This is a genomic window from Nonomuraea mangrovi (assembly GCF_042681425.1).
In the GTDB taxonomy this organism is placed as follows: Bacteria; Actinomycetota; Actinomycetes; order Streptosporangiales; family Streptosporangiaceae; genus Nonomuraea; species Nonomuraea mangrovi.
Genome location: NZ_JBHUFV010000061.1, coordinates 57,672 through 112,364, shown reverse-complemented (window position 1 = coordinate 112,364; position 54,693 = coordinate 57,672). Strand labels below are relative to the sequence as shown.

Genomic DNA, 54,693 nt, shown 5'->3' with positions numbered 1-54,693 from the left:
GGCCCCGGCCGGGTCGGCCGACGCGCCGACGACCACGATCCACGACGTGCCCTTCCGGGACGAGCCGATCGTCTTCGCCGGAGACCAGGCGATGCCCGGCTTCGAGCACTTGTCGTTCGCCGAGCTGACTCGACTCGCGGCCAAGGCGAGCCTCGCGCTCCCGCCGGGCGCCGACGACGTGCTCGAAGGCGTCGTTCTGCAGAACGAGATCGCCGAGGCGAAGAAGCTGCTGGCCGACGCCGAAGAGCGCGGCGAGAGCCCGCTCGACCTGGCCCATGCCTACGGCTACCTCGACGGCGTGCACAAGGCGCTCGGCAGGCAGGTCAAACGCACCCGCGAGCTGGCCGAGAAGATGTTCGCCGCCGTCCAGCTCGTCCACGGGATGAAGTCGCTGGAAGTGATGGTCGACGACGGCGGGCCCGCCGCGGCCACCATCCACATCCAAGACGTCAAGCCGACGATCGCCTGGGACATTGACGCGGTGAAGGCCTACTGCCGCCAGCACGCCGAAACCGAGCTGTACACCGAGGTCCTGCCCGGCGTACTCGCCCTCGACGATGTCATCGCCTACATCGCGATGACCCACCCCGACTACGTCAAGACCCGCGTCCGCGAGGCGTACCTGACCCGCCTGCAGTCCGAGATCGACGACGACGGCTGCATCGCCTCGCCCGGCACCGCCGAACTGGTCAAGCTCGCCAAGGTCACGCGCGGTGAGCGGAACGGAGCCTTCATCATCCGCTACACCAACGCCAAGGCCGGCCGCCCCTCCGGCAAGGACCGGATCGAGCGCATGTTCCGCACCGGCGGCATGGGCGACGTCCTCGCCCTCGGCGCCGGTCCCGAACCCGACCCTGACGCGGCCGCACGAGAAGAGGTTTGACGGGTGGCTACCGTCAACCCGCTGGTCGCCGAGCTCGACGCCCTGCGCGTCGAGCTCGGCGTCGCCGAACAGATCGTCGCCGAAGTCGTCGGCGTGGACCCCTTGGACGTCGGCTGGTGGGCCACCGGCCTGCGCACGCCGAGCCTGCGCGAGTTCGTCGGCTACGCCGCTCTGCTCGGCCGGCGGTTCACCTTCGCCAACGAGCACGGCCAGATCGAGTACGTCGACCAGGTGCCGATCCTCGGCGACGACAACCCGCCCGAGCGGCTGAGACTCGTCCTGGAACGACGCCGCGAACGGCGGGAGGTGTCCCGCCGAGCCGTCGCCAACGCCGTCGGAGTCTCGCCGCCGGTGTTCAACCGGTGTTCAACCGGTGGGCCACCGGCGAGCGGCCGGTGCCGCTCGACGGCCTGGTCGGCTGGGCCGCTGCCGTCGGCTGGACGGCCGGCCTCGCCGAAGCCCCCGAGACCGAACCCGACGACGAGCGGCCCGCCGGCCCCCGCCAGCCGCGGCCCGAACGTCGCCGCCCTCCCCGTGTGCTGCCGCTCGTCGCCCAGCTGGAACAGATCCGGCACGCACTCCGCATGTCTCAGGTGAGGGTCGCCGAGGTCACCGGCGTCCACAAGAACACGGTCGGCCGCTGGGCGACCGGCGAGCGGACGCCGTCGCTGGAGAACCTCCTCGACCTGGCGCACGCCCTCGCCTGCGACATCCACATCGTCCCGCTCGCCGACCAGCCGCAGCTGACGCCGCAGGCCGTGCTGCGGCAGCAGATCCTGCTGCAGATCGACCTGGCGCGCGGCAACCGTGACCAGCGCACCGGCCGCCGCGTCCACGCCGACGGCACCGGCCCGCACTGGCAGCAGGCCGCCGACGCTGCCCTCGAAGACGAGATCGTCGCCGACCAGCACGAGGGGGCCACCTGGGCGCACCGGGCCCGGACCTCGCTCAACGATGCGCTCCGCCGCGACGACCCGGCCGACCTGCGCGCCGGGATCCTGCAGGCTGCGGCGACGCTCGTGGCGTGGCTCGAAGACCTGGACGCCCGCGCGGCCGGCGAGCACGGAGATCAGGGGGACGGAGACGGGTGACGGTCCTGCTCGCCGTCTACGCCGCATCGGTCTGCGTAGGCCGGTGCGATCACCGCTGCTACGACGCCGACGACGTCCGCTGTACCTGCGTGTGCGGAAGTGCCAACCACGGTCAGGGCCTGGCCGTGGCCATCGACAACACCCGCGCCCACGCACAGCAGTGGATCGACGCCCAACGGCGCGTCCGGCCGGACGTGACGCGCTGGTCGATCCACATCACCGTGCAGACCATCCCGCTGTTCGACCGTCAAGGCGACGAGGTGGAGCTCGTATCTTGACCCGGAACACGTAGCGGTAGATGGTGAACGATCGTTACTGTTCCCCCACGGATCACCGCCAATGACCCCAGCAGCGTTACTGGCGGGGAGCCGTACACAGCCCCTAAAAGTGTTGAGCCCCGGGGTCCGCTGGCAGGCGGTCCGGGGCTGGAACCGACCTAGTCGAGGAGGTCGCGGTGCTGAGCGCCACTGTACCCGTATGGGTCCCTGCCACACAGGCGATCCCGGGTGACAGACCTACACAAAGCACGACGTCTCGTCGGAGCTGGTGCTGGACGAGATCGTGTTCGTGGCGTCTGCCGTCCATTGGCAGGCGGGGCCCAGGGCCGCGATCAGCGCCCTGATGATCGGACCCAGAACCGGCCCCTGGAACGGCGGCCACCGCGCGCTGTCTTGTTCCGTTCTTGCCGGTCACGACGTAGACCGAGTTGGGGTGGTCCTTGCACACGGTGCGGGGCGGCGGCGTAGATCTCGCTGCCCCAGTCGGCGCCGAAGTACAGGGTCGCGATCGGCACGGATCGGACGGCGTTGATGTCGGGATGGACCTGGACGCAGTAGCGGCCCGTGCCCATCCTGGCTACCTTCGTCACGTTTGGCGTGGTTGGGAGGATGGTGGCGTCCAGGGTGCCGCAGTCGAGTCGCGGTAGAACACCCATGGCCGGTTGGTGTTGTTGAAGATGGTCCGGACGGGTTGAGCCGGGGCGATGTCGCAGTAGTAGGAGACTGGCTTGTAGCCGAACATCTCGCCGTCGAAGTCGTCCTCGGTCCACAAGCAGACATAGCCCTGCGGGAACGCCCCTTCCCTTCGGTGACAGCTATCCGAGCAGTGGGTCTCCTTCTTGGTGACGCCGGTGAGGGGACGATGTGGTTCATGTCTTGCGCCTGCTCACGTGGTGCACGATGAGGGCGGCGATGCACGCGACGGCGACGCCGCCCGCGACCAGGCCGAGCGGCCAGGCGCCGATGCCGTTCGCGATCACGTTGACGACCGCGCTGGCCATCAGGACGAGCCAGAGCAGGGCGCGCAGCGCGAGAGCGCCTTTGCTCAGCGCGGGCTTGCTCGCTGCGGGCCGGGAGATGGTGGGCCGGGGGATGGCGGGGTCGGAGTCAGGGCTGGGGATGCGGTAGGGGTCGGTCATGGCCAGAATCCTAGAAACGGGCCCGATCTGCGGAAATCCCGCACGCTAGCTGGCCGTGGTACAGCGGGCTGGAGCAAGCCGTGTCCCCTTTCACCTACTATGACCCTAGTGATGCGGGGAATCCTTGAAGGTCTGGAACGGCTGGCCGGAGGGCTGGGAACCGCGTTCATGGCCGTCGCCGTCGCGCTGTGCTGGCTGGTGGTGGCCACGTTGAGCCTGGTCGGGGTCGGGCTGGCGCTGGTGCCGGCGATGATCGCGATGACCAGGGGCGCGGCCGAGTGGGAACGCAAGCGCCTGGCCGGCGCGGGTGTCGAGATCGTCAGCCCGTACCGGCTGCCTGCCGAGCAGCTACCCCGAGGCTGGGCGGCCAGGATGCGGGCGGCCCGTGCCGACCCGGCGACCTTGCGCGACCTGGGCTGGCTGGCCGTCTACGTCGTGGTGGGCCCGGCCTGCGGCCTGCTCGGGATGATCATGCCGGTGGCGGTGCTGCGGGAACTCACTTACCCGCTCTACTGGCAGTTGCTGTCGCGCGAGGATCAGCTCACCAACTTCGGCTTCCCGGTTACCACCTGGCCGGGCGCGATCGCCACCTCGGTGATCGGCCTGGCCGTCTTGGTCGCCCTGGTCCGTCTCTTCCCTGTGCTGGCGCGCCTGCAGGCGCTGCCCGCCAGGAAACTGCTGGTGCCGCACGCCTCGATCGACTTGTCGCAGCGCATCGCGCAGCTAACCGTGACCCGCGCGGGGGCGCTGCGCGCGCATGCCGTCGAGCTGCGCCGGATCGAGCGGGCCCTGCACGACGGCGCGCAGAACCGGCTGAACGCGGTCGTGGTCACGGTGGCCGCGGCCGAGCGTGCTCTGCAGCGCGATCCCGCTCGGGCCGCGCACGCACTGGAACGTGCCAGGAGCGCGGCCGAGCAGGCGCTGGCGGAGCTGCGCGGCGTGGTGCGCGCGATCTTGCCGCCGATCCTGGAGGACAAGGGGCTGGCCGGCGCGCTGGACGCGCTGGCCGCCGGATGCTCGGTGCCCTGTCGGGTGCGGGTGGGTGAGCTCGCCGTGGTGCCGTTGTCGGTGGAGAGCGCCGCCTACTTCACCGTGGCCGAGGCGCTGACCAATGTGGGCAAGCACAGCGGCGCCCAGCACGTGGAGGTCGTCGTCGAACGTGTAGGCCCGTTACTGCGCGTCCAGGTGCGTGACGACGGCAAGGGCGGCGCCCGCGATGGCGCGGGCACCGGGCTGGCCGGGGTCCGCCGCCGCGTCGAGGCCCATGACGGAACGATGACCCTGACCAGCCCCGACGGGGGGCCGACTGTGATCGAGGTGGAACTGCCGTGCGAGTCGTGATCGCTGAGGATGACGCGCTGCTGCGCGAGGGCCTGGTGCTGCTGCTGAGCGGGGAGGGCATCGAGGTGGCCGCTGCCGCGAGCGACCCCGAGGGGTTTCTGGCCGCGGTCGAAGAGCACCGGCCCGATGTGGCGGTGGTGGATGTGCGCATGCCGCCCACCCACACCGACGAGGGCATCCGGGCGGCCGTGACGGCCAAGCGCCTGCAGCCGGGCCTGGGGGTGCTGGTGCTGTCGGCGCATGTCGAGCAGACGTTCGCGACCGACCTGCTGGCCGACGGCACGCACGGGGTCGGCTATCTGCTCAAGGAGCGGGTCGGCAAGGTCGAGCAGTTCCTTGAGGCGCTGAACCGGGTCGCCGGCGGCGGCACCGCCATCGACCCGGACGTGGTGGCCCAGCTGTTCATCCGCCGGCGCGACCCCCTGGAGGAGTTCACCCCGCGCGAACGCGAGGTGCTCGCGCTGATGGCCGAAGGACTGGGCAACCTGGCCATCGCCGACAAGATGGTGATCACCGAGGGAGCGGTGCACAAGCACATCCGCAACATCTTCGCCAAGCTCGGCCTGGCTCCCAGTGACCGCGTGGACCGCAGGGTCGCCGCCGTGCTGCGCTACCTCGGTGCCTGAAGCCGGCCTCTGACACCGGCCTCTGGGGAACAGCCTCGGGGAAACGGCCTTGTGAGCTGGGCCGCGGGCGGCGTGCGGTAGCCAGCACCACCATCGACCGGCCAGCGGGCGGGATCGAAACCGCCTGCGCCCATCCCTACGTTGGTGATTGCTTCATCCGACACCCAACGTAAGGATCTGTCTTGGCGAGCAACACTCTGCGTCGTACCGTGCCGGTCACTCTGGCGCTGGCGGCCTGTCTCGCGAGCGTGAGCGCTCCGGCATTCGCCACCCCTGCCCCCGCCCCCGCCGGCGTTGCCACGGCGGCCGTCGCCGCCGGCCAAGAGCGGGTGGTGGCGAACCTGGAGCGCCACGCCCAGGAACTGCGCAGCACCGTCCCGGGCGGCCCGTCCCGCGACCTGAAGGCGTTGTCGGCGATGACCAAGGGCGCCACCATCGTGGGGATCGGCGAGGTCACGCACGGCTCGAAGGAGCTGTTCACGCTGCGGCACCGGATGTTCCGGCATCTGGTGCAGACCCAGGGCTTCACCACGCTGGCGCTGGAGGCGACCTGGTCGGCCGGCGTCCGCCTGGACGCGTACGTGCGCACCGGCAAGGGCGACCTGCGCACGATCATGGCCGAGGAGTTCCAGCAGTCCTACGGCTCGTGGAAGACCCAGGAGTGGATGGACCTGTATGAGTGGATGCGCGACTACAACCGCACCGCCTCACGCAAGCTGCGCGTGATGGGATTCGACATCGGCGACGTCCATCCCGAGCAGTACCGGCGCATCCTCGCCTGGGCCGAGAAGCACGAGCCGTCGCTGGAGCCCGAACTGCGTCGCCGCTACGCGGGCCTGCTGGCCCTGCCCGCCGGTGTGGAAGAACGGATGAACGCCCTGGCCGCACTGCCGGCAGAGCAGCGCGCCGCCCTGGCCGGCGACGCTCAGGCCGCCTACCGCCTGCTGGATGACAGCGGCAAGGTGAGCCCGCGGGTACTGCAGGAGGCCCGCGTCATCGTCCAGATGTCCACCATGTACGCACTGGACGGCGCGGCCCTGCACCGTCACCGTGACCAGGCCATGGCCGACAACACCGTGTGGTGGCAGCGCCACACCGGCACCAAAACCGTGGCGGCCGCGCACAACGGGCATATCGGCTACGTCTCGGCCTGGCCCGACCATTACCCGGTCACCCAGGGGGCCGTCCTGCGCTCCCTGGCCGGCACCTCCTATGTGGCGATCGGCACCACCATCCACAGCGGCCGCTTCCGCGCCATCGACCCCAAGACCGGCCAGGTCGCAGTCTTCGACACCGGCGCCCCTGTCCCGGACAGCAGCGAGGCCGTCCTGGACCGGGTACGCTACCGCGACTACTACGTGGACCTGCGCCGCGCCGGCCGTACTCCGTCCACCCGAGCGTGGCTGGACACCGCCCGTCCGACCTTCACCATCCCGGCCACGTACGTGCCCGAGCAGTTCAACCGGCCGCTGGCCCTGGGAGCGGCCTTCGACGTGATCGTGCACCTCAACCGGGTCGAGGCAGCCACCCCGCTGCCCTGACCCTCCTTCCCGCGGGCTGGTCGGCCGATGGTGAAGCAGGTTGCATGGCTCCCCAGTAAGAGATGTTATGTAGTTGACTAATAACACACAGTGATCACAGTGTCGACCGCCGAGGGCCGCCGTGGCGCTGGGGGCGCCTGCCGCCCTATGTGGGGGTTTGAGAATGGCGATCTTGCAGCTGGCGCGTCCTGCGGGGTGACCACCTCAACAACCCGCCGGCCGCGCACCTCGGCCTGACCTACCCGCGAGCCGCGATCAGCCGCAAACCCCGGTGATCCGGCGTGTTTAGCCTCCCCTGAGATGACCAATCTCGCGACCACGCAAAGCAACGACGATTACTCAACGTTACTTGCGGCTGGTGACACGGACCCGAGTGGGGAGCCGACAAGTGTGGTCAGCTGGCTTGTTCGGCTCTGGCTCGGGTCTGGGCAAGGCGGTAGGAGTCGGTGCCGGTCTCGATGATGTTGCCGGCGAAGGTGAGCCGGTCGACGATCGCGGCGCAGAGGCGCGGGTCGGTGAAGGTGCGGGTCCAGCCAGAGAAGGCGTTGCTGGCGATGGCGACGCTGTTCTTCTCTTCGCGTTCGGTGAGAACCTGGAAGAGGAGCTCGGCGCCGTGCCGGTCGAGTTCCATGTAGCCTAGTTCGTCGATGCAGAGCAGGTCGACGCGTCCGTAGCGGGCGACGGTCTTGGCGAGGACCCTCTCGTCGGCGGCCTCGACGAGTTCGTTCACGAGCTTGGTAGCGAGGGTGTAGCGGACCCGGTAGCCCTTCATCGCGGCCTCGGTCCCGAGGGCGATGAGCAGGTGGGACTTGCCGGTGCCGGAGTCGCCGATCAGGCAGAGGGGCTGGCCCTTTTTCACCCATTCGCAAGTGGCGAGCGTGTGGATGGTGGCGGGGTCGATGCCCGGGTTGGCGTCGAAGTCGAAGGCGCGCAGGGACTTGTCGCGGGGAAACTGGGCGGCCTTGATGCGGCGTTCAGAGCGGCGGCGAGCGCGGTCGTCGCATTCGGTCAGTAGAAGTTCGGCGAGGAATCCAAGGTAGGACATCTGCTCGCGGGCCGCTTGCTCGGCCAATTCAGGAAAGGCGGTGCGGATGCTGGGCAGGCGGAGCATCCGGCAGGCCTGGTCGATGGAGGCCTGGGCGGCCTGTTCGGTCATGCCGCGGTGGGGGACGCTCATGGTGTTTCTCCTTGGGCAGGGCGCTCGCCGGGCGGCCGGGCGCGTTTGAGGAGCTGGTCATAGGCCGCCACCGAGGGCAGCGGCCGGGTGTCGCGGGGAAGCTGGGCCAGGCGCCGTTCGGTCAGGAACGTCACCGTTGCCTCGTGGTTGTCGTGCTGGGCGGGCTCGGGAGCGGCTTGTTCGTCTTCCTCAGCGGCTTTGCGGGCCTCCAGGGCGACCGCGTCCGCGGTGAGGGCGCCGGCCCGCAGCGCGGCGGCCAGGCCGGTGACCAGATGCTCGGTGGGGAGATGACGGGCCAGGAGCAGCACTTCGATCAGCGCGCGGGTGCCGTCGCGGTCGCCGTGGGCCTTGCAAGCCGCCGCCCACCAAGTGTCGTGAACCGGGGGGAACTTGCCTGCGGCCCTCGCCTGCTCCAGAGCGGTCGCGCCCGGCAGCGCGCCGGGCTTGCGGATCAGGACCTCCAGATAGTGGTCCAGCTCCAGGCGCCGACCGCCCTTGGCGAACAACCGATCATGCTCGGCGACGACCTGCTGCCCGTCATAGACGATCAGGTGGGAGGCGTGCAGTATCACCCGCAGCTGGCGGCCGATGAACCGGGCCGGGACCGAGTAACGGTTCGTCCGGACGGTGATCTGACTGTAGCGATCGGCCCGGACCGGGAGCAGCAGCCCGGTCTCGAACGGCTCCTGCGAGACCGTCCACAGCAGCGGCCGCTCGATCGCGAAGTACTCACCGACGGTCCTGGCCCGCGCCCCAATCCGCCGTCCCTCGTCGGCCTCGTCCCAACGGTCGATCATCTCGTTCAGCTCATCCAGCGAGCCGACCTCTGGAATCGGGACCAGGTGGTTGCGGCGGAACCAGCCGATGTCGCCCTCGACCCCGCCCTTCTCGTGGGCGCCCTTGATCCCCGGCTGGCAGTAGAACGCCTCGACCCCGTAGTGCTCGCGAAACGCCGTCCAGCGGGCGGACTCCGTCCGGGCCCGGGTGAACCCCAGCACCGCGGAGACCGCGGCCTTGAGGTTGTCGTAGCGGACCTTGCCCGTCGGGACTCCGCCCAGCACCCTGAAAGCGTGGACGTGTCCCTCAAAGAATGCTTCCTGCCCTCCGGTGGCCAGCACCCGGTGGACCGCCTTGCCCGAATACGACAATCGGAACGAGAACAGGAAGCACTTCACCTGCTCGCCCGCGATCCGGACCGTCACGTCCCCGAAGTCGACCTCGGCCTCAACTCCCGGCAGATGCGACTGCGGGATGAACGCCTCCGGCGGACCCCGGCCTGCCTCGACCCGGATCTCGCCCCGCCGGTGAGCGACATAGGCGCGGACGATCTGATACGAGATTTCCATCGCCTGGTGCTCATCCACCAGCCGCGCGAAGATCCGCTTCGCCGTGTGCCGCTGCTTGCGCGGCGCATCCAGATCGGCCCGCAGCATCTCGTCGATCAATGGTTTGAACTCATCCAGCCGACTCGCCCGCGGCGCCATCTTCTTCCTCGGCTCCGGCCACGGCTGACGCAACGCCTCAGCCACCGTGTTCCGGCTGACCCGATACTTGATCGCGATCTGCCGACCCGACAGCCCCGCACGAGAATCCCGGCGGATCGCCGCGAATACCTCCGCCTTGGGCTGAGGGTGTGTCACCAGCGTCTCCTCACACGGGGTAACGCTTCGATACTTGCACCGCTAACCCTCAGGTGGCTCTGGAATTCGCTAACACGGCTCCAGCCCCACCGGGCGCCACAGAGCCACTGACCGACATTCGGCTCTTAAATTCACCTACAGAGCCAGGGCCGCGAGTTGGAGCGCGCGGTGCTCTTGCCAGGGGCTGTGAGTTCACGCTGAAGCACTGCGGCCAGCGCATGAGCGAGCGGCGGGCCCGTACGAGTGGTACACGTACGGCAAATGCGGATGAGCTGAGGTTTGTACTGGGAAGCTTCGACCGGAGGCTGCCTAATCGCAGCGGTGCGACCGCCTGCAGAGATCTGAGGTCAGGCGTCCGGGTTGTCAAGGACGATGACGGGGGCCTCCTCCACATCCAGCCACTCCTTCTCAAGCCTCAGACTGGTGGCGGCCTCGATGAAGGCGAACGCTGCACTTCGCTTGCCGCGGTAATCCTCTGCGCCCAGGCTGTCGAGCAGGGCGCGGAAGTCAGCCAGGATGCTCGGATCACCGTGCTCGAAGGCGTGCTCGACGAAGATGAAGTCGCGCATCCGCGCTCTGATCTTGCCGTCGGCCGCGTAGAGGATCGTGTATCCCCCGTTGAAGTGCCAGGTTGTCATCCAGACGCGTGACTCCTTGCTGAGCTCGGTGAGGACGTGGTCCGGTATGCCGTATCCATAGGTGAACTCGAGGAAGCCCCAGGCGCCTTCGCCCTCGAAGGCGAAGAGCACGGGCTGGTCCTCATCGAAGGCTGCCTCTGTGGGGTATGCCATGGTGCGCTGCTCAGGATCGCGGCCGCCGTTCAGCCGCCACAGGAGATCGTCAACCGTGAGTTCCTCGTCGAGGGGTTGTACGACGGTCCAGGAGAGTGCGTCTTCCAGCCACTGGTGCCACTCGAAGAGGTTGCGATAGTGATCAATCACCTGATCATTGTGGCGGGAGCCGCAAGGGGCGAAGCACCCTCAGCGCACGGAGCCGGTGCTGCTAAGGGCGGCGTACGGGCCGGGCTGGTACCAGCTCAACCCGGACGGCGGGGCGGTGTGGGTCGGGTCGACGCCGTGGCTCTAATGGTGAAAGCCGAACGCCCCGGAACTCTTATTCGAGTTCCGGGGCGTTTTGTTTATCGGCGACTAATCGCGGTAGCCGAGGGTCTTTAGATCGGGCTGCTGCCATCCCGTCTGCGGAATGTCACCCCTATATGGGGGCGTGATAATCGGGGGAACGAAGGTCTCCTTGATCGTCCGGGCGTTCACCCAGCGGATCAGGTTGAAGATCGAGCCCGCCTTGTCGTTCGTGCCGGACGCCCTCGCCCCGCCGAACGGCTGCTGCCCGACCACCGCGCCCGTGGGCTTGTCGTTGACGTAGAAGTTGCCCGCCGCGAACCGCAGCCGCTCCGACGCCGAGGCGATCGCGTAGCGGTCCTGCGCGATGATCGACCCGGTCAGCGCGTACGGCGAGGCCGACTCCATCTGGTCGAGCACCGTGTCGAAGGCCGCGTCGTCGTAGACGTGGACGCCGAGGATCGGCCCGAAGTACTCCTTGACGAAGATCTCGTCCGTCGGGTCGTCCGACACCAGGATGGACGGCTTGACGAAGTAGCCGACGCTGTCGTCGTAGGAGCCAGTGAGCACGTCGATCGAGTCGGTGGCCTTGGCCCTGTCCAGGGCCGCCTTGTGCTTGGCGAAGGCCCGGTCGTCGATGACCGCGCCCATGAACGTGGACAGGTCGGCCGCCACGTCGCCCACGGTCAGCGACTCGGCCGTGGCCACCAGGTCGTCCTTGATCCGCGACCAGATCGAGCGCGGGACGTAGGCGCGTGAGGCCGCCGAGCACTTCTGGCCCTGGTACTCGAACGCGCCGCGGATCAGCGCGGTCGACAGCACGCCGGGATCGGCCGACGGGTGCGCGAGCACGAAGTCCTTGCCGCCGGTCTCGCCCACCAGACGGGGGTAGCCGTGGTAGCGGGAGATGTTCGCGCCGACGGTGCCCCACAGGTGCTGGAAGGTCGCGGTCGAGCCGGTGAAGTGGATGCCGGCCAGCGCCGGGTGGGTCATGGCGACCTCGGAGACCGCCTGACCGTTGCCGGTGACCAGGTTGATGACGCCGGGGGGCAGCCCCGCCGCCTCCAGCAGCCGCATCGTGTGGTGCGCGGCGAACTGCTGGGTGGGGGAGGGCTTCCACACCACGACGTTGCCCATGAGGGCGGCCGAGGTGGGCAGGTTGCCCGCGATGGCGGTGAAGTTGAAGGGCGTGATCGCCAGGACGAAGCCCTCCAGCGGGCGGTACTCCATGCGGTTCCACACCCCGGGGGAGGAGACCGGCTGGTCGGAGTACAGCTGGCGGGCGTAGGAGACGTTGAAGCGCAGGAAGTCGATCAGCTCGCAGGCCGCGTCGATCTCCGCCTGCTGTACCGACTTGGACTGGCCCAGCATCGTGGCGGCGTTGAGCGTCGCGCGCCAGGGGCCCGCGAGCAGGTCGGCCGCCTTGAGGAAGATGGCCGCCCGCTCGTCGAACGACAGCGCCCGCCACGCGGGGGCGGCGGCCAGTGCCGCGTCGACGGCGTCCTGCACGTCCTGAGCCGTAGCGTCGTTGGTACGGCCCAGGACGGCGGCCTTGTTGTGGGGCTGCACGACGTCGATGGTCGCGCCGCCGCCCATCCTCTCCACACCGTCGATGGTCATGGTCAGCTCGATCGAGGAACCGGCCAGCTCCTTGATGCGGTTCTCCAGCGCGGTGCGCTCGGCGCTGCCCGGCGCGTAGCCGTACACCGGCTCGTTGGCCGGAGTCGGGACGTTGCTGATCGCATCCATGATCACTTACCCCCAAGGGCACGAAGGAAGAAGGCGACGTTGGCGGGGCGCTCCGCCAGGCGGCGCATGAAGTAGCCGTACCAGTCGTCGCCGTAGGGCACGTAGACGCGGACCGTGTGACCGGCGCCCGCGAGAGACTCCTGCTTGTCGGTCCTGATGCCGTAGAGCATCTGGTATTCGTAGTCGCCGACGGCGCGCGAGAACCTGTCGGCGAGCAGCTCGGTGATCGAGATGAGCCGGTCGTCGTGGGTGGCCACCATGGGGTAACCCTTCCCCGCCATGAGGATCCGCAGGCATCGCACGTAGGCCTTGTCGACCTCACCCTTGCTCTGGTGGGCGACGGAGGCGGGCTCGCGGTAGGCGCCCTTGACCAGGCGTACCCTGCTGCCGGGGACGGCGAGGTCGCGGCAGTCGGCCTCGCTGCGGAACAGGTAGGCCTGGATGGCGACGCCGGTGGAGGGGAAGTCCTCGCGGAGGGCGCGCAGGATGCCGAGCGTGGAGTCGACCGTGGTGTGGTCCTCCATGTCGAGGGTGACCGTGGAGCCGTTGGCGGCGGCCGCGGCGCAGATCTCACGGGCGTGGTCGAGCGCCATGGAGTCGCTCAGTTCCTGGCCGACCGCCGACAGCTTCACCGACACCTCGGCGCGCGTGCCGAGGTCCAGCGGGCGCAGCTCCTCCAGGAGGGTGAGATAGGCCTTCGCGGTCGCGGCGGCGGCGCCCGCGTCGCGGGTCTCCTCGCCCAGGTGGTCGATCGTGACGGTCAGCCCGCCGTCGACCAGGCGCTGAACGGCGGCGCTCGCCTCGGAGACGCCCTCACCGGCGACGAACCGGTCGACGACCTTCCTGGTCAGCGGCAGCCCTGACACGGTGCGGCGCACGAGCGCGCTGCGCGACCCGGCGAGAAGTACTTGACCCAGCATGCGTACAGGCTAAAACGCCTGCTCACAGCGGGCCCATTGACGTCCGTAACGTGGCGTGTGGCAGGCTGTCATACAAATGCACAACACCGACGACCTACAGGAGACCGTCGACGAGATCGCCCGCGTTCTCGGGGTCTCCGCGACGCTGGAGGACCGCTCCTTCCGGCTGCTGGCGTACGGCGCGCAGCACGGCGACATCGACACCGTCCGCCAGGAGTCCATCCTGCGCAGGCGCGCCAGCCGCGAGGTCCGCGACTACTTCGAGCGCTTCGGCATCGCCAGGGCGGAGGGCCCCGTCAGGATCCCCGCCGACCAGGAGCTCGGCGTCCTGGCCAGGGTGTGCGTCCCGCTCAGGCACGCGTCGGTGACCTACGGCTACCTCTGGCTGCTCGGCACCCTCGGCGACGCCGAGCTGGCCCGCATCCAGCGGCTCACGGCCAGGGCCGCCGCCATGCTCGCCCAGGAGGCCCGCAGCCGCCACGACCTCGGCAGGGAGCTGGCCGCGCTGCTGTCGGCCGACCCCGAGGAGCGGGCGGGCGCCGCCATCGAGCTCGCAGGGCCCGTGACGGCGATCGCCGTCAAGGAGTCGCAGGAACGGGTGGCCGCTCTCTGGACGCTGCCGCGCGGGGTGCTGTCCCGCGCGGGCCGGCCGGTCGCCGTGCTGGCCCCTTCTCACCTCGCCGGCGAGATCGCGGGCAACCTCCAGACCGCGTACGGCACCGCCGCTGGCATGGGGGCGCCCCGCCGGGACCCCGCCGACGCGTGGCAGAGCTGGCGGGAGGCCAAGCACGCGCTGCGGATCGCCGAGTACTTCCCCCGCTTCCATCCCGTCGCCAGGTGGGACGACCTCGGCGTGCACCGGCTGCTGGCCAGGCTCGGCACCGCCGACCTGCGCGAGCTGGCCTTCGAGACGGCGGCTCTCGACGCCGAGCTGGCCCACACCGTGGAGATCTACCTCGACCTCGGCGGGCACGCCCAGAAGGCGGCGGCGGAGCTGGGCATCCACCGCCAGACCCTCTACTACCGCCTGGGCAAGGCCGAGCGGCTGACCGGGCGCGACCTGTCGGACGGCGACGACAGGCTGGCCGTCCACCTGGCGCTGAAGGCGGTCAGGCTGCTCCCGTGAACCGGTAGACCTTCACCCAGTCGACGTACATCGACACGGTGTCGGGGGTGGAGGCGTTCCTGCACGGCGACCACCGGTTGCACACGACGTCGTTCTGCAGGGCCAGGCCCATCCTGCGGCCTTCGGGAACGTGCGGCCCCCTGTAGTCCCACACCTTCTCACCGTCGAGCCAGAACGTCAGCCGCCCCGGCAGCCAGTCGACGGCGACCGTGTGCCACTGGGTGAAGTCGGCGCGCAGTTGCTTCTGGGCCCGCTCACGGCCCGCGTGCACGAAGATGCCGCCGCCGCGCCGATGGGGGTCGATGATCTCCGCGAAGTCGATCTCGGCGTAGTCGCCGTCGCCCTGCCGGTCGGGCCACAGCAGCGCCACGGGCGTGTAGCCGGCGCCGGCCTCGGCCTTGAACCTGACCTCCCACCTGCCGTACTGCTGCGAGGAGCGGGTGGCCAGGCCGCCTGACAGGTCCTGGCCGCCGTAGAAGCCGCCCTTGAGCCTGAGCACCCCGTTGGAGACGGTGGTGGCCTTGCCGGTGCGGGGGTTGGTCTCGGCGCCGGGGGAGTGGTAGACCATCCACCTGCTGGTGTCGAGGGAGTCGAAACGCTCGCTGAAGACCTGTTCGAAGGGCTGCCGCTCGGTGGCGGTGGTGGCGGCGGGCGTCGCCAGGAGCGCCGCCGCCACGAGATAACCAGGAATCGACATGCGTCTCAGGAAAGCATGGATTTCGCTTTGGTAACGGCGTTTTGGACGCGCTCGCGGTGTTCCTCGTCTTTGTGCCCGTCGTATTTGAACTTGCCGCGAATCTCGTCGATCGTCAGCCGCAGCCCCCTGATGCCCGACATCAGCCTCGGCATCAGGGCGGGATCCCCGAGCGTCGGCTCGAGGTCGGCGATCTGCCGCCGCAACACCTCGAGCTTGCCCTCGTCGTCCTTGACGATCTCCGCCGTGCAGACGAGCTGCACGGCGGAGTAGTAGGTCGTCGGCACGCCCAGGCGCGGGTCGGTGCCGGGCTCGGCACGCCACTCACCCTTGATGTAGGTCCACGGTCCGGTCACCGACAGCACGACCTTCGGGTTCTCCTCGATCGCCGGCCAGACAGGGTTGGGCCTGGCCAGGTGCAGCACCACCGTCGCGTCGTCGACCAGGAGGAACTGGGTCGGCACGACCACCGGCACGGCCCTGTCGCGTCCCGAGGCGATCAGTGTGCCGAACTGGTTGTCGCGGACGAAGGCCAGCGACTCTTCGGGTGAACCCGCATCCCAGGGATGAATAAGCATGCATGGCAGCTTATAGGGATTCGTACACGCGAAGAAGCTCCTGGCTGACCCGCTCCCACGAGTAACGGGACCTGGCCCGGTCGGCACCCGCGAACCCGAGCGCGGTGCGCCTGGTCGGATCGGCGAGCAGTTCGCGGATGAGCCTGGCCGTCTGCGCCGGCCTGTCCGGCGGCACCAGCAGCCCCGTGACGCCGTCGACCACGGAGTCCAGGTGCGCGCCCACGGCGGAGGCGATGACGGGGACGCCGCAGGCCATGGCCTCCAGCGCCACCGTCCCCGCAGGGGCCTCGCGCGGCAGCGTCATGACCAGGTCGGCGCTGCGCATGAGCTTGGCCACCGACGCCTTCGGCACCTGGCCGAGCACGTTCACCCTGTCGGCCACGCCCGCCTGCTCGGCCAGCGTCCTCAGCCGCCTGGCCTCGCGGTCCTCGTCCAGCCCCTCCGCGGGCGGCCCGCCCGCCACGAACAGCTCCGCGTCGGGGACGGCGGCCAGCGCCCGCACCACGGTGTGCGCGCCGCGGTCGGGAGAAAGGGGGCCGACGTGCAGCAACCGCCTGCGGCTGCCGCGTGCCGCCGCGCTGCCCTGGCGGCGGAAGCGGTCCACGTCCACCCCGTAGGGGACGACCGCGATGTGGTTGCGGGGCACCCCCATCCTGATGAGCTCGGACTCCTCGTCGCCGCACCCCGCGATGACGGCGTCGGCGCGGCGGCCGAGCACCCGCTCCATCTTGAGATGCGCGGGAGGCATGGCGACGCCGAACGTGTGGTGGAAGGTCTGCGTGACCGGCACGCCCAGGCCGCGGGCGCCGGCCATCGCCACGAGGCCTCCGGTCCACGAGTGGGCGTGGATCACGTCAGGCCGGTCCTCGCGCCATCGGCGCATCAGGTAGTCGCCCACGTCCGACAGGTACGGCAGGACCTCGTCGGCGAGCAGGTCGCGGGCCGGGCCCGCGTCTATGGTCTCCACGATGACGCCATGGCACATCCTGGCCCTGGGCTTCATGTCGGCGTCGCTGCGGCGGCTGTAGATGGTGACGCGGTGCTCGCGGCCCAGCTCACGGGCGACTGCGAGAATATGAGTGCGGCGCTTGTCGGAAGCGACGATGGCGATATGCATGGCACACCTCGGGCATGTGGCTCCTGCAGGTGTGCCTGCGTCTTAGGCACTCACGTACCCCATAGGCATACCCTGACGCCCGGAAAAAGTAAACCTTCCCAGGCGGGGTAGTTGCCGGGGCGAGCGCGTGAGAACGGCGACGGGCACACCGCGCATGCGATCGGTCGCCGTCCGTCACGCCACTCTCAGTGCGAGCACCACGATCTCGTCCCAGACGCGCCCGCCGGAGAAGGCGTGCCTGTCCTCCTCGATGGACTTCACCACGGTCGAAGGCGGCTGTGCGACGCTGCGGGTCAGCACGTCGGCCAGCCGCTCCTCGCCGTACGGCTCGCCGTCCTGGCCGCGCGAGGAGATCAGGCCCTCGGAGTAGAGGACCAGCGTCTGCCCGGGGGTCAGTGTGATCTCCTCCACGGCCGTCTCCGCCTCCGCCGCGATGCCGAGCGGCACGCCGCCGCCCGAGACGGAGTGCACGCTGCCGTCCGGCTGGACCAGCGCGGCCGGGTGGTGCCCCGCGGAGCTGAGCGTGATCGTCCTGCCCTTCACGTAGCCCGCCACGGCCATGACGAACATGCCGGAGCGCTGCGCGACCAGCGCGTCGTTGACCTTCCGCACCGCCTGGTCGGGGTCGCTCTCCCACACGCTCAGCACGCGCAGGCCGCCGCGCACCATCGCGCTGACCGAGGCGGCCTCCTCGCCCGAGCCGACCGCGCCGCCCAGCGAGAACCCCCATCCGTCCTTGACCGGGAACACGTCGTAGAACTCCGCCCCCACCGAAGCGCCCTGGTGGTAGATCGCCGCCGCCTCGAAACCGGGGATCTGCGGCAGGTTGCGCGGAACCACGCTGGCCGTCAGCGCCTCGGCGGCCTGCGAGCGGTCACGGAAGCTGTCCTGGGCCGACATCGCCATTCCCAGGTGCGCGCCCAGCTCCTGCACCAGTCCCAGGTCGGCCAGCGTGTACGGCTGGCGGTCGTGCGAGCGCACCAGCGTCAGCGCGCCGCGCACCGCGCCCTCGGCCCCGATCGGCACGCACAACAGGGAGCCCGCCCCCATCACCGTCAGCAGCGGCCCGTCGGCGCAGCCGCCGAGCAGCGACTCGTCCTCCACCATCTCGTGCACCACGCCGGTGCCCTGGTCGAGCACCTGCGTCACGAGCGGGCTGACCGCCGGGTCGGCGCGCTCGACCAGCCGTACCAGATCGGCCACCGGCTGGTCCTTGGGGCCCAGGACCACCGACCTGCGCGGCAGCCCGTCACGCACCACGTCGCCGATCACCCAGTCGGCCCATTCCTCGGCCAGCAACCGCGCGGCCCTCGGCAACGCGACGGGCCGGCGCTGGCTCTCCTCGTCCAGCAGCAGCGTCGCCATCCGCGCCAGCAGCTCCTGCCGCCTGGCCGCCGTCATCAGCAGCCCCGCGTCGGACTGCTCGGGACGGCGCGCGCCCGGCTCGGGCAGCTGCACCTGCGTGGGCAGCGCCACGGCCGCCACCATCTGCTGCGGCTCGCCCGGCATCGTCAGCCTGGTCAGCGCCAGCTGCGCGACGTGGGTGCGGCCCTGGTGGGCCAGCCGCGTCTCGAACGCGGCGCTCTGCCCCGTCTGCAGCACCGCCGTCAGGTGCGAGCGGAAGGCCGCCCGCCGCGGCACGTCCACCAGCAGCGGGAAGGAGCGGCCGATCAGGAACCCGTCGGGGCTGCCGAGCAGAGCCGAGGTCTCGGCGTTGATCCGCCTGATCACCCCACCGCCGTCCAGCACGATCACCGGGACGGGGAACACCCTGAACACCTGGCGCAGCAGCTTCAGCTCCCGCTGGGAGGCGCTCCTGCCCCCCTTGTTCCGCGCCGCGCCGCTCAGCTCCGCCTTCGCGGCGGCCAGCAGTTCGGTGGCGGTGTCGAGCTCGGCCAGGGCGGCGTCGAGCGTCTGCGCCAGCTCCGCCGGATAGGCGGCTCTGGCGGCACGCAACGACGACACGCGCCCGATGAGCTCATCGAGGGCGTGTTCGAGCGCGGCCAAGCCGATGGGATCGGTCACCTGTTTAATCTAGGCTCATCGGGAAGGGATTCGCCATGGCAACAATGATCACCTCCGTGCTGGCGCGCGATCTGGCCGCGCTGGGCCGGGTCGGCGAGGACGCCTCGAGCGAGAGCGTGCTTCGGGCGCTGACCACGACCCTGGCCAGGGGGGTGCCCGGCTGTTCCGGAGGGTCGGCCGAGCTGTGGCGCGACGACAGGGTGCTGGTCTCGGGTTCGCACAGCGAGCTCATCATGCTGGTCGAGGGCGAGCGGGCGATCGGCGAGGGACCCTCGACCGAGGCGCGTGGCACGCTGCGGCGCGTCGTCGTCGCCGACGTTCTGCGCGACCGCCGGTGGGCGCGCTACGCCGGTCTGGCCACCCGGTGGGGGGTCCGCTCGGCGTTGCTGCTGCCCATCGAGATCTCGCCCGTGCTCCTGGTGGTGGGCCTCTACTCGGTACGGCCCGGCGCCTTCACCGCGCAGGTCGCAGCGCCGTTGGCGGAGATGCTGACCGAGCAGGTCGGCGTGGCGATGGCGAACCTGTGGGAGTTCGACGAGATGCGCACCGACGCCGCCCAGTTGCAGGAGGCCATGGCCGGGCGGTCGGTCATCGACCAGGCCAAGGGCATCATCATGAAGACCAGCGGATGCAGCGCCGAGGCCGCCTTCGAGGAACTGAGGAAGGTGTCCCAGCACCACCAGGTCAAGGTCGCCGACCTCGCCCGCCTCCTGGTCGAGGAGCACCAGGGCAAGACGCCCTGACCTCGGTGAGCGCGGGGACGGCCGCCGGCGTCCCGCCCGGCGAGCACGCGCAGGGCTGGTCGGCGCGGGCCGCGGTCAGTCGAGGGCCGCGAGCGCCTCGTCGAGCGTCTCGTAGAGCGGCAGCCGCTGCGCAAGACCGGTGATCCACATCACCTTGGACGGGGAGTAGCGCACCCCCACCAGCGCGAACCTGCCTCCCGCCGACGTGCACCCCTGCCAGTGGTGGACGATCAGGCCGAGCGCGCGCGAGTCCATGAACGTGACCCCGGCCATGTCGAGGATCAGATCGTGGCCGTGGACGGCGACCACCTCGTTCAGGTGGTCGGCGAACTGCTCCCTGGTGGTCGCGTCGAGGACGCCCTCCACGACGATCACAGGAATCCCGCCTGCCACTGACGACGTCAGACTCAGGGCGGCCTTCGGCCACTCGTCGTTCTCCGACATCGTCACAGAAGACCTCCTTCGTCGTCGCCCGTCTGGCAGGGCAACCCTACTGTCACCGGGTTGGGGTTGAATACTCCATCCCAATGTGGGAAAACTGGAGTCGAAGTCCAGCAGAGGGCTTTACGAGCGACCTCCATCGAGGCGCGCCTCTGCCTGGGCTTTTTCGCTGTGCGGGGGTGCGGCCGGCGAAGATATGAGGAGCAGACAGGAATGGCTGTTCAGGAACGAGTCCTCGAAGACATGACCGCCGAGGAACTGCTGGCGGAGATGGTCAGGGAAGACACCCCCGACTCTGTCAGGGAAAGGGTCCGCGAGCGCGTCGTCGAGATGCACCGCTCCCTGGCCACGGAGATCGCCAGGCGTTACCGCTACCGGGGCGAGCCGATGGAGGACCTGCTGCAGGCCGCCTACGTCGGACTCATGAAGGCCATCAACGGTTTCGACGCCGCACTCGGCCACGCCTTCAGGGGCTACGCCGTCGTCACCATGACAGGCGAGGTCAAGCGTCACTTCCGCGACCGCACCTGGGCCATCAGGGTGCCGCGGCTCTACCAGGAGCGCCGCTCCGAGCTGAACAGGCTGGTCTCCGATCTCAGCCAGGACCTGGGCCGCGCGCCCACGGTGGCGGAGCTGGCCGCCAAGATGAACATCTCCGAGGAGGACGTGCTGCTCACGCTGGACGCCTCCGCCGCCTACAGCACGCTCTCGCTCGACGCCCCGCTGGGCGCCGACGACGACGCCGCCTCTCTCGGGGACGTCATCCCCGGCGACGACGACGCGCTCAACAACCTGGTCGACCAGCAGGCCGTCAAGCCTCTCATCGACGCCCTGCCCACCAGGGAGAAGAACATCCTGCTCCTGCGTTTCTTCGGCAACATGACCCAGGCCGAGATCGCCGCGGAGTTCGGGATCTCGCAGATGCACGTCTCGCGCATCCTGCGCAAGGTGCTCGACCAGCTCAGGGCAGAACTCATCGCAGAACGCTAGGGGTCCTTCCAGTGGACGAGAACGCGGACGCTCCGGCAAGGGAAGTGCTCTTCCGACTCTCCGACCTGCCGGAGGTCCGCAACTTCGCCGCGGTCCACGCGCGCGCCGCGGGGCTGCCCGACGAGGAGGTCACCGACCTGCTCGTCGCCGTGAACGAGGTCGCGACCAACGCGGTCACCCACGGAACGGGCAGGGCGCGCCTGCGCGTGTGGCACGAGCGTGACGACGTCATCGTGGAAGTGCACGACGACGGCCGCTGGGAGCTCGAAGGCAGCCCTGGCAGCACGCCTCCGCCGCCGCATGCGACCAGCGGCATGGGCCTGTGGGTGGCCCGCAGCCTCGCCCGGTGGATCGGCTTCCGCACCGGGCGGGACGGAAGCACGGTAACGATGCGGTTCGGGGGTAAGGGAGCGTGATGACTCCTCGCATAGTGATCCTCGGTGGCGGCTCCGTCGGGATGTACACGGCGCTGCGACTCCAGCGCAGGCTCCGCAGGGGCGAGGCGCACATCACCCTCATCGACGTCGACTCCTACATGACCTACCAGCCGTTCCTGCCTGAAGCGGCGGCGGGCAACCTCGAGGCCAGGCACGTCGTCGTCTCCTTGCGCAGGGTTCTGCCCCGCTGCACGATCCTCAACGGCGTGGTCGACGCCATCGACACCAGCCGGCACGAGGTGGAGTTCAGGCCGCACAAGGGCCCTCCACGCAGGATCGGCTACGACCTGCTCGTCGTCTGCCCTGGCTCGGTCTCCCGCACCCTTCCCATCCCCGGCCTGGCCGAGAACGGCATCGGGTTCAAGACCATCGAGGAGGCCATCCACCTGCGCAACCACGTCCTCGGCCAGATGGACCTGGCCGAGTCGACCCAGGACGAGAGGATCAGGCGCCAGGCGCTGACGTTCGTGTTCGTCGGCGCGGGCTTCGCGGGCGTGGAGGCCCTGGCCGAGCTGGAGGACATGGCGCACGACGCCTGCCGCTACTACCCGAGCATCGAGCCGGCCGACCTGAAGTGGTACCTCGTGGAGGCGACCGACCGCATCCTGCCCGAGGTGGGGCCCGAGATGGGCATGTGGACGCTGGAGCAGCTACGCCACCGCGGCATCGACGTACGCCTGAGGACCAAGCTCGAATCGGTCAAGGACGGGCGCGTCGTGCTCGACGACGGCTCCGCGTTCGACACGGACACGCTGGTGTGGACGGCGGGCGTCAAACCCAACCCCGTCGTGGCGCGGAGCGACCTGCCCATCGACGGCAAGGGCAGGGTGCGGGCCACGCCGTTCCTCAACGTCGAGGGATACGACGACGTCTTCACCGCGGGCGACTGCGCGGCCGTGCCCGACCTGACCAGGCCGGGCGAGTTCACCGCGCCCAACGCGCAGCACGCCGTACGGCAGGCCAGGGTGATGGCCGACAACCTGCTGGCCACGATCAGGGGCACCCGGCGCAGGCCGTACCGTCACGCCTACGCCGGCTCGGTCGCCAGCCTCGGCCTGCACAAGGGCGTGGCGCAGATCTACGGCGTGAAGCTGCGGGGCGCGCTGGCGTGGCTCATCCACAGGACGTACCACCTGACGAAGATGCCGACCCTGAACAGGAAGGTGCGCGTGCTCCTGGACTGGACGCTCGCGCTGTTCTTCCGCAGGGACATCACGGCGCTGGGCGCGCTGACCGACCCTCGCAGGGAGTTCGAGTACGCCGCCCGCACCACCGCCGAACCCGTCGCCCACGTGTAGGCGGCGTTCCATCCGGCTACGGCGTTCCATCCGGTGACCACGCGCACGAGCGGGGCGCCCCCTGAATCCAGGGGGCGCCCCATTTCGTCCGTGCGGGCTGTCCGGTCTAGCGGCGGGTACGGCGCCAGCCTCCGCGGTAGCTGCCGATGCTGGCCGTTCCGATCCCCGCCTGGTGAAGGGCGAGCAGGCACAGGCCGAGAAGCACGAAGGCCATACCGCTGATCCCGGCGATCCTGGTGTTCAGCAGGTCCAGTAAGAACCCGAGCCCGAACACGATCGCGGCGACGATGGCGAGCATGTCATATCACCTTTCTGCCGACGTGAGGGTGAGCAGCCGGTCCAGCATCGAGCGGTACTCGCGCAGCGCCTGGCGCAGCTGCTCGGTGTCGCTCCCGCTCGCGTTCTTCCAGCGGTCGCGCAGGTGGCCGGCCTGGGAGGTGAGCGTCGACAACAACTCGTCCACCAGCGTGTCGGCGCGCTCGACCGACAGGCGGGGATCGTCGACGAAGCAGGCCTGGACCTCGCGCCAGCGCAGGCGCATCTGCTCGGGATCCTGGTCGAGCATGAAGGCGGCCTGCTCGGAGCGGGTCTCCACACCCGCGCTCCCGGCGGTCTCCGCCCGCTCCCCGCCGGTCCTCATGTCGCCGGTCATCCCCGTGTCGCCGGTTCTCATGTCCGCGTCGGTGGCGCGGGTGCCGGTCGCGAGGACGTCGTCAGGCGTCCGCGTCTCGTAGGGGTCGCGGTAGCGGGTGTCGTCCTGCGGGCTCTCGGGGTCCGCGTCGGTCATCGGCTGCCGCCTGCCCTGCTCGGGCATGCCCTCCTGGGACGCGCGGGCCTGTGCCATGTGCTCGTCCTCGGTGCGGTCCTCCCACCGGCCCTCGCGCGTCCGGTCGTCCTGGATCCTCTCCTCACGCTCCTGCCCCTGCCACTGCTGCTCGGCGCGCTCGTCGCGGGTGTCGGCTCCCACGGCCTCCTGGTCCCCTGGCCGGCCCTCGGGCGGCTGGTCGGCGCGTGGCGGCGGCACCTGCAGTGCGTCCTCGGCGTGCCTGTGCTCGGTCATATCGTTCACCGTCCTCCTGGTTCGTGACGGGCGGATTGAGGGGCGTCGTCGTGCAGCAGTTCGTGGAACAGCACGCGGTAGTGCACCATGGCCTGGCGGAGCTCCTCGGTCGAGGCCTCCTTCCTGGCGGCGCGCCCGCTGATCTCATGGGCCAGCCGGTAGTGGCCGAGCGTCTCCGCGTGGCCGACGGACAGCGTCGAGATCTTGTCGTCGAAGTCGCGCGTGGGATAGCCGCGATCGCCCATGACCGACGTCACCAACTGGTCCGCCTCGGTCACCGCGAAGCCGGGCGCGTCGACGAAGCGCTCCTGCACCTCGATCCAGCGGCTGGCGTAGTCGGCCCGGCTGTCCTGAGCGAGTGGCCTGATGTCGAGGTCGGCGACACGCTGCTCACGGGAGCGCAGTTCCTGCTCCGCCTCGCGCCGGTTGTCGTGCTCGGCGACCGTACGCTCGTATTCAGGCCCGAACCTGTCCTGAAGTCGGGTCCGGCGCTTCTGCTGCAGTAGGGCGTAACCGACTGCGGCGATGGCGATAACCACCACCACGATGACGGCCACCCAGATCAGAGTTGAGGTGGTCATCTGACGCCTCCGGGTCTGTCGCGATGGGCCGTGATTGGCCCTCCGACTGCCCTGGCGGCGAGAGTCGAAACGCCGGCGTCAGTCGGCTTCCAGGACCTTCACCGCCCGGCCGAGCACCTCGGCGACGTGTGAGCCCGATGGTGGCGCGGGGACCTCCGTGAACCCCTCCACCGGGTCGTAGGCCACATCCAGTCCCTGCTCCACCAGCCGTCGCGCCCACCGCAGCGCGGTGTTCAACCGCTCGGGCGCCACCCGCGCCCCCTGCGCCGCCGCCGACAGGTTCCGCAGGTTGGTGGCGGGCCCCGACTGCGCGTGCGTACGGCTGAGCGTCCACGGAAGCGCCCCGCCGTGGTCGAGCTGCGGCTTGGCCAGGCCCGCGGCCCGCTTGGCCTGCAGGACCCCCGACTCGCTCACCCCGAAGTGCGCGGCCAGCTCCCGCACGCTCATCCCCGCCCCGACCAGCCGCTCCAGCTCGGCCCTGTCGATCGTCGGCCTGCGCCCCACCGCGTCCTCCCAGCTCGCCGTCCCGCCCAGGTTAGGCGTTCCGCCCGCCGCCGGGGGAGCCCGCCGGGGCGGACGCGTCGGCGCGGGGGCGGGTTCAGCCGAGGTGGGGTCGCAGGCCGCGATCCAGCGCTCCGCGGGACCGGCCAGAGGCCTGTCGTCGCGCAGCGGGACCCGGTCCGAGATCGTGCCCATGACGTTGAAGGTGGCGCGCTCGCGGTGGACAGGGGGTGGCACGCTCGCCGTGCCGCTCAGAGCGCGATGTGGTGCCGGTACATCCAGGCGAGCGACTCGTCGCCGGCCGACTTCTTGAGGAAGATCGGGAGCATCAGGTCGCGGAAGACCCTGGCCACCGGCCCCGCCGCCTTGCTGTTGCTGATCTTCCTCGACCAGGCCACCACGCGCTCGACCCGCTCGCGGCGCTGCCGCTCGTAGCAGGCGAACGCCGCCTCGTGGTCGGCCTCGTCGCGCAGGGCCGCGGCCAGCACGAGAGCGTCCTCGATCGCCATGGAGCCGCCCTGTCCCGAGCTGGGGGAGGTGGCGTGCGCGGCGTCGCCGGTGAGCAGGACCCTGCCCCGGTGCCAGGTCGGCACGGGCGGCAGGTCGTGGATCGGCAGCGCCAGGTCGATCGAGCTGCGCCGGATCAGCTCGGCGGCGAAGTTGTCGTCGCCCGAGAACGCCTCGATCAGCGTGGCCTTCCAGTCGGCGGGCACGTCGCCGAGCTCGCGCGGCAGGTTGGCGAACCACCAGGTCTCGCCCGAGGCCGCCACGGTGTAGCCGAAGAAGGCCCTCTTGCCGAAGATCATGTTGTAGACGCCCACCTCGCCGGTGAAGTCGGCGTCCTTGACGATGCCGCCGAAGCTGTACAGCCCGCTGTAGCGGGGGGCGGGCGCGGCCGGGTCGAGCAGTGCGCGGGTGCGGGAGTGCACGCCGTCGGCCGCGATGAGCAGGTCGCCCGTCGCCTCGGTGCCGTCCTCGAACCGGGCGGTGACGCTGCTGGACGTCTCCTGGTAGGCGACCATGCGCTTGCCGTACGAGACGGTGATGCCGCGCCTGACGGCCTCGTCGCGGACGATGCGGTACAGGTCGGAGCGCTGGATGGTGTGGCTCACCGTGCCGTCGTCCAGTGCCAGCCCGTTGGCGACCTCGCCGAGGCGCTTGCCCGTCCCGCTCCACATGACCATGCGGGGGGTCGGAATGCCCGCCGTCAGGACCTCCTTGTGCGCGCCCAGGGTGCGCAGGGCGTCCAGGCCGTTCGAGGCGACGTTCAGGAACGAGCCGACGTTGTCGGCGGTCACGTCGTAGGCCTCGAAGATCTCCGCGTCGATGCCCACGCGCTGGAGCGCCATCGCCGTCGCGGGCCCGCCGATGCCGCATCCGATGATCAGAGCCTTCATCGTGTTACCCTCTCCATAGTTATTTCGTTCGGCCGAACGAAATATAGGCCGGAGGGGGAGGCTCGTGTCAACAGATATTTCGGAACACCGAAAGAAACTTCTCGAAGCGCTGTTCGTCGCAGGCCGGGACAACAGCAACGCGGCGGTGATGTTCCACACCGCGGTCGCGGCGCGCATCGGCCTGGGCATGACGGAGGAGAAGGCGCTCGACCTGCTCCAGCGGAACGGGCCGATGACGGCAGGAGAGATCAGCCAGCACACGGGACTGGCCCCCGCGTCGGTCAGCGGGCTGATCGACCGCCTGGAAGCCAAGGGCCTGGCCCACCGCACCCGCGACCCCCGTGACAAGCGCAGGGTGATCGTCGAGGTCGACTACGGCAGGCTGGCCGGCTTCGGGAGCCTGTTCGACGGGCTGGTCTCGGGGCTCACCGAGCTCTACGGCGGCTACACCGACGAGCAGCTGGAATTGATCCTCGACTTCCTGACCAGGGCCACGGCCATCCAGCGGGCCGTCACACCGCACCTCGCCCCATGAGGCCCCTGGCCGCGGCCGCCACGTTCCTCGGCATCCGGCCGAAGATCAGGCCGTGAAAGGGGAGGATCGACCACCAGTAGAGGTGGCCGAGCAGGCCGTGCGGGTGGAAGACGGCCCGCTGACGGTAGACGGTCCGCCCATCCTCGACGCCCTGGCTCAGCTCCAGCCAGGCAAGACCAGGCAGTCGCATCTCGGCCCGCAGGCGGAGCAGGCGCCCCTGCTCGATCTCCTCGACGCGCCAGAAGTCGATGGAGTCGCCCACCCTCAGCCGCAGGGGGTCCCGGCGGCCGCGGCGCAGGCCCACGCCACCGACCATCCGGTCGAGCGCGCCGCGGACCTTCCAGGCGACGGGAAGGGAGTACCAGCCGTTCTCGCCGCCGATCCCCTCGATGACCCGCCACAGGGCCTCGGGGTCGGCCGCGACGGTGATGGCGCGCCGGTCGATGTAGAGGCTGCCGCCCGCCCAATCGGGATCGGTGGGCAGGGGATCGCTCGGAGCCCCCGGCATGGCGGCCGAGGACCACCTGGTCGCCACATCGGCCTCCTTGATCTTCTGAAGGGCCAGCGAGACGGCCCGGTCGAAGCCGATCAGGCCGCCCTCGGGGTCGGCGACGTACCGGGCGATGTCGTGCTCGCGGCACACCGCCTGGCTGCGCAGCGACTCCACCAGGGGGCGCGCGATCGCCGCGGGGACCGGCGTGACCAGCCCGACCCAGAGACTCGACAGTCTCGGGGTCAGCAGCGGCACGGGAATGATCAGCCGTGGCGGCAGCCCTGCCACGGCGGCGTAGCGCCGCATCATCTCGGCGTAGGTCAGCACGTCGGGCCCGCCGATGTCGAACCCGCTGTTGACCTCCTCGGCGATCCCCGCCCACGCCACCAGATAGCGGAGCACGTCCCGGACGGCGATCGGCTGGGTACGGCTGCGTACCCAGCGCGGCGTCGTCATCACCGGCAGCCGCTCCGCCAGGTACCGCAGCATCTCGAAGGAGGCCGAGCCCGACCCGATGATCACCGCGGCTCTGAGCACCACACTGGGCACGCCGGACGCCAGGAAGATCTCGCCGACCTCGGCCCGCGAGCTCATGTGCGCCGACAGCCGGTGCCCCTCGCCGGCGTCAGGGGTGAGCCCGCCGAGATAGACCACCCTGCGAACCCCCGCACGCCGTGCCGCCACCGCGAACGTGCGCGCGGCGTCCCGGTCGGAGGCGGCGAAGCCCCGCCCGCCGCTCATGCCGTGGATGAGGTAGTAGGCGACGTCGATCCCGCGCAGGGCCGCGGCCACGCGCTCGGGGTCGCGCGCGTCAGCCTCGGCGATCTCGGTCCTGCCCGCCCACGGCAGATCGCGCAGCCGCCCCGCCGAGCGCACCATGCAGCGGACGTCGTGGCCTGCCGCCAGCAGTTCGGGCACGAGCCTGCCGCCGATGTACCCGGTGGCCCCCGTGACCAGGCAGCGAGTCATGCCCAGTGCCTACCCCGCCGGTGGCGGCATTGTCATGTTTCGCCGCTCCTTGGGCCAGGAGGCGCGCCGCCCGCCGCGGCGGACGACGAGCCCTTCAGCCCGGCCGCGGCGGACGACGAGCCCTTCGGCCCGGCCTGTTCGGCGCTTCCCGGGCCGGGCGCGGGCGCATGCCCGCGTAGCGGCCCCGGCCTGGCTCAGCCGTACGTGAGCAGGAAGTGGCTCTCGAAGTCGCCGCCGCCGGCGGCCGCGACCGCCCAGAGGCCGCTCGATCCGGGGATCCTGGTGATCGACGTCCTCGTCACCGTCTGGTGGTCGTACGCGCGCTGCTCCCGCAGGGGCAGCTCGGGTCCGTAGGAGGCGGTCAGCCTGTCCCCGGCGTACCGCAGGAACATGATCCGCCTGCCGTGCGCGAAGTCGACGCCGCTGGCCCAGACGGTGCCTGCGGCGTCGCTGGTCAGGCCGGTCAGCCGTCCCCTGGCCACGGGGACGGCCACCTGACGCCATGACCTGCCGTCGTAATGGAGCGCGATCGGCCTGGAGGCGAGGAAGTCCTTGTGGTCATAGGAGGCCTTGCCCGCGTACCCGACGGCCCAGACGTCCCCGCCGGCGACCTGCCACACGCGTGTCAGGTGCCCGTCAGGGATCGAGGGGGCGGGGGTGAGCTTCCACGTCCTGCCGCCGTCGGTGCCGCGGACGATCAGCGGCTGGGTCCCGGTCGAGCCGACGGCCCAGATCTCGCCCGTCCCCGCGCGCGACGTCACGGCCTCGAGCTTGCCCGGCAGGGAGTGCGCCCGGTAGAAGCCCTTGTCCCGGTTCCAGCCCAGGACCACGCCGCTGCCCTTGACGGTGCCCACGAGCCACGGCCTGCCGCCCGAGACGGCGACGTCCGCCAGCCTGCTCTCCGCTCCTGAGCCGAGCGGCTTGTAGCCGGTCCACCGCGGGCCGGTCCAGTGGCCGGCCCAGGGGGCGGTGCCGTTGCCCACCGCCCACACGTCGGTCGGTGAGGCCGCGCTGACGCCCTCGACGTGCTCGAGGTCGGCCCCGGGCGGGTTGGCCTTGCTCCAGCGCGAGCCGTTCCACCGGATGATCGCGGCGCAGCCTTCCCTGTCCTCGGCGCTGCAGGCGTAGCCGGCGGCCCACGCGTCGCGCGGGCCCGACGCGGCCACGTCCAGCAGGGCCGTCGCGCTCTCGCCGATGTCGACGCCCTTGACGATCCGCCACGCGGGTGCGGCGGCCTGCGCAGGCTGGCCGGCCAGCGTGACGGCGACGGCGGTCCCGACGCCCAGTAACAGTCGAAGCATGATCATTCCTTTCGGTGCGGTCTAGGCGACGGCGGTGAGGATCGCGTCGAAGGTCGGGGTGAGCCAGGTGGCGGTGGACGTGGCGGCCTCCTGCGCGGACACGTCGCTCTTCGCGGCGGACCCGGGCGTCGACCCGCAGCCCGCCGGGAACGCTCCCGCGAGCGAGAGGAGGACTGCGCCGCGTGTCGCGGACGGCAGGGCCGACAGGACTGTCATCGGGGCTCCTCCAGGTGTCTGACCCAGTGATAGAGCCGGCCGCTTGCAAGCCGCTTTCCGGCACGCCTGTCCCTGCCGGCGGCGCGGCTGAGGCGGGCCGTGACCGCTCCAGCGGGGATCGCTACCGGTACAGCCAGCGGCGCAGCACCCGGCTCAGCAGCGGCATGAGGGCGTAGGTCAGCAGCGGCGACAGCATCGCGGGCAGCGTCATGGCGCGCAGCGGCAACGGCAGAGGGAGGCTCGCGATCCTGCCCGCCAGCAGCCACTGGAACAGCAGCACGCACGGGTAGACGGCCACGAACGAGGTCAACGCCGTCTTCCACCGCGACGGCGGCGCCACCGTGCAGTGCGGCAGGCTGAACCACGATTCCATCCCCGTCGTGGACACCCTCGGCTCCGCCTCGGTGGCGATGCCATCCAGCCTGTCCACCCAGGTCGCCCTCTCATCGGAGTTCAGCCAGCGCTTCAGGCTCGTGACGTCGGTGAACCGCAGGATCGCGAAGTACCGGCCCTCCTTCTCTCCTGGCCGCAGCCAGGTCACCCCCAGATGGCCGGAGAACTTCATGGCGGCGGCGTTGACGTCGTACAGCCAGCGCTCGAACGCCTCCCGCCTGCCTGGCGCGACGTCCCAGGTGAAGAGCAGCGTGACCGGTTCCTCTTCCATCCCACCACCCGACCGCAATCGAGGGCTCTCTTCAACCACCGTCCCCCTGCCGGCCTGCGCGGCCGCACCCGCCTCAGGATGCCGGAAACTCCTCGGGAAGGCCGCAGCGGCGGCGGCGCCGGCCGCCGCGGGGTGGCGAAGACGCGTTCGGTGAAGAACCGGCGGATGTCGTCGCGGCCGGCGAACCACGCGGGCAGCGGCGGCATGGTGAACCTGGCGTCGCCGGCGAGCCATGCGGGCAGCGGCGGCGTGGTGAACCTGGCGTCGCCGGCGAGCAGGGCCACGATGGCGCGCGATCCGCTCCCGCGAGGGCCTGCCGGCACCGGCCGCCCGTCAGGTCGTGGCGACAGGGGCGTCGTCGGACGCCCTCCACAGCCCCGCGGTCATCCAGGCGATGCCGACCGCGGCGGCGGCCAGACCGGCCAGGTACACCGGCAGCGGCACCGCGCTCCTGAGCGAGCCGGGGACCATCCCGGCCATGTAGAGGACGACCGCCACGACGGGGAGCGAGCCCGACCGCAGCGCCGCGAGGCCGAAGGTGAGAACGCCCGCCAGCAGGATGACCGAGGTGACGAGGAAGGCCCGCCCCGTCCCTCCGGCCAGCAACTCGCCGGTCGCCGACCGCCCGAGGTAGGGGAAGACGAAGTGCAGGCTGTACTCGATGGCGAACGCGCCGGCGAGCCCGGCCGCGTTGAGCAGGAAGCCGGCCAGGCCGAGCCCACCCGCCCGGTGGCGGATCAGCAGGTAGAGACCCGTGACCGCCAGCAGCCCTGCCAGCGGCGCGAGCGGCGCGATGGAGTGCGTGAAGGCGGTCTCGGGCAGTAACCCGCCACGGCGGGCGACGTTGACCAGCAGCAGGACGGCGCAGCCCAGCCCCGCCACCGCGCTGGCGCGATACAGAGATGATCTCATTCTGGTACTCCTCGACGTGTGGGGACGACCGTTATGATCGCCGCCGCACGACCGGGCGGACAGCTTCCGCGGCAGGACGTAAGCACCCCGAAAGGATTCACGTCACGCCCGGGCAGGGAGGGCGCCGCGCCGCCGCGCTCCGGTGGGCAGGCCGTCATGCCGCCGAGGGCGCGACCTTCTCGCGGAAGGCGCGCAGGGCGGCGGCGCCCACCGCCTTGTCCTGCTCGCCGTTGCCGCCGCTCACCCCCACCGCGCCCACCACCTGTCCCTCGTGGACGATCGGGAACCCGCCCACGAAGATCGCGAACTTGCCCGGATGCATGTGGCCGATCCCGAAGGCCTCGTTGCCCGGCAGCGCGGGGCCGTCCGGCGGTTCGTTGAAGCGGTGCGTGTCCCGCCGGTGCCCGGCGGCGGTGAACGCCTTCGCCATCGCTATCTCGACGCCGGTGAGCCGGGCTCCGGTCATCCGGTGCAGCGCGATCGGATGGGCGCCGTCGTCGGCGATGCAAATGGTCTGTTCGACGCCGATCCTGTGCGCCTCCTCCTCGGCGGCGGACAGCATGACGAGGGCGTCCTCAAGGGTCAGCCGAAAGACGCGGTGCACTTTTCCTCCGTCGTTTTCCTGAGAATAGGCATGCAAAAGAAGGACGCCGCGCCGGAGAAATCGGCTATTGCCCACCTGGCGCGGGAAATCCAGACTGATGAACAACTCCTCCCGCTGGGGACGGGACCTTCACACACCGTCAGTCTCGGAGGGAGCCTGACCCCGGGCAACAGACAATCCGCCGAACCAGCGGGACAGGATTTGGGCACATGGCACATCCACACCTGACCATCGACGGCACCGACGGAATCGACGGCAACGGACACGTCCCGATCAGGACGCTCCTGGCGGAGCCCCTGTTACGCGGGCGGGTCATCGGCGGAGAGGCGGGGCTGGGCCGTACCGCGTCCTGGTGCCTGCCGCTGTCGGAGGTCGGCCATCACGCCATCTCCGGGGCCACACCCAGGGCCGGCTCCGGCGCCGCCTCCGGGGAGGGGCCGCCCCGTGACCTCTCAGGCGTCGCCGTGCATCTGCCGCTCGCCACGCTGACAGGGGAGAGCGGCGAGGGCCTGGTGGCGGAGCTCGCGGGTCGCGGCGCGGCGGCGCTGCTGGCCTGGTCCCCGCCTGACGGCCCAGCGGCCCAGGAAGGGCCCGCCGGACGGCTCGCCGACCCCGCGGGCCTGGCGGCCGCGACCCGCGCGGCGGACGCGGCGGGCATCCTGCTGCTCATCCTGCCCGCGGAGGCCGACTACCGCGCGGTGAGCCGGCTCGTGGGGCAGAAGGCGCTCGCCCAGACGAGCCACGTCCTGGAGTACAGCACCCGGGTGCACCGCGCGCTGGCCGAGGTGCTCGCGCGCGGATCGGGGATCCCCGCCATGGCGCGCGCCATCACGGGCCTGTCGCGCTGCCCCGTCATGGCGATGGACGCCGACGGGGAGACGCTGGCCTGCGCGGGTTTCGACGGCACCGGCTGCGACCCCGAGGAGATCGGCGGCCTGCTGGCCGAGCGCCTTCCCGACCTGCGCGACCGGTACGGCACGGCGGCGGGCCTGATCGAGCTCGACCTGCGAAGGGAGGGGCCGGCCCACGCCACCCACGTGCTGATCGCGCCGATCGTCGTCGGCGGCGAGCTGTACGGCAGGCTGGTCCTGATCGAGCCGTCCTGGCCGTCCGACGAGCACGATCTCGCCCAGCACCGGGTCATCGCCGAGCACGGCGCGACGCTGACCGGGTCGGAGATGCTGCGCCAGCGCTCGGTGAGGGCGGCGGAGGAACGCGCGCGGGGCGACTTCGTGGAGGCGCTCGCGCACGGGCGCTTCGCCGACCCGCACGAGCTGGAGGCGCGAGCCCGCCACCACGGGTTCGACACCGCCGGACGGTTCGCCGTGTTCGCCGCGACGGCGGGCGCGCTACTGCCGGCCGGCCGCAGGGACGAGCGGCGGGCCGCGGCCGTGACGCGGATCGCCCAGGCCGTCGAGCCCTCGGCGGACAGGTGGACCATGGCCGCCGCCGTCGGCACGTTCATCGTGGTGATCCGCCAGGTGGCGGCGGCGGGCGCGGCGGCCGACCCGCTCGCCGAGCAGCGCGCCGTCGCGCAGTTCGCCCAGCATCTCCACCGGAGCCTGCGCGCCCACCTGGGCGACGACCTCAGGGTCACCTCGGGCCGCCCCGGCAGGGGCGCGGCGGGCGTGGCGGCGAGCTACTACGAGGCGAGGGTCGCGATGGGCCTGGCGCGCCACACCGACGCCTCGCCCGTCTGCGGTTACGACGACCTGCGCGTCTACGCCGCGCTCAAGGAGGTGGCGGCCAGCGCGGAGGGAAGGGCCTTCGCGCGCGAGATCCTGGAGTCGCTGCGGCGGGTGCACAGCCAGAGCGGAGACCTGGAGCAGGTGGTCATCGCCTACATCAGGTCGGCGGGCAATCTGAACGCCGCGGCCCGGACGCTGAAGCTGCACCGCAACACGATGCTCTACAAGCTCGACCGGGCCTCACGGGCGCTCAGGATGGACATCAGGTCGGCCGACACCCAGTTCATGGTCTGGCTCGCCCACCACATCGACACTCTCGCCGCGGTCACCGGTGCCCTGTCCGACGAGCTGTCCCCGCCCGCCGACGACGTCCTCGTACCGTGATGCCCCTGCCGCCGGGCCGTCCTGAAGCAGGGGCCCCGGCGGCAGGGGGCGACGGCAGGGGGCGCGACGGCGGCGCCGCGGGCTCAGCCCGTCGCCTCCCGCCTGCCGTGGTCGAGCCGCCGCCGCCTCGGGCCGTCCGCCGTCGCCGCCTCCGGAGGGAGCAGGACGAGGATCTCGCCGCCCTCCTCCCTGGCCGGGTACACGTGGATCGGCCTGGTCGCGGGAGGTGTGACAGGCTCGCCCGACTCGTAGTCGAAGACGCTGCCGTGACAGGAGCACAGCAGACCGTCCTCCGTGGCGTGGCCGGACGACAGCAGGCAGTCGAGATGGGTGCAGTAGTTGGACATGGCGTGGACCCGGCCGGCCCAGCGGGCCACCGCGATCTCCACCCCGTCCAGGAAGAACCGCCGTACGACGCCCTCGGGCACCTGGCCCGACCTGGCCACGCGCCGGTAGTCCATGGCTCTCTCCTCACAGCAGATCGGTCAGGTCGGTGTCCTCGTCGCGCAGCGCCGCAGGGTCGGGCTCGGCGCGTGCCGCGATGAGCTGCCGCGCCGCCGCCACCTCGCCGCCCCTGTCGATCCCGAAGGCGGCCCGGAGCACGCCCTTGTCCAGGTAGAAGGCGACGAAGTCGAAGCCCTCCACGTCACCGCGCACGACGATCTCGTCCCCGTCGCTCGCGTGACCGGTGTACTGCAGATTCCTGCCGAACTGGTCGGACCAGAACCAGTGCGGCGTGCTGTACGGGCTGCGCTGCCCGAGGATGCTCCTGGCGGCCGCCATGCCGTGGAGGCTGGCGTGGTCGAAGTGCTCGACCCTGATCCCGCGGCCGGTCGGCGGATGGTGGTGGCGGGCCACGTCCCCTGCGGCGTAGACGCCCTCGACGCTCGTACGGCAGTACTCGTCGACCAGCACGCCGTCGTCTACCTCGACGCCTGAGCCCTGGAGCGGCTCGACGTTGGGCACTGTCCCGACGCCCACCACGACCACGTCACCCTCGACGGCCCGGCCCGAGGCGGTCAGCACCACGGCCGCCCGGCCCGTCTCGGCGTACCCGCGCACGGCCTCGCCGGTGCGCAGGTCGACGCCGCAGGCGCGCTGCAGGGCCGCCAGCACCCCGCCCATCCGCTCGCCGAGGACGTGCGCCAGCGGGCGCTCCGCGCGCTCGATCACGGTCACGTCCGCGCCCCGCGCCAGGGCGGTCGAGGCCACCTCTGAGCCGATGAAGCCGGCACCGACGACCACCACCCTGGCGCCTGGCCGCAGATCCTCCCTGAGCCGGTCCGCGTCCGCCATGGTCCGCAGGTACCTGACCCGCTCGCCCTCGAATCCCGGCAGACGGCGCGGCCTGCCACCGGTGGCGACCAGCAGCGCCCCCGCGCGCAGCACGGAACCGTCGGCCAGCTCCACCGCCCGTTCGGCCGCGCGCACGGCCACCACCCGGACGCCGAGGCGGAGCTCGACGCCGTTGTCGGCGCACCAGCGCTCGGGAAGCAGGCACAGCCCCTCGGAGGTCTCCTCACCCGCCAGGTACTCCTTCGACAGCGGCGGCCGCTGGTACGGCGGGGCGTGCTCCTCGCCGATGAGGAGCACGCCGCCGTCGAACCCGCGGCGGCGCAGCGTGCGCGCGGCGACCGCGGCCGTCTGGCCCGCGCCCACCACGATGACCGATCCGATCACCGGTTCTCCTCCATCGCCGGCGTCCGCGGACGCGGATCCACGTAGACCGTGCCGTCCTCGACCCGCACCTCGTAGGTGGGCTGGCACTCGTCCTGCCCGTCGGCCCGCCCGGTGCGCGGGTCGAAGGCCCACTGGTGACCGGGGCAGATCACTCGGCCGTGCAGGATCGTGCCCTTGGTGAGCGATCGCTGCTTGTGCACGCACACGTCGCGCAGGGCGTAGACGGTGCCGTCCACCAGGAACAGCCCGATCCGCTCGCCGCCGACGGTCACGAGCTTGCGCCTGCGCCGCGTGAGATCGGGCAGCGTCCCCACCTCGACCCACTGGTTCGACGTCATCACGTCGCGGCGAGGTCCGGCTTGACGTAGTGGCTGTAGAGCGCGTCGGTGTAGGAGAAGCGCATCTCGGCGCCCCACCGGCACAGCAGCAGGCAGCGCTGCTGCAACTCGGGGGTGTCGGCGTGGTCGAGGACGATCTGGTAGCCCCGCTCGCCGTGCACCTCGTCCGAGGTGATGTGCAGGTCGAAGAACTCGATCTCGTCCTCGGTGAACCCGTACACCTCCCGCAGCGGGACGATCTGCTTGCGGTAGATGCTCGGCACCTGCGACTCCAGGCCGATGACGAGCGCGGCCGTGGCGACGACGAAGTGCTCGCGCATGGCCACGGCGTAGCACCACGACTGCAGGCCGCGCGTGACCGGGTTCATGTTGGCCGGGTCCTCGATGCGCCCCCTGGTCGTCCCGCACGCCTCGGCGAACCGGATCAGCAGGTCGGTGTGGCGGATGTCGGCCAGCTCCTCCTCGTACATGTTCTGCAGGAGGAAGTCCTTGGCGCCGGTGAACCGGTCGGGGGTGTTGGCGTAGACGTAGGCCAGGTAGTCGGCGAACGGCCCGACGTAGTGGTAGTGGTTCTCCGCCCAGCGGGCGAAGTGCTCACGCTTGAGCAGGCCCTCGGCCCACGCCCGGCTGAACGGCGCGTCCTTCGCCTTCCGGCCCTTGATCGAGTCCTTCAGCGCCTGGCGGAATTCGTCGCGCGACAGCAGTTCCGGCATTTTACCGCTCCCTTCTCCTGAGGTCAGGCTAGGAAATTCCGATTTCTTTTCGTACGGTTATCCGGCACAGCGGCGAACGGAATTCGTGTGCACTCTGCACCGTCAGTCGAGTGGCGAAAGATAAACGCTCTTCTCGCGGAGATAGAAAAGCATCGCGGTCGGCCCCGCCTGCTCCTTGAATGTCTGGGAGCTCGACTCGCCGAGCCCTCCGAAGGGCACGTTCATCGCCGTTCCCGTGGTCGGCTGATTGACCTTCACGAGGCCGGACGGGCTGCGCCGGGCGAAGGCCAGCGCCTTGCCGAGATCGCGCGTGACGATGCCGGAGGCGAGGCCGTACTCGGTGGCGGCGGCCAGTTCCAGCGCCTCCTCGAAATCGGCGGCGCACTGGAACCCCAGCACGGGGCCGAAGATCTCCTCGCGGGCGAGCCGCATCTCCGGGCAGACCCCCGCGAAGACGGCCGGCGCGACGAACAGGCCGCGCTCCCGCCCGCCGCCGGTGAGCCGGTGCCCGCCAGTCATCAGGTCGGCCCCCTCCTCCTGGCCGACGCGCACGTGGTCGAGCACCTTGCGGAGCTGGAAGTCCGCGGCCAGCGGGCCCATGTCGACGCCCGGCCGCATGCCGTCTCCGACGGCCAGCTTCCCCGCGAGCTCCACCACGCGGTCGAGGAGCGGGTCGTGCACCTGGCGCAGGGCGATCACGCGGCTGGTGCCGGTGCAGGCCTGGCCGCTGAGGCCGAAGGCGCCCTTGACGATGATCCGGGCCGCGCGGTCGAGGTCGGCGTCCTGCAGTACCACCACCGGGTTCTTGCCGCCCATCTCGAGTTGCGCCCGCCGGGACGGACCCACCAGGGCGTGCACCGCCCGCCCCGCGGTGGTGGAGCCGGTGAAGGTCACCGCGGCCACGCGCGGGTCGGCCGCCGCTGCGGCGCCGGCGGCGGCGCCGCCGTGCAGCAGCGCGACGGCCCTGGACGGCAGCCCCGCCGCGAGAAGCGCCTCGACCAGGCGCTGCGCCATGAGCGGGGTGACCGGTGAGGGCTTGAACAGGACGGCGTTGCCCGCCGCGAGCGCGGGCCCGATCTTGCGCGACGGGATGGTGAGCGGGAAGTTCCACGGTGTGATGGCGCCGACCACCCCGACGGGCTCGCGCCAGGTGTACACCAGGCCGCCGTCGTCGGCGGGATAGGAGGCGCCCGCGACGCGATGCGCCTCGCCCGCGTAGAAGCGCAGGTTGAGTGAGGTCCGGGTGGTCTCGGCCGTCGCCTCGGCGAGCGTCTTGCCCTCCTCGCGCACCAGCTCGGCGGCCAGCTCGGCGCGCCGCTCTTCCAGGAGGCCTGCCGCCCTCCCCAGCACCTCCGCCCGCCGGTCGGCGGAGGCCGCGGCCCACTCGGCGGCGCCCTCGGCGAAGGCGGGCAGCGCGGCCTCGACGTCCGCCATCGACGACTCGGGGAACTCCCCGACCAGGTCGTCGTCGTCGGCCGGGTTCCTGCGCGAGAAGACCTTCCCCGAGTGGGCGGCCGTCCACTGTCCGGCCACCAGGTTGAGCCCGGATGTGCTCGTCACGTCGCTTCCTCCTCCGTGTCACGGGCCGCCACCAGCCGACGCCTGCGGGTCGCCTGCCTCCCATGTCCGCCTCCGCCGCCGCTCCACCGGCTGGGCCGACGCCCGGGGCTCCTGACGCCTCCACGTCCACCTTCTCCGCCGCTCCTGACGCCTCCACGTCCATCTCCACCTCCGCTCCACCGGCGGGGGCTCAGACACCGAGCGCCACCCCGTCCTGCCGCGGGTCGGCGGCGCCGAACAGGACGCCCGACGCGTGGTCGGCGGTCACGACGAGCGCGCTGCCGCCCGCCCCCCACGGCCCTGTAACGCGCACGTCGAACCCCAGCTCCCCGAGTCGGGCCAGCACCCGATCGCCCAGGCGGGACTCGCAGCGCAGCTCGCAGGGCCTGCCGAGGGTGTCGGCGTCGCTGCCGGGGAAGAGCGTGAAGCGCGGCGCCGACACCGCCTCCACGGGGTCGGCACCATGGTCGAGCACGTGGGACAGCAGCTGCGCGTTCCACTGGACCTGGCCGTCGCCGCCGGGCGTGTTGCCCACGTGGCGCAGGCGGCCCGCCGCGTCGGTGACCATCCACGCGTTCAGCGTGTGCAGCGGCCTGCGGCGCGGAGCCACCTCGTTCGGGTGCCCGTCCAGCAGGTACGCCCCGCGGCCCAGCCGGTTGTTGAGCACGACGCCGGTGCCGGGGACGGTGATCCGCGCGCCGAACGTGAAGGCGAGGGAGTGGATGAGGCTGACCGCCATGCCGCTCGCGTCGACCGCGACCACCGAGGTGGTGTCGCCCCCGCCGGGCACCGGCGATCGTGCCACGACAGGGGGCCGTCCCGTGCTCAGCGCCGCCCTGCGCGCGGCGAGGGATGCGGGGGTGAGCAGCTCGCGCCAGCCGTCACCGTCGGATCCGCAGGAGGCGAGCCGGTCGGCGAAGGCCGTCGCGGCCGCGCCGGCCGCCCAGCCGATCGCCTGCGCGCCGAGCCACGGCAGGCGGGCGAGCACGCCGTCGCACAGTGCGGCCTGCTGGAGGACCATCCAGCCTGGCGTCGGCAGGGGCGTCTGGTGGACGGTGAACCCTCCGTAACGCCCGTCGATGGACGGGCCGGTCAGGGCCTGCCCGCACGCGGCCCACTCCTCGCCGGAGAAGGGGGCGCCCGCCGACGACAGCGCCGCCACGGCGCGCTCGGCCGGCTCGCCGGTGTAGAAACCGGCCGGGTCGGCGGCGAGGCGGCGCAGGGTCGCGGCCAGCTCGGGCTGGATGATCGGCCGGCCGGCACGCGGCGGCCTCCCGCCCGGCAGGAACACCGCCGCCGTCCCCGGGTCGCGGGCGAGAGCTCCCTGGTGCTCGGCGATGTCGGCACTGGTCCTGGCCGTGCACGGCAGCCCCCGCTCGGCCGCCTCGACGGCGGGCGCCCACAGCTCCTCGAGGTCGCGCGTGGCCGCCGCCGCGTGCAGGGCGGCGAGCGCCGCCACCGCGCCCGGCACGGCGACGGCGAGCGGCCCTTCCAGCGGCAGCGCGGCCAGCCCGCGCTCGCGGTAGAAGCAGGGCAGGCCGCCGTCGGGGCCGAAGCCGCTACCGCCGTAGGAGACCACCTCGCCGTCAGGGCGGCGCAGCAGCGCGAAGGCGTCGCCACCGACGCCGCACTGCCCGGGCAGGGCAGGCCAGCACATCGCGGCCATCGCCAGGGCGGCGTCGGCGGCGTTGCCGCCGCGTTCCAGCACCCGCGCACCCGCGAGGCCCACCGCCGGGTGGCTCGCCGCCACCATGCCGGCGCCCACCGCCGGGCCACGGGGCGGGATGCTCCATTCCTGCAGGAAACCGCACACGGCAGACAGTGTCGGTGGGGGAGTTCCGTCCCTGATATGGACCAAGTGCAGGGGATACGCAGGGAAACTTGGGCGCAGTGCACATGCGTCTTCCCTGCCGGCCCATCAGCCGGAGCGGGACGCACGCTGGCACGCTGCACAAACGACCTGGTGCTTAATGTGCAGTTTTCTCATTGCCCGCCCCCGGGAGACCGAGCACATTCTGTGCATCTACTCGCTGCCTGGTGCGCACGCCGTACCGAAAGAGAGGTGTCATGGAACTCGGTGCCGCTCACTGGATGTACCTGGCCGGGATTGTCGTGATCATCGCTGTGATGATCATGCGGAAGAACATCGTGATCCCCGCTGTCGCGGCGACGTTCTTGACCGCCTGGGCCTTCACCGGGAACCTCATCACCGGACTTCAGTCGATTTTCGGGGCCAGCCTCACCGCCGCGGCGGAACTGTTCAACATCTTCCTCATCATCGCCCTGGTGACGGCGCTCCTCGGATCGCTCAGGGCGCTGGGCGCGGACCAGCGGATGATCGAGCCCTTCCGGGCGATCATGCGCAACGGCCACGCCTCGTACTGGGTCATCGCCGGCGTCACCTACGTCATCAGCCTGTTCTTCTGGCCGACGCCTGCCGTACCGCTGATCGGCGCGATCCTGCTGCCGGTGGCGATCAGGGCCGGGCTGCCGCCGCTGGGCGCGGCCCTCGCGATCGCCATCGCGGGCCAGGGGATGGCCCTGTCGAGCGACTACGTCATGCAGGTCGCCCCCGGCCTGTCCGCCAAGGCGGCCGGGACGTCGGCAGGGCTGGTGGCCGACCGGGCGCTGGTCCTGTCGCTGATCGTCGGCGTGATCGCGCTGGTCCTCGCGTACGTGACGACCCGCAGGACGATCACGGCGCCGAGCCTGGACAGCCTGCTGGCCTGGGAGGGCGGGTCCGCCACGCCGACGGCCATCGCCGGTGGGTCCGTCGCGGGAGCCGCCGCCGTCGCCCCTGCCGTGGCCCCCGCGGTCGCGACCGTCGCGGTGGCGGACCAGATCGCGGCCGACAGGGGGGCAGAACCGCCGGGCTCCCCTGGGCCCCCGAGCCCGGCCGGGGCCTCGGACGTGCCCGGTCCGGCCGCGTCCCACGGAGCCGGCGAGGCTGCCGGGCCGGTGAGCGAGGCGGCCGGCGGCACGGGCCTCCCGGGTCTCGCCCGGCGGGCCAAGGCCTTCGCCGTCGTCGTCCCCCTCACCTTCGCCGGGTTGGTGGCGTACATGCTCCTGGGAAAGTTCACCGACCTGATCCCCGAGACGATCGGCGGTCAGGCGGCCGCCCTGGTCGGCGGGGTCGCCGCGGTGCTGCTCCTGCTCGCCACCGTCGTCACCGACGGCAGGCGCAGCCTGGAGACCTGTGCGACCCATGTCGTCGACGGCCTGGTCTTCGCGGTCAAGGCCATGGGCGTCGTACTGCCCATCGCCGGGTTCTTCTTCATCGGCAGCGACACCTTCGCCGGCAAGATCATGGGGCTCGAGGAGGGCGCCAAGGCGCCGAACTTCCTGTTCGACCTCGTCAACGCGGCGCAGTCGGGCATCCCGCACAACTCGTTCGTCATCGCGTTCGCCATTCTCGTCATCGGCGTGATCACCGGGCTCGACGGCTCGGGTTTCGCCGGGCTTCCCCTGACCGGCTCGCTGTCAGGAGCGCTCGGGCCGACCACGGGGATGGACCCGGCGACGCTCGCGGCCATCGGCCAGATGGGCTGCGTCTGGTCGGGCGGCGGCGTGCTCATCGCCTGGTCCTCGCTCATGGCGGTCGCGGGGTTCGCTCGCGTCCCGGTGCTCGACCTGGCGCGCAAGGCGTTCGTCCCCGTCGTCGTCGGCCTGGTGGCCGCGACGCTCGCCGGGGTGATCATCTTCTAGGCCGGGCGCTCTCCCACGGCGGGAGAGCGCCCCTTCATGCCGTACGGCGGCCGCCCGCGGCGCGCACCGACTGCCGGATGCCGCCCTCGTCCGGCGCGACCCCGCCGCCTCCTGGAGAGGATCCTCCGCGGCGGCCGCGAAGACGCGGGTCAGGTTCGGTCGGGGTGCGGCGGGGCGGCCTGGCCCTGCTTGCGGAAGGAGGTGTAGACATCGATCAACACCTGGCGTTGCTGCTCGGTGATGGCCGGGTCGGCCCGGAGGGCGGCGAGCACGTCACTGTGCGAGTGCCGGCTGTCGGGAAGACGGGTCCGCACGTGCAGGACCCGGGCCGGGCGGTGCAGGCTCGCGGCCACGAAGCGAAAGAGCTCCGTGCTCGGCGTGCGCAGAACCCGCACCGCCTGGTGCAGGTTGCGGCCGCAAACTTGCGTCAGGGTGGCGAGGACCTCCGCCCGGCCGCGCGTGTGGCAGGTCACTTGCGGGCTCTGGCCGAGGCCGGACGCCGGAAGGAGACGACACCGAAGATCAGCAGCGTCGTGGCGGCGGCGAGTGACAGGGTCACGATGACTGCTTTGGGCATGGCAAGGCTCCAATGGTGACAGATTGTAGTCAGGCGTTACTGGGTGCAATGTTTCCTTGTGGAGCACGTCGAAACCGTAGGTATCGCCTAGGTCGTCCCAGGGAACGTCAATGGAGCCGCCGCGCGGGCGAACCGGCATGCGGATCCCGGCCGGGTGCGCCGAACGCGCCACCGCGGGCCTGCCCGCCACCTCCGGCAATCCACTGACGCGGACCGCCGCCGCATCCGGTCGGCAGGGCCAGAAGGTGGTGGCCGCGGAGGGACGCCTGGCGCGAGCGGGCGCTGACGACCGCCGGATCCCTGCACGGCGGGGATCGAGATGAACCTGCCGCGCACTGCTACAGTCCACGTCCTGAAATGTCGGAAGAAGGGAGGCGTTGAGATGTTCGGCTACTCCGACGACCTGCTCGCCGAGATCACCCGCTTCCTCGCGGGGACCGGCGCGCAGCGGATCGGCGCCGACACCGACGTCACCGACGTCCCGATGGCCATGGGCTTCGAACGGCTCGGCTACCGGAACTTCTCGATCAGGCTCGTGCTGTCGGCCGCGTCCTGACTCACCCCGCATCCGGTGTGGCGCCCCGCCGATGAGCGGAGTGCCCGTTCCCGGCGCACTCTTCACTGTCGATGTGCGCGTTGTCGGCGGTCCGGCCGGCCGAGGGGGCATGGGGATGGTGCCCGGCATACAGGTGCGGCGCCCGCGCGCCGGCCGTACGGAGTGGTGGACGCCGACTGCGGTGGCGCCTGAGACGGGACCCGGGTACTCGATGAGTCTTTACCTGGCCGGTGTGTGTGCGAAGAGCCGGAGGGCATGACGCTCAGGGGTGCCCAAGGAGGGTCGGCAGCTCCGGATGGACGAGTTCTTCCGCGACGCGCAGGCCGCCTGGGGCGGTCACGACCTGGACGCCCGTTACGTCGGCGCCGAATTGCGTCTCTGATGCGAATCGCGGAGGGAGGCCGGTGATGGCCGGTGTGTTGACTCCATTGAAGAGCGCAGTGAAGTCATCCGTGGAACGGGTGAAGGCGCGCCCCCAGCCGGCCAGGCGACCGGCCAGGCCCCGCGTCGTGGTCGTGGGCGCGGGCTTCGCCGGGCTGAACGCGGCCCGCGAGCTCGCCCGCGGTGGCGCGCTCGTCGCCCTTGTCGACCCCCGCCCGTACACCACCTTCCAGCCGCTGCTCTACCAGGTCGCCACGGCAGGCATCAACTCCGGGGACGTGGCATACCCGCTGCGCGCCTTCGCCGGTAAGTACCCCCGCGTGCGCGTCCGTGTGGCCAGGCTGAGCAGCCTGCACCTCGACGACAAACGGGTGAAACTCGCCGACGGCACCGCCCTCGACTACGACTACCTCGTGCTCGCCACCGGCGTCACCACCAACTGGCTCGGCATCGCAGGCGCGCAGGAGCACGCCATGCCGCTGTACTCCGTCCGCGACGCGGTCACCCTGCGAGGTCGGATGCAGCGCTGCCTGGAGGAGACCGCCGAGGGCAAGCGCCCCAGCACCCACGTCGTCATCGTGGGCGGCGGACCCACCGGCGTCGAGACGGCCGGGGTCCTGGCCGAGCTGTGCCGCCGTACCATCCCGCTCACCCACCCGGAGATCAAGCCCGAGCAGACCAGCATCACCCTGGTCGAGCGGTTCGACTACGTGCTCGCGCCGTACAAGCCGCGCCTGCGCGACGCCGCCGCCGACGCGCTGCGCAAGCGCGGCGTCGACCTCAGGCTCGGCAGCACTGTCACCGCGGTCGAACCGGACGCCGTCGTCCTCGACGACGGCACCCGCCTGCGCAGCGATGTCACCATCTGGGCGCCGGGCGTCACCGCGCCAGCGGAGGTCGCCGACTGCGGACTGCCGCAGGGCACGGGCGGCAGGGTCGTCGTCACCGACGCTCTCAATCTGGCGGACCACCCGGAGGTGTTCGTCGCCGGCGACCTCGCGCTGCCTCCCCAGCCGCTGCCGCAGGTCGCCCAGCCGGCCATCCAGATGGGCAGGCATGTGGGCCGGCAGATCCTCGCCGCCGCGCAGGACCGCCCCGTCCAGCCGTTCTCCTACCGCGACCCCGGCATCATGGCGATCGTCGGTCGCGCGGACGCGGTGCTACAGCTGCGCAACGGCACGACCATGCACGGCCTGCTCCCCTGGCTGGCGTGGATCTTCGTGCACATCGCGTACCTGCTGGGCGGACGGAACCGGATCACCGTGCTCAACGACTTCTTCTGGCGTTACCTGGGGCCACGCCACAGCGCGGCCTCGGTCGCCGAGTGACCCATGAGGATGATGCCGGCCACCGGACGCTCCGACGGCGCGGAACCGGATTCTCGCGGCTCTCCCGCCCCGCGACACGGGGCGATCATCAGGACAGGAGGGTGCCCACCCGCTTGACCGTACGAATCACGGGCGCGGTCTCCAGCTCGCGCACGCCGTCGAGCGGCGCGACCCTCTCGGTGAGGTAGCGGTAGAGGTCCTGAGTGTCGCGGCAGGTCACCCCGGCCATGAGGTTGGTCGGGCCGGTGGTGGCCGCCACCACATCGGCCTCGGGGTGAGCGGCCAGCGCGGTGCCGACCGAGACCAGGGCCGACGGTTCCACCTTCATCCACAGCCATGCCTCGGCGTGGTAGCCGAGGGACTGTGAAGGGATCTCGACGTCGAACCTGAGGGCGCCGCTGGATCGAGACACCGTACGCGGGGCCTTCGGCTCGCTGGAGACGGTGCCGATCCACGAGGACGACATCGCGGCGGTGGCCGTACACGCCTTGACCGGGGCCGGGCATGCCGGACGCCGCTACACCCTCACCGGGCCCGAGGCGCTGACCCAGGCCGAGCAGGTGCGGGTGATCGGCGAGGCGATCGGCCGCACGCTGCGGTGGCAGGAACTGTCGCCGGCGGAGGAACGCGCCCGGCTGCTGGCCGACCCCGGCTTCCCCGATGGCTTCGTCGAGGAGTTGCTCGCCGGCTACGCCACGATGGCAGCGGCCCCGCCTCCGGCCCCCACCTCCACAGTCGAGGAGATCACCGGGGCACCCGCCACGCCGCTGTCGGCGTGGGCCGACGAGCGCGCCGCGGACTTCGGCGGGCTGTCGCGATGAGAGTGATCGTCATCGGGGCCGGCCTCGGCGGGCCGGCCCTGGCCAACGGCCTGGGCAGGGCCGGGATCGACGTGGCCGTCCACGAGCGAGACCCCTCCCGCGACCTCCGGCGGCAGGGCTACCGCCGCGCCACACCCTCCTGGCCGAGGCGACCGGGACGATCAGTAGCGGATGGTGAGCCTTCGGCGGCCGTCAGCCAGGACATGGCCCGCTCGATCACCCAGCGATGCCGGCCTGATCGCTGGCTCGACTCCGTTACGTGCGATTCGGACGGCTACCTGCCGGACACAGGCCCGATGGACCCGTGCGGGTAGTCAGGACAGGTCCCAGGAGCGCACGCTGCCGTCCGCACCGGCGGAGACGACGATCGACCCGCCCTTCACCGTCACCACCGAGACGCCGTTGACTTCGCCCGTGTGACCTTTGAACGGTGGCACGAGCGGCTGCATGGTCAGCGGGTCCCACACGGCCACCGTGCCGTTCTCGTGCCCTGTCACCAGCACCGTCCTGGACTTCACCCGCGCGAGCGCCATTGTGGTGGTCCTGAGGGCGAGCGCCTTGCCGTACGGCTTGCCGGTGGCTACATCCCACAGGCGGACGTAGCCGTACTCGGGCGCGTAGCGGCCCCTGGCGAACAGGATGGTCCTGTCGCCGACCTGGCCGATGGCCATGGCGTCTATCTCGGTCGCGCTCGTGATCGGCCGGCCGTACCGCTCACCGGTGGCCTGGTTCGACAGCTGGATCCGCCTGCCTGAAGCGGTGGCCGTCAGGCCGCGGCCGACGGCCACGGCGTCGACCTGCTCGCTCTCCTCCCATGTCCTGCGTCCGCCCTTCCCGGACAGATCCCAGATCATGGCCTCGCCTTCCTGCCTGATGGCGGCCACGACGGGACCGTCCGCCGACATGCGGGCCCTGGCGTAGACCCGGAACGGGGCCTGGTCGACTTTCCTGCCCGTGGCGAGGTCTCGGACGATCACCCCGTCGATGTCGGCGATGACCGCCACGGGCTTCCCGCCGCGCGTGGTCACCACCATGGGCGCGTGCTCGACGCAGGCGCAGTCGATCGCCGCGCCGAGCTGCCGGTGGCGGGTGAGGTCCCAGACGCGGACAGTGTCGTCGTCGCCCGCGGTGACGGCGACGGGCTTTCCATGCAGCAGGGTGGCGCCGATCGACCTGATCGGGCCGCCGTAGGCGCCGATCGGCGGGCCGAGCTGCTTGCCCGTGCGCAGGTCCCAGATCGACACCGTCCCGCTGAGATCGCCGATGGCCAGGACCCGCTTCCTGCCGAGGCGGCCGACAGCTGCGACGTGGTCGAGCAGGTCGTCGCTGTCCCACCCGTGACCGACAGCCTTGCCGGTGGCCGCGTCGACGATCTGGAGCGTGCCATGCGCGCCGACGAGCAGAACCGTCTTCCCGTCGAGCTCGTCCACCCTGACCGACGTCGAGTCTCCATCCTTGGCCTGCACGGTGACAGCGCCGGTGGCGAGGTCCCACCGCTCGATCCCGCCGTCAGCCCCGGTGATGACCACCACACCCTGGACGACGCCGAGGCCGTGGATGTACTCGATCGATGCCGTCCGGGCGGTGGCCAGGGGTTTGCCCGTCGTCAGGTCCCAGGCGCGGAGGACGCCATCCTCCTCCCCGGTGACCGCGACGGTCGTGTCACCGGATCGCCCGATCGCACCGGCCTGGAGCCTGCCCGACCCCTTCAACGGATCGCCGAGCGGCTGTCCGGTTGCCAGATTCCAGCGCTGGACCTCGCCGCCGCTGTTCTCCGTGAGAGCGACCTGCGTGCCGGCCACCGAGCCGACGGCCAGCAGCCTTGGGAGCAAGGCCTCGGTGTCCATGGGCGGGGTCAGCGCGCGGCGCGCGCCGAGGTCCCAGACGCGGAGGGTGTCACCGTTCGTCACTGCGACGTCCTTGTTGTCCCTGCGCATGATCATCACGTCGTACAAGTTGCCCTGCCCGGTGGGGAGCGGCTCGCCGACGAGCTCGTGCGTGGCGAGGTCCCAGATGCGCAGGAGGCCGTCGCCGCCGCCGGTGACGACCACGGGCCTGCCGTTCACCGTGCCGATGTCGAGGCCCGAGGCTGCGTCGGCGTGGCCGTACATCGTGGGCCCGAGCTGACGGCCGGGCGCTGGAGGCGGGAGTCGGTCGATCGCGGCGGGAGGGGACGGAGATGCGGCCGGTTCGGGGGGAGCGGAGGTGCAGGCGGTGGTGGTCAGCAGGGCAAGTGCGACACATAACACCTTGATCGACGCCATCCGGATCCTTCCCCAAAGTCGGACCTATCTTGGGGCCTGAACCCAGGTCCCCGCCAGGGTGATGATCTCTCCCGGGTGGCTGCTGTGGGCGCCGTGCCAGTACACCTTCCCGGTCGATCGGATCGTTCACGGGCGGATCGCCGGTGAGCGCAGCCGCTCCACAGAGGGGCAGGCCGGCCGCGATGGCATCGTCGACCGCAATCCGGCCAAGGTGCGCGGATGGCAGCAGGAGTTCAAGCGCCGAGGATGAACTGGACGATCCTCGCGCCTTGTACCTGCCGGACAGGGTGGCTCTTGAACGGCTCGCCGATGCGCTCATGGAGACGCTCCACGAACAACTATCGGGGAGGGGAGAGGTTGTGATCTTCGCCGCCGGCACGGTGGCACGTATCGGCGAGGTATTCGGCGTCCGGGTCTGCGATATCGATGCCCCGGACGGGGACCTGGACCGTCCGTGCCCTCCGGTGCCGAAACCCCAGTCTCCGTGATATCCGGCACGCACCCCGCGACCTGTAACGATCGATCTACTTTGGGGCTGGGGACGCCTTCGGGAGGAGGACGCCCTACCGATCCGTAGCGATCTACTACGCTCTGCGAGGTCCGTCGTATCCGTGCTGTGGGAACGGCCAGTTGCGGAGGCCGCCTTCACTCAGCCAGTCGGCGAGGGCTGGTGTGGAGCGAGCCGGCTCCCGCCGGGGAAGGTTGGGGCACGGGTACGACGCCTGACCCCGGGCTGGCCTACCCCGAGCACCGGAGAAGCTCTCGGGATAGACCGCCCTCGGCAAGCCCCCCGCTTCCGCGGGGCTGTCCGCTGGAGGTACCGGGCAGTGCGCACCTCACCAGCCATCCTGACTCGAGCCCGCCGAAATCGCCGCACGACACACGGGGGCGAGCCCGGCACCGCGCGCCAGGCCGCCCCGAGGGCCGGACTCACGCCCCCGCAGCCTGCCCGGACAACCCGGTGACCAGCAACGCCGCAGCCACACAACCGGCGACCGCCCAGTCGATGACACCAGCACGAACACCGGATCGAACACCGAACCGTCCTGAACCCATGCGCGCACCCTAGCCGTACGCCCGCGCGAGCGACTCCTGCGCGGGGACGATCGGCCGGCTACCGCACCCGCAGTACCTCCGCCGCTCCTGCCGCGTCCGCGGCAGCAGGCTGCCGCATCGGCGGCATCACACATTGCCCTCATACGCGGGACGACCCGCGGTGGGTCCAGCGGACATGCTCAGACGACATCCAGTCGTAGGAAGGAAGGAGCACCACATGTCCGTGCGTCACCTGCTTGCCGCCGCCGTAAGCGTCCCGCTCGCAATCGCCGGGCTTGCCACACCGGCGGCCGCGCACGTCTTGACCCAGCCGGACCCTGTCAGTGCCTACAGCATGACCGCCGGGCGTCTGTGGTCCGCGGTGGCCGCGCTGCTCGGGCTGGCCGGCGTGGTCATCGGCGGGCTGGCTCTGGCACGCGCCGCCGGTCGCATCGGCACCGGCTCCGGGAGAAGGGGGGCCGTCGTGGCCCTGGCTGCGGGGCTGGCCGGCATGGTCATCGGCGGGCTGGTCGTGGCCTCCGCCGACGGAGGTCCCGGCACCGGCTACGGGATAGTCGGAGGCTTCGTGGCCCTCGTGGTGGGGCTGATCGCCGTGGTTCTCGGTGGGCTGGCTCTGGCCCGCTCCCGCCACGCCACCGCGCCCCCGAACCAGCTGATCACCGCACAGGCGAGCACGCCCGGGGAACGGGGTTAATGCTGGTGAGCGGACAGCCGTCGGCGCTGAGACCGATCTTTATCGCGGCGTGAGAGGTCCGCTCTCGGTCGTGAAGGTACGTATCTAGGCGCGAGTCGTCTACGCGGAACTGCGTAGATGCTGCCATCTGCTGTCGGAGGCCGCGACTGCCTCGACGGCGCGTTGATCGATTCCGTGAAACCCCTCCCAGGCGCTCGCGCTCGTCACCGGTACCTCGGCCGGCACAGGCCGAGTCACCGCGCTGCGCACGCTGCCGACGCCTATCATCCGACCGAAAGGATGCTCAATGTCCGTCCTGTTTGTGCTTGCCGCACAAGCGGCCTCGCCAGTCTGTACGACGTCGGCAGAATGCGCGGGCCAGGGTGTCGATACTTTCCTCGGGACCCCTGAGCGAATCTGGGCCAGTGTGGCCGCACTGGTGGCGCTGGGCAGCGTGGTCATCGGCTGGCTGGCGCTGCGCTCCGTCCGTCGTATCGGCAACGGCGGAAGGAGGGGAGCCATCGTGGCTGTGGTGGCGGGGCTGATCGGCGGGCTCAACGGCGCGGTGAAACTGGCTGTCGCCGACGGTGGTCTAGGCACCGGCAACGGAGTATTCGGGGCGGCCTTGGCCCTGGTGCTTGGGCTGGTCGGCGCGGTCCTCGGCGGACTGGCTCTGGCCCGCTCCCGCCGCACCGAGCTGAGCGGCTGACCGCAGCGAATACAAGCGCGCGATCGAGGCCCTGATGACCGAACACACCTCGATCATCGCACGGCGGCCGCTTCCCGTGATCTTGTACGTATGTACCTACAGGCAGACCGCTCTACATCAACAAGTGCGGCTGCCCTACTAGTCCAACACCTACGCCAAGGCCGCGGTCAACGTCTGCCGAAAGGTGAACGCCGCGGCCGCAGCAGCAGGAGGCTGACGTGTTACACGTGATCGGCGCGGGATTCCCGCGTACCGGAACCAGATCGGTGAAGGCCGCGCTGGAAAGGCTGGGATTCGGTCCCTGCTACCACATGGCCGAAATCGGGAGCAATCCCGACCACGTCGACCGGTGGCTGCCCGCCGCCTCCGGCCTGCCGCTGGACTGGGACAGCGTGCTCGACGGCTACCGATCCACCCAGGACTGGCCGGCCAGTTTCTTCTGGCGCGAGCAGGTGGAGGTCTACCCGGACGCGAAGGTCGTCCTGACCGTCCGCGATCCGCATCGCTGGTATGTCAGCATGCAGGCTCTGATCGCCACCCGCCGGGACGTACCGCCGGATCTGCCTGAAACGGGGGCCGCGGTACTCAGGACGATGGAGAGGCTCCGCCCGGTTCTCGATCTCATCGGAGAGCGCGACCGGTGGTGGCAGGTGGCAGTGGCGCAGCGTGCTCACTGCGGGACGGCGTGGTGCGCCGACTGGTCGAACTCGGCAATGATGTGCACGTGAGTAGTCCTGTCATCGCCGCTGGACGACGACACTCGTTGGGGCTGTGCGCCGACGGCACCGTGGTTGCGACCGGCACGGGGACATCTGGTGAGTGTCGGGTCGAACACTGGGCTCATGTGGTCGCCGTGGCGGCCGGCAACGTGCATACGGCGTCGAACACTGGACGGTCCCACAGCGTCGGCCTCCGCGCGGACGGCGCGGTAATGGCGACGGGCTGGAACGGTGACGGGCAGTGTGACGTCGCGTCATGGCGCGACGTGACCCTTGTCGCCGCGGGCTGGCGCCGCACCTTGGGGCTAGTTGGTGACGGCACCGTGCTGGCCGCGGGGCGGCTCCGCGAGGGAGCATGCAACGTGAGCCAATGGCGTGAGATTGTCGCGTTGGCTTGTGGCGACTGGCATTCGGTGGGCCTCAGAGCCGACGGGACCACCGTTGCCGTTGGCAACGATCGTCGTGGGCAGTGCGTGGTCGACACGTGGCGTGACGTTACCGCCGTCGCCGCCGGCTACCTTCACACGGTCGGTCTCACCAACGACGGACGCGTCTTTGCGGTTGGGGATCAATCGGCGGGTGCCTGTGACGTCAGTGCTTGGAGAGACGTTGTGGCAGTGGCGGCTGGGAGCTACCACACCGTCGGAGTCACCGCAGCTGGCCGAGTCGTGGCCGTGGGCAGCAACGATTCCGGCCAGCGCGACGTAGCCGACTGGCGCGAGATCGTCGCGGTGGCGGCCGGATCCACCCACACTCTCGGACTGCGCGCGGACGGAACGGTTGTCGCCGCCGGAAACAACGAGCATGGTCAGTGCGACATCACCGACTGGGAGGCGATCCGGGTCGCCTGACTAGATAGGGGTGCGGTCAAGGTAAGGCCAACACCCGCCACGAGTTGATCTTGTAGAGCGTTTTCGCAGGCCGGAACGGTCGCTGTGTATCGCTCCGTACGGGCGAAAGGTGATACCAAGACACGGAAGTCGAGGCGCGTCCTGAAGCTCTCCAAGAGGGCGCTGCAGGTCCTCAAGGTTCACAAAGCCAGGGCAGCCGAACGCCTCGCGTCGGGCGAACGGGGGACCGACGACGCCCTCGTATTCCGTCGCGAGGACGGGATCGCGATGGATCGCTGGTACGTCCGTCGCGAGCTCCAGAAGATCACAGATGCGGCGGGGATCGGCCCAGACTGGTGTCCGCGCGAGCTGCGGCACAGCTTCGTCTCGCTGCTGTCCGCGCATGATGTCGCCATAGAGGAGATCTCGCGTCTCGTTGGCCACTCGTCAACGGACGTGACCGAGACCGTCTACCGCCAGGAGATCAGGCCGGCGTTGACCAAGGGCGCTGAAGCCATGGACAAGATCTTCAAGGCCAGGACGGCATGACCGAGTGGCCTGAAAAAAGGGCGCCTCCCTTTCGGAAGACACCCTCATCGACCAGCGAATATCTGGTCGGGACGACAGGATTTGAACCTGCGACCCCTTGACCCCCAGTCAAGTGCGCTACCAAGCTGCGCTACGTCCCGCCAAGCCCCTCGGAACCTTCTCTGGGAGGCGTTCCGCGGCGGCCTTGCGTGGAAAACACTACCACGATCGAAGGCGAGCTCGGGCCGGAGCGGCTGGAGGTGCCTCCGCCGCTCCGGCCGCCCTCGCCGGTCCCCGTCGCTGTGTGGGGCGGGAAACGAACCGCGCCTCCCCCAGGCGCCCCGTGATCACTCCCGGTTCGCGCTCCCGCCTGGACCCAGGATCCCCCCGTCCGGTTGTCAGGACCTTGTAGCCGTTCACAAGCGTCATGAAAGCCCCATGCAGTGAGATCCTTTGAAGGCGGGAGGTAAACGAAGATGGGGACTCTCACGATCGTGCTGCGCGGCGGCGGCGTCAGGCCGGACGCGAGGCTGTCGGTCCGCAGCGGTCTGGACGGCTGGCAGGCGGACGTTCCGTGCGAGTACGTCAGGGGAGCCGACGAGTGGCGCGTCGAGCTTCAGGGCGAGGGCCCCGTGGAGTTCAAGTTCCGCTGCGACGGCGCCTGGGAGCGCGGGCCCAACCGGGTGGTGGACGGCGAGCACGTGGCGACGATGAAGGGCCGCCTGGGCGACCTGTTCGAGCAGCCTGACGACATCCCTGTGGCCGACTCGCTGGCCGCGCGCGTGCATTTTCCTCCGGTCTCGGCCGACCAGCTCTTCGACTACATCGTGGTGGGCAGCGGCACGGGCGGCGGCACGCTGGCGCACCGCCTGATGGCCGACAGTGACGGCGGGGCGCGGGTGCTGGTCCTCGAGGCCGGCGGCTACCTGTTCCCGACGCATGTCGGCAACCTGCCCAGGCGTCACGGCCCCTACGTCAACCGCAGCGTCTGGGACCTGTGGAACCAGTTCAAGGTCAGGCGCTACGACACCGACCAGCCGATGGACGTGGCCCAGGCGTTCTGCCTGGGCGGCAGGTCGCTGTTCTGGGGCGCGCTGGTGCCGCGGATGACGCCGGCCGAGTTCGCGGGGTGGCCGGAGCGGATCGGGCAGGACCTGGAGGGTACCTGGTACGCCAGGGCCGAGGATCTGCTGAACGGCACGGCCATGCCGCAGGACACGCTGTGCGGCGCGATCCAGTCGCTCCTGAAGGGTCACCTGCCCGACCTGGCCGATGACGACGCCATGCTCGCGGCCGAGCACGCCTCGGTGAACGGTCTCGGCATCCCCTCCGGCATCTTCTCCACCGCGGCGCTGCTCATGGAGGACGTGCTGCGCGTCTCGTGGACCGACCGGCTGCACGTCAACCTCCACCACCAGGTCTGCGGGTTCGTCTTCGACGGCGACGCGGTGACCGCGGTCGAGGCGTTCGACCTGGCGGCGGGCGTCCAGCGGACGTACAGGCTCGCCGAGGGCGGCAGCGTGATCCTGGCGGGCGGCACGGTCGGCACCCCGGTGCTCGCCCACAACGCGGGGCTGGAGCACGAGCTGGTCGGGCGCGGCATCACCGACCACCCGACCTACTACTGGAAGTTCTCCGTCAAGGACGGCGCGCCCGGCTACAGCGCGAGGGACGCGGCCAAGCTCCTGCTCAGGGGTACGGCGGGCGAGACGCCGTTCAACGCCGTCGTCGAGATGGGCGTCAACCTCAACCAGTACCACGTGGACGAGGACCTCGACCTCGACGAGGCGGACATGCCGTGCGAGGTCGTCTTCTTCACCGCGGTCCCGCTGGAGGAGCGCAACAGCGTCGAGGTGCGCGGCGAGGGCAGGAGCGCCCGCCCCCGCCTCGTCATGCACCATGTCGAGGTGCCCGGCCTGGAGGAGACCATGGCGGAGGTCGGCGCCGCCGTGATGGCGGCCGTCGGCGGCACGCCGCTGCACCCCCAGCCGATGCGTTCCACGCTCGGCGCGGTGGGCCACGAGGTGGGCACCATGC

General features: G+C 70.8%; 58 protein-coding genes, 1 tRNA gene and 3 pseudogenes (2 of these 62 running past the window's edge). 27 read left to right on the top strand and 35 right to left on the bottom strand.

The annotated features are described in order from the left end of the window. The 4 genes in view from ACFSKW_RS39420 to ACFSKW_RS39405 are tightly spaced (at most 3 nt apart) and all read left to right on the top strand, a layout consistent with a single transcriptional unit that may run on beyond the window. A protein-coding gene (locus tag ACFSKW_RS39420; RefSeq protein ID WP_379578843.1) for a hypothetical protein crosses the window boundary here: on the top strand, positions 1-883 show its 3' portion. 164 nt of this gene lie to the left of the window's left edge; only the last 883 of its 1,047 coding nucleotides appear in the window; the start codon falls outside the window, past its left edge; the stop codon is at positions 881-883. Between the two features lie 3 nt (positions 884-886). After that, complete coding sequence (locus ACFSKW_RS39415; RefSeq protein WP_379578841.1) at positions 887-1,480, top strand: helix-turn-helix domain-containing protein; 594 nt, start codon at positions 887-889, stop codon at positions 1,478-1,480. After that, positions 1,468-1,974 (top strand): helix-turn-helix transcriptional regulator, encoded by a 507-nt coding sequence (locus ACFSKW_RS39410; RefSeq protein WP_379578839.1) that lies wholly within the window; start codon positions 1,468-1,470, stop codon positions 1,972-1,974. Before ACFSKW_RS39415 ends, ACFSKW_RS39410 begins: the two co-directional genes overlap by 13 nt. Then, positions 1,971-2,252, top strand: coding sequence for a hypothetical protein (locus tag ACFSKW_RS39405; RefSeq protein WP_379578837.1), 282 nt, complete (start codon positions 1,971-1,973; stop codon positions 2,250-2,252). Before ACFSKW_RS39410 ends, ACFSKW_RS39405 begins: the two co-directional genes overlap by 4 nt. Positions 2,253-2,584: 332 nt before the next feature. On the opposite strand, the gene ACFSKW_RS39400 is transcribed toward ACFSKW_RS39405, so the two are convergent. The 3 genes and pseudogenes from ACFSKW_RS39400 to ACFSKW_RS39390 form a co-directional block, all read right to left on the bottom strand. Beyond that, entirely contained in the window at positions 2,585-2,842 is a 258-nt protein-coding gene (locus ACFSKW_RS39400; protein ID WP_379578835.1) for a hypothetical protein, read from the bottom strand. Next, positions 2,839-3,030, bottom strand: a pseudogene (locus ACFSKW_RS39395) (peptidase inhibitor family I36 protein); the annotation flags it as partial. The pseudogene ACFSKW_RS39395 and the gene ACFSKW_RS39400, both read right to left, overlap by 4 nt. A 91-nt stretch (positions 3,031-3,121) precedes the next feature. Next, positions 3,122-3,391 carry a hypothetical protein gene (locus tag ACFSKW_RS39390; RefSeq protein WP_379578833.1) on the bottom strand — a complete coding sequence of 90 codons (270 nt, stop codon included), beginning with the start codon at positions 3,389-3,391 and terminating at the stop codon, positions 3,122-3,124. A gap of 111 nt (positions 3,392-3,502) precedes the next feature. Between ACFSKW_RS39390 and ACFSKW_RS39385 the strand changes: the two genes are divergently transcribed. The 3 genes from ACFSKW_RS39385 (at position 3,503) to ACFSKW_RS39375 (ending at position 6,899) form a co-directional block, all read left to right on the top strand. Beyond that, positions 3,503-4,732 carry a sensor histidine kinase gene (locus tag ACFSKW_RS39385; protein WP_379578831.1) on the top strand — a complete coding sequence of 410 codons (1,230 nt, stop codon included), beginning with the start codon at positions 3,503-3,505 and terminating at the stop codon, positions 4,730-4,732. Next, complete coding sequence (locus ACFSKW_RS39380) at positions 4,720-5,358, top strand: response regulator transcription factor (RefSeq protein WP_379578829.1); 639 nt, start codon at positions 4,720-4,722, stop codon at positions 5,356-5,358. The genes ACFSKW_RS39385 and ACFSKW_RS39380 overlap by 13 nt, the downstream gene beginning before the upstream one ends. Positions 5,359-5,540: 182 nt before the next feature. After that, entirely contained in the window at positions 5,541-6,899 is a 1,359-nt protein-coding gene (locus tag ACFSKW_RS39375; protein WP_379578827.1) for an erythromycin esterase family protein, read from the top strand. A 394-nt stretch (positions 6,900-7,293) separates the two neighbouring features. Here the strand turns inward: ACFSKW_RS39375 and istB are convergent, their stop codons facing one another. The 5 genes from istB to ACFSKW_RS39350 form a co-directional block, all read right to left on the bottom strand. Beyond that, positions 7,294-8,076, bottom strand: a complete 783-nt coding sequence (istB, locus tag ACFSKW_RS39370; protein WP_379578825.1) for an IS21-like element helper ATPase IstB — start codon at positions 8,074-8,076, stop codon at positions 7,294-7,296. Continuing rightward, on the bottom strand, positions 8,073-9,716 hold the full coding sequence (gene istA, locus ACFSKW_RS39365) for an IS21 family transposase (RefSeq protein ID WP_379578824.1): 1,644 nt from the start codon (positions 9,714-9,716) through the stop codon (positions 8,073-8,075). Before istA ends, istB begins: the two co-directional genes overlap by 4 nt. A 347-nt stretch (positions 9,717-10,063) precedes the next feature. After that, a complete protein-coding gene (locus ACFSKW_RS39360; protein WP_379578822.1) occupies positions 10,064-10,657 on the bottom strand; it encodes a hypothetical protein in 594 nt (197 codons plus the stop codon). 207 nt (positions 10,658-10,864) lie between these two features. Next, entirely contained in the window at positions 10,865-12,544 is a 1,680-nt protein-coding gene (pruA, locus tag ACFSKW_RS39355) for an L-glutamate gamma-semialdehyde dehydrogenase (RefSeq protein WP_379578821.1), read from the bottom strand. A gap of 2 nt (positions 12,545-12,546) precedes the next feature. Beyond that, positions 12,547-13,464, bottom strand: a complete 918-nt coding sequence (locus ACFSKW_RS39350; RefSeq protein WP_379578820.1) for a proline dehydrogenase family protein — start codon at positions 13,462-13,464, stop codon at positions 12,547-12,549. Positions 13,465-13,540: 76 nt separating this feature from the next. Between ACFSKW_RS39350 and ACFSKW_RS39345 the strand changes: the two genes are divergently transcribed. Then, positions 13,541-14,590, top strand: coding sequence for a PucR family transcriptional regulator (locus ACFSKW_RS39345; RefSeq protein ID WP_379578818.1), 1,050 nt, complete (start codon positions 13,541-13,543; stop codon positions 14,588-14,590). On the opposite strand, the gene ACFSKW_RS39340 is transcribed toward ACFSKW_RS39345, so the two are convergent. The 4 genes from ACFSKW_RS39340 to ACFSKW_RS39325 form a co-directional block, all read right to left on the bottom strand. Beyond that, on the bottom strand, positions 14,574-15,287 hold the full coding sequence (locus tag ACFSKW_RS39340) for a glycoside hydrolase family 16 protein (protein WP_379578816.1): 714 nt from the start codon (positions 15,285-15,287) through the stop codon (positions 14,574-14,576). The two genes, ACFSKW_RS39345 and ACFSKW_RS39340, sit on opposite strands and share 17 nt — an antisense overlap. Positions 15,288-15,292: 5 nt before the next feature. Further along, positions 15,293-15,862: an FMN-binding negative transcriptional regulator gene (locus tag ACFSKW_RS39335; RefSeq protein WP_379578814.1), complete on the bottom strand. Its 570-nt coding sequence runs from the start codon at positions 15,860-15,862 to the stop codon at positions 15,293-15,295. A gap of 10 nt (positions 15,863-15,872) precedes the next feature. Continuing rightward, entirely contained in the window at positions 15,873-16,979 is a 1,107-nt protein-coding gene (locus tag ACFSKW_RS39330) for a glycosyltransferase (RefSeq protein WP_379578812.1), read from the bottom strand. A gap of 174 nt (positions 16,980-17,153) precedes the next feature. Then, the gene (locus tag ACFSKW_RS39325) at positions 17,154-19,004 is read right to left on the bottom strand and encodes a SpoIIE family protein phosphatase (RefSeq protein ID WP_379578810.1); all 1,851 of its coding nucleotides are present in this window, start codon (positions 19,002-19,004) and stop codon (positions 17,154-17,156) included. A 35-nt stretch (positions 19,005-19,039) separates the two neighbouring features. On the opposite strand from ACFSKW_RS39325, the gene ACFSKW_RS39320 reads away from it, so the two are divergent. Beyond that, positions 19,040-19,747, top strand: coding sequence for an ANTAR domain-containing protein (locus ACFSKW_RS39320; protein ID WP_379578809.1), 708 nt, complete (start codon positions 19,040-19,042; stop codon positions 19,745-19,747). A 75-nt stretch (positions 19,748-19,822) separates the two neighbouring features. Here the strand turns inward: ACFSKW_RS39320 and ACFSKW_RS39315 are convergent, their stop codons facing one another. Next, on the bottom strand, positions 19,823-20,191 hold the full coding sequence (locus tag ACFSKW_RS39315; protein WP_379580237.1) for an STAS domain-containing protein: 369 nt from the start codon (positions 20,189-20,191) through the stop codon (positions 19,823-19,825). A 210-nt stretch (positions 20,192-20,401) separates the two neighbouring features. On the opposite strand from ACFSKW_RS39315, the gene ACFSKW_RS39310 reads away from it, so the two are divergent. From ACFSKW_RS39310 to ACFSKW_RS39300, 3 genes are read left to right on the top strand one after another with little or no spacing between them, the layout of a single operon-like run. Then, on the top strand, positions 20,402-21,178 hold the full coding sequence (locus tag ACFSKW_RS39310; protein WP_379578807.1) for a SigB/SigF/SigG family RNA polymerase sigma factor: 777 nt from the start codon (positions 20,402-20,404) through the stop codon (positions 21,176-21,178). Positions 21,179-21,222: 44 nt separating this feature from the next. Continuing rightward, complete coding sequence (locus tag ACFSKW_RS39305; RefSeq protein ID WP_379578805.1) at positions 21,223-21,594, top strand: ATP-binding protein; 372 nt, start codon at positions 21,223-21,225, stop codon at positions 21,592-21,594. After that, a complete protein-coding gene (locus ACFSKW_RS39300) occupies positions 21,594-22,913 on the top strand; it encodes an NAD(P)/FAD-dependent oxidoreductase (protein ID WP_379578803.1) in 1,320 nt (439 codons plus the stop codon). The genes ACFSKW_RS39305 and ACFSKW_RS39300 overlap by 1 nt, the downstream gene beginning before the upstream one ends. 106 nt (positions 22,914-23,019) lie before the next feature. Here ACFSKW_RS39300 and ACFSKW_RS39295 read toward each other — a convergent pair whose 3' ends face one another. The 5 genes from ACFSKW_RS39295 to ACFSKW_RS39275 all read right to left on the bottom strand — a co-directional run bounded on the left by ACFSKW_RS39295 (position 23,020) and on the right by ACFSKW_RS39275 (position 26,452). Further along, complete coding sequence (locus ACFSKW_RS39295; protein ID WP_379578801.1) at positions 23,020-23,211, bottom strand: hypothetical protein; 192 nt, start codon at positions 23,209-23,211, stop codon at positions 23,020-23,022. 6 nt (positions 23,212-23,217) lie between these two features. Further along, positions 23,218-23,973, bottom strand: coding sequence for a hypothetical protein (locus tag ACFSKW_RS39290; RefSeq protein WP_379578799.1), 756 nt, complete (start codon positions 23,971-23,973; stop codon positions 23,218-23,220). 5 nt (positions 23,974-23,978) lie between these two features. After that, the gene (locus ACFSKW_RS39285) at positions 23,979-24,554 is read right to left on the bottom strand and encodes a hypothetical protein (protein WP_379578797.1); all 576 of its coding nucleotides are present in this window, start codon (positions 24,552-24,554) and stop codon (positions 23,979-23,981) included. A gap of 78 nt (positions 24,555-24,632) precedes the next feature. Then, positions 24,633-25,250, bottom strand: coding sequence for a hypothetical protein (locus tag ACFSKW_RS39280; RefSeq protein ID WP_379578795.1), 618 nt, complete (start codon positions 25,248-25,250; stop codon positions 24,633-24,635). Positions 25,251-25,306: 56 nt separating this feature from the next. Then, positions 25,307-26,452, bottom strand: a complete 1,146-nt coding sequence (locus ACFSKW_RS39275; RefSeq protein ID WP_379578793.1) for an FAD-dependent monooxygenase — start codon at positions 26,450-26,452, stop codon at positions 25,307-25,309. A 64-nt stretch (positions 26,453-26,516) separates the two neighbouring features. Here ACFSKW_RS39275 and ACFSKW_RS39270 point away from each other — a divergent pair, with 64 nt between their 5' ends. Beyond that, a complete protein-coding gene (locus ACFSKW_RS39270) occupies positions 26,517-26,987 on the top strand; it encodes a MarR family winged helix-turn-helix transcriptional regulator (RefSeq protein ID WP_379578791.1) in 471 nt (156 codons plus the stop codon). On the opposite strand, the gene ACFSKW_RS39265 is transcribed toward ACFSKW_RS39270, so the two are convergent. The 6 genes from ACFSKW_RS39265 to ACFSKW_RS39240 all read right to left on the bottom strand — a co-directional run bounded on the left by ACFSKW_RS39265 (position 26,965) and on the right by ACFSKW_RS39240 (position 32,251). Then, a complete protein-coding gene (locus tag ACFSKW_RS39265; RefSeq protein WP_379578789.1) occupies positions 26,965-28,449 on the bottom strand; it encodes an SDR family oxidoreductase in 1,485 nt (494 codons plus the stop codon). The genes ACFSKW_RS39270 and ACFSKW_RS39265 overlap by 23 nt on opposite strands. A gap of 194 nt (positions 28,450-28,643) precedes the next feature. After that, a complete protein-coding gene (locus ACFSKW_RS39260; protein ID WP_379578787.1) occupies positions 28,644-29,750 on the bottom strand; it encodes a hypothetical protein in 1,107 nt (368 codons plus the stop codon). A 21-nt stretch (positions 29,751-29,771) separates the two neighbouring features. Further along, positions 29,772-29,966, bottom strand: coding sequence for a hypothetical protein (locus ACFSKW_RS39255; protein WP_379578785.1), 195 nt, complete (start codon positions 29,964-29,966; stop codon positions 29,772-29,774). 121 nt (positions 29,967-30,087) lie between these two features. Next, positions 30,088-30,630 (bottom strand): antibiotic biosynthesis monooxygenase, encoded by a 543-nt coding sequence (locus ACFSKW_RS39250; RefSeq protein ID WP_379578783.1) that lies wholly within the window; start codon positions 30,628-30,630, stop codon positions 30,088-30,090. Between the two features lie 333 nt (positions 30,631-30,963). After that, complete coding sequence (locus ACFSKW_RS39245; protein ID WP_379578781.1) at positions 30,964-31,542, bottom strand: hypothetical protein; 579 nt, start codon at positions 31,540-31,542, stop codon at positions 30,964-30,966. A gap of 154 nt (positions 31,543-31,696) precedes the next feature. Continuing rightward, positions 31,697-32,251 carry a GlcG/HbpS family heme-binding protein gene (locus tag ACFSKW_RS39240; protein ID WP_379578779.1) on the bottom strand — a complete coding sequence of 185 codons (555 nt, stop codon included), beginning with the start codon at positions 32,249-32,251 and terminating at the stop codon, positions 31,697-31,699. 104 nt (positions 32,252-32,355) lie between these two features. Here ACFSKW_RS39240 and ACFSKW_RS39235 point away from each other — a divergent pair, with 104 nt between their 5' ends. Next, positions 32,356-34,218, top strand: coding sequence for a helix-turn-helix domain-containing protein (locus tag ACFSKW_RS39235; RefSeq protein ID WP_379578777.1), 1,863 nt, complete (start codon positions 32,356-32,358; stop codon positions 34,216-34,218). An 83-nt stretch (positions 34,219-34,301) separates the two neighbouring features. Here ACFSKW_RS39235 and ACFSKW_RS39230 read toward each other — a convergent pair whose 3' ends face one another. The 6 genes from ACFSKW_RS39230 to ACFSKW_RS39205 all read right to left on the bottom strand — a co-directional run bounded on the left by ACFSKW_RS39230 (position 34,302) and on the right by ACFSKW_RS39205 (position 40,322). Next, positions 34,302-34,679 (bottom strand): Rieske (2Fe-2S) protein, encoded by a 378-nt coding sequence (locus ACFSKW_RS39230; RefSeq protein WP_379578775.1) that lies wholly within the window; start codon positions 34,677-34,679, stop codon positions 34,302-34,304. A 10-nt stretch (positions 34,680-34,689) separates the two neighbouring features. After that, on the bottom strand, positions 34,690-35,898 hold the full coding sequence (locus tag ACFSKW_RS39225) for an NAD(P)/FAD-dependent oxidoreductase (RefSeq protein WP_379578773.1): 1,209 nt from the start codon (positions 35,896-35,898) through the stop codon (positions 34,690-34,692). Next, complete coding sequence (locus ACFSKW_RS39220; RefSeq protein ID WP_379578772.1) at positions 35,895-36,236, bottom strand: Rieske (2Fe-2S) protein; 342 nt, start codon at positions 36,234-36,236, stop codon at positions 35,895-35,897. The genes ACFSKW_RS39225 and ACFSKW_RS39220 overlap by 4 nt, the downstream gene beginning before the upstream one ends. Next, on the bottom strand, positions 36,236-36,949 hold the full coding sequence (locus ACFSKW_RS39215) for a TenA family transcriptional regulator (RefSeq protein ID WP_379578770.1): 714 nt from the start codon (positions 36,947-36,949) through the stop codon (positions 36,236-36,238). Before ACFSKW_RS39215 ends, ACFSKW_RS39220 begins: the two co-directional genes overlap by 1 nt. Before the next feature lie 102 nt (positions 36,950-37,051). Beyond that, positions 37,052-38,509 (bottom strand): aldehyde dehydrogenase family protein, encoded by a 1,458-nt coding sequence (locus ACFSKW_RS39210; protein WP_379578768.1) that lies wholly within the window; start codon positions 38,507-38,509, stop codon positions 37,052-37,054. Between the two features lie 190 nt (positions 38,510-38,699). Continuing rightward, positions 38,700-40,322, bottom strand: a complete 1,623-nt coding sequence (locus tag ACFSKW_RS39205; RefSeq protein WP_379578766.1) for a gamma-glutamyltransferase — start codon at positions 40,320-40,322, stop codon at positions 38,700-38,702. 254 nt (positions 40,323-40,576) lie between these two features. Here ACFSKW_RS39205 and ACFSKW_RS39200 point away from each other — a divergent pair, with 254 nt between their 5' ends. Further along, positions 40,577-42,214: a hypothetical protein gene (locus tag ACFSKW_RS39200; protein ID WP_379578764.1), complete on the top strand. Its 1,638-nt coding sequence runs from the start codon at positions 40,577-40,579 to the stop codon at positions 42,212-42,214. Between the two features lie 149 nt (positions 42,215-42,363). Here ACFSKW_RS39200 and ACFSKW_RS39195 read toward each other — a convergent pair whose 3' ends face one another. Next, the gene (locus tag ACFSKW_RS39195; RefSeq protein WP_379578762.1) at positions 42,364-42,687 is read right to left on the bottom strand and encodes a hypothetical protein; all 324 of its coding nucleotides are present in this window, start codon (positions 42,685-42,687) and stop codon (positions 42,364-42,366) included. A gap of 486 nt (positions 42,688-43,173) precedes the next feature. Between ACFSKW_RS39195 and ACFSKW_RS39190 the strand changes: the two genes are divergently transcribed. Beyond that, positions 43,174-43,347, top strand: a complete 174-nt coding sequence (locus tag ACFSKW_RS39190; RefSeq protein ID WP_379578760.1) for a hypothetical protein — start codon at positions 43,174-43,176, stop codon at positions 43,345-43,347. A gap of 440 nt (positions 43,348-43,787) precedes the next feature. Next, positions 43,788-45,056, top strand: a complete 1,269-nt coding sequence (locus ACFSKW_RS39185; protein ID WP_379578758.1) for an NAD(P)/FAD-dependent oxidoreductase — start codon at positions 43,788-43,790, stop codon at positions 45,054-45,056. Between the two features lie 88 nt (positions 45,057-45,144). Here ACFSKW_RS39185 and ACFSKW_RS39180 read toward each other — a convergent pair whose 3' ends face one another. Further along, positions 45,145-45,468, bottom strand: coding sequence for an Lrp/AsnC family transcriptional regulator (locus ACFSKW_RS39180; RefSeq protein ID WP_379578756.1), 324 nt, complete (start codon positions 45,466-45,468; stop codon positions 45,145-45,147). A 31-nt stretch (positions 45,469-45,499) separates the two neighbouring features. Here ACFSKW_RS39180 and ACFSKW_RS39175 point away from each other — a divergent pair, with 31 nt between their 5' ends. Next, on the top strand, positions 45,500-45,877 hold the full coding sequence (locus tag ACFSKW_RS39175) for a Rossmann-fold NAD(P)-binding domain-containing protein (RefSeq protein WP_379578754.1): 378 nt from the start codon (positions 45,500-45,502) through the stop codon (positions 45,875-45,877). A 164-nt stretch (positions 45,878-46,041) separates the two neighbouring features. Here the strand turns inward: ACFSKW_RS39175 and ACFSKW_RS39170 are convergent. After that, a pseudogene (locus ACFSKW_RS39170) lies at positions 46,042-46,130 on the bottom strand (IS5/IS1182 family transposase); the annotation flags it as partial. Positions 46,131-46,191: 61 nt separating this feature from the next. Continuing rightward, positions 46,192-47,988 (bottom strand): WD40 repeat domain-containing protein, encoded by a 1,797-nt coding sequence (locus ACFSKW_RS39165; RefSeq protein ID WP_379578752.1) that lies wholly within the window; start codon positions 47,986-47,988, stop codon positions 46,192-46,194. Between the two features lie 214 nt (positions 47,989-48,202). On the opposite strand from ACFSKW_RS39165, the gene ACFSKW_RS39160 reads away from it, so the two are divergent. The 8 genes and pseudogenes from ACFSKW_RS39160 (at position 48,203) to ACFSKW_RS39125 (ending at position 52,677) form a co-directional block, all read left to right on the top strand. After that, positions 48,203-48,391, top strand: coding sequence for a hypothetical protein (locus ACFSKW_RS39160; protein WP_379578750.1), 189 nt, complete (start codon positions 48,203-48,205; stop codon positions 48,389-48,391). Positions 48,392-48,410: 19 nt separating this feature from the next. After that, a complete protein-coding gene (locus tag ACFSKW_RS39155; RefSeq protein WP_379578748.1) occupies positions 48,411-48,629 on the top strand; it encodes a hypothetical protein in 219 nt (72 codons plus the stop codon). Between the two features lie 785 nt (positions 48,630-49,414). Next, positions 49,415-49,891, top strand: a complete 477-nt coding sequence (locus ACFSKW_RS39150) for a DUF6223 family protein (protein ID WP_379578746.1) — start codon at positions 49,415-49,417, stop codon at positions 49,889-49,891. Between the two features lie 286 nt (positions 49,892-50,177). Further along, the gene (locus ACFSKW_RS39145) at positions 50,178-50,579 is read left to right on the top strand and encodes a DUF6223 family protein (RefSeq protein WP_379578744.1); all 402 of its coding nucleotides are present in this window, start codon (positions 50,178-50,180) and stop codon (positions 50,577-50,579) included. Between the two features lie 266 nt (positions 50,580-50,845). Next, positions 50,846-51,307, top strand: a complete 462-nt coding sequence (locus ACFSKW_RS39140) for a sulfotransferase family protein (protein ID WP_379578742.1) — start codon at positions 50,846-50,848, stop codon at positions 51,305-51,307. Then, positions 51,265-51,384: pseudogene (locus ACFSKW_RS39135) on the top strand (RCC1-like domain-containing protein); the annotation flags it as partial. The gene ACFSKW_RS39140 and the pseudogene ACFSKW_RS39135, both read left to right, overlap by 43 nt. Positions 51,385-51,423: 39 nt before the next feature. After that, a complete protein-coding gene (locus tag ACFSKW_RS39130; RefSeq protein ID WP_379580235.1) occupies positions 51,424-52,149 on the top strand; it encodes an RCC1 domain-containing protein in 726 nt (241 codons plus the stop codon). A gap of 84 nt (positions 52,150-52,233) precedes the next feature. Further along, the gene (locus tag ACFSKW_RS39125; protein ID WP_379578740.1) at positions 52,234-52,677 is read left to right on the top strand and encodes a tyrosine-type recombinase/integrase; all 444 of its coding nucleotides are present in this window, start codon (positions 52,234-52,236) and stop codon (positions 52,675-52,677) included. Between the two features lie 63 nt (positions 52,678-52,740). Here the strand turns inward: ACFSKW_RS39125 and ACFSKW_RS39120 are convergent. Next, positions 52,741-52,817, bottom strand: a tRNA-Pro gene (locus tag ACFSKW_RS39120). Positions 52,818-53,132: 315 nt separating this feature from the next. Between ACFSKW_RS39120 and ACFSKW_RS39115 the strand changes: the two genes are divergently transcribed. Continuing rightward, positions 53,133-54,693, top strand: the 5' portion of a protein-coding gene (locus ACFSKW_RS39115; protein ID WP_379578738.1) for a GMC oxidoreductase. 173 nt of this gene lie beyond the right edge of the window; 1,561 of the gene's 1,734 nt are visible here — the first part of the coding sequence; its start codon is at positions 53,133-53,135; the stop codon falls past the right edge of the window.

Bases quoted from the DNA above. Each gene is read 5' to 3' on its own strand.
- ACFSKW_RS39410 (WP_379578839.1), top strand. From the start codon at position 1,468: ATGTCTCAGGTGAGGGTCGCCGAGGTCACCGGCGTCCACAAGAACACG.
- ACFSKW_RS39390 (WP_379578833.1), bottom strand. From the start codon at position 3,391: ATGACCGACCCCTACCGCATCCCCAGCCCTGACTCCGACCCCGCCATC.
- ACFSKW_RS39385 (WP_379578831.1), top strand. From the start codon at position 3,503: ATGCGGGGAATCCTTGAAGGTCTGGAACGGCTGGCCGGAGGGCTGGGA.
- istB (WP_379578825.1), bottom strand. From the start codon at position 8,076: ATGAGCGTCCCCCACCGCGGCATGACCGAACAGGCCGCCCAGGCCTCC.
- pruA (WP_379578821.1), bottom strand. From the start codon at position 12,544: ATGGATGCGATCAGCAACGTCCCGACTCCGGCCAACGAGCCGGTGTAC.
- ACFSKW_RS39350 (WP_379578820.1), bottom strand. From the start codon at position 13,464: ATGCTGGGTCAAGTACTTCTCGCCGGGTCGCGCAGCGCGCTCGTGCGC.
- ACFSKW_RS39345 (WP_379578818.1), top strand. From the start codon at position 13,541: ATGCACAACACCGACGACCTACAGGAGACCGTCGACGAGATCGCCCGC.
- ACFSKW_RS39340 (WP_379578816.1), bottom strand. From the start codon at position 15,287: ATGTCGATTCCTGGTTATCTCGTGGCGGCGGCGCTCCTGGCGACGCCC.
- ACFSKW_RS39335 (WP_379578814.1), bottom strand. From the start codon at position 15,862: ATGCTTATTCATCCCTGGGATGCGGGTTCACCCGAAGAGTCGCTGGCC.
- ACFSKW_RS39330 (WP_379578812.1), bottom strand. From the start codon at position 16,979: ATGCATATCGCCATCGTCGCTTCCGACAAGCGCCGCACTCATATTCTC.
- ACFSKW_RS39320 (WP_379578809.1), top strand. From the start codon at position 19,040: ATGGCAACAATGATCACCTCCGTGCTGGCGCGCGATCTGGCCGCGCTG.
- ACFSKW_RS39315 (WP_379580237.1), bottom strand. From the start codon at position 20,191: ATGTCGGAGAACGACGAGTGGCCGAAGGCCGCCCTGAGTCTGACGTCG.
- ACFSKW_RS39310 (WP_379578807.1), top strand. From the start codon at position 20,402: ATGGCTGTTCAGGAACGAGTCCTCGAAGACATGACCGCCGAGGAACTG.
- ACFSKW_RS39300 (WP_379578803.1), top strand. From the start codon at position 21,594: ATGACTCCTCGCATAGTGATCCTCGGTGGCGGCTCCGTCGGGATGTAC.
- ACFSKW_RS39295 (WP_379578801.1), bottom strand. From the start codon at position 23,211: ATGCTCGCCATCGTCGCCGCGATCGTGTTCGGGCTCGGGTTCTTACTG.
- ACFSKW_RS39290 (WP_379578799.1), bottom strand. From the start codon at position 23,973: ATGACCGAGCACAGGCACGCCGAGGACGCACTGCAGGTGCCGCCGCCA.
- ACFSKW_RS39285 (WP_379578797.1), bottom strand. From the start codon at position 24,554: ATGACCACCTCAACTCTGATCTGGGTGGCCGTCATCGTGGTGGTGGTT.
- ACFSKW_RS39280 (WP_379578795.1), bottom strand. From the start codon at position 25,250: ATGGGCACGATCTCGGACCGGGTCCCGCTGCGCGACGACAGGCCTCTG.
- ACFSKW_RS39275 (WP_379578793.1), bottom strand. From the start codon at position 26,452: ATGAAGGCTCTGATCATCGGATGCGGCATCGGCGGGCCCGCGACGGCG.
- ACFSKW_RS39265 (WP_379578789.1), bottom strand. From the start codon at position 28,449: ATGACTCGCTGCCTGGTCACGGGGGCCACCGGGTACATCGGCGGCAGG.
- ACFSKW_RS39260 (WP_379578787.1), bottom strand. From the start codon at position 29,750: ATGCTTCGACTGTTACTGGGCGTCGGGACCGCCGTCGCCGTCACGCTG.
- ACFSKW_RS39255 (WP_379578785.1), bottom strand. From the start codon at position 29,966: ATGACAGTCCTGTCGGCCCTGCCGTCCGCGACACGCGGCGCAGTCCTC.
- ACFSKW_RS39250 (WP_379578783.1), bottom strand. From the start codon at position 30,630: ATGGAAGAGGAACCGGTCACGCTGCTCTTCACCTGGGACGTCGCGCCA.
- ACFSKW_RS39245 (WP_379578781.1), bottom strand. From the start codon at position 31,542: ATGAGATCATCTCTGTATCGCGCCAGCGCGGTGGCGGGGCTGGGCTGC.
- ACFSKW_RS39235 (WP_379578777.1), top strand. From the start codon at position 32,356: ATGGCACATCCACACCTGACCATCGACGGCACCGACGGAATCGACGGC.
- ACFSKW_RS39230 (WP_379578775.1), bottom strand. From the start codon at position 34,679: ATGGACTACCGGCGCGTGGCCAGGTCGGGCCAGGTGCCCGAGGGCGTC.
- ACFSKW_RS39220 (WP_379578772.1), bottom strand. From the start codon at position 36,236: ATGACGTCGAACCAGTGGGTCGAGGTGGGGACGCTGCCCGATCTCACG.
- ACFSKW_RS39215 (WP_379578770.1), bottom strand. From the start codon at position 36,949: ATGCCGGAACTGCTGTCGCGCGACGAATTCCGCCAGGCGCTGAAGGAC.
- ACFSKW_RS39200 (WP_379578764.1), top strand. From the start codon at position 40,577: ATGGAACTCGGTGCCGCTCACTGGATGTACCTGGCCGGGATTGTCGTG.
- ACFSKW_RS39190 (WP_379578760.1), top strand. From the start codon at position 43,174: ATGTTCGGCTACTCCGACGACCTGCTCGCCGAGATCACCCGCTTCCTC.
- ACFSKW_RS39165 (WP_379578752.1), bottom strand. From the start codon at position 47,988: ATGTACGGCCACGCCGACGCAGCCTCGGGCCTCGACATCGGCACGGTG.
- ACFSKW_RS39160 (WP_379578750.1), top strand. From the start codon at position 48,203: ATGATCTCTCCCGGGTGGCTGCTGTGGGCGCCGTGCCAGTACACCTTC.
- ACFSKW_RS39150 (WP_379578746.1), top strand. From the start codon at position 49,415: ATGTCCGTGCGTCACCTGCTTGCCGCCGCCGTAAGCGTCCCGCTCGCA.
- ACFSKW_RS39145 (WP_379578744.1), top strand. From the start codon at position 50,178: ATGTCCGTCCTGTTTGTGCTTGCCGCACAAGCGGCCTCGCCAGTCTGT.